General features: G+C 72.8%; 45 protein-coding genes and 1 pseudogene (1 of these 46 only partly in view). 19 read left to right on the top strand and 27 right to left on the bottom strand.

Features of this window, described 5'->3' with window-relative positions; translation table 11 throughout:
• Nucleotides 1-414: the beginning of a glycogen synthase gene (glgA, locus tag ACSNOA_RS12000; RefSeq protein ID WP_436658049.1), read on the bottom strand. 807 nt of this gene lie to the left of the window's left edge; the window shows 414 of its 1,221 coding nt (coding positions 1-414); it begins with the start codon at nt 412-414; its stop codon lies off the left edge, out of view.
• A 70-nt stretch (nt 415-484) separates the two neighbouring features.
• Between glgA and glgC the strand changes: the two genes are divergently transcribed.
• Nucleotides 485-1,717, top strand: a complete 1,233-nt coding sequence (gene glgC / locus ACSNOA_RS12005) for a glucose-1-phosphate adenylyltransferase (RefSeq protein WP_436658050.1) — start codon at nt 485-487, stop codon at nt 1,715-1,717.
• Between the two features lie 79 nt (nt 1,718-1,796).
• Nucleotides 1,797-3,440, top strand: coding sequence for a phosphoglucomutase (alpha-D-glucose-1,6-bisphosphate-dependent) (pgm, locus tag ACSNOA_RS12010; protein WP_436658051.1), 1,644 nt, complete (start codon nt 1,797-1,799; stop codon nt 3,438-3,440).
• A gap of 41 nt (nt 3,441-3,481) precedes the next feature.
• On the opposite strand, the gene ACSNOA_RS12015 is transcribed toward pgm, so the two are convergent.
• The gene (locus tag ACSNOA_RS12015) at nt 3,482-4,411 is read right to left on the bottom strand and encodes an NAD(+)/NADH kinase (protein ID WP_436658052.1); all 930 of its coding nucleotides are present in this window, start codon (nt 4,409-4,411) and stop codon (nt 3,482-3,484) included.
• 202 nt (nt 4,412-4,613) lie between these two features.
• Between ACSNOA_RS12015 and ACSNOA_RS12020 the strand changes: the two genes are divergently transcribed.
• From ACSNOA_RS12020 to ACSNOA_RS12040, 5 genes are read left to right on the top strand one after another with little or no spacing between them, the layout of a single operon-like run.
• Entirely contained in the window at nt 4,614-5,570 is a 957-nt protein-coding gene (locus tag ACSNOA_RS12020; protein WP_436658053.1) for an NAD-dependent epimerase/dehydratase family protein, read from the top strand.
• Nucleotides 5,567-7,075, top strand: coding sequence for a lipopolysaccharide biosynthesis protein (locus tag ACSNOA_RS12025; RefSeq protein ID WP_436658054.1), 1,509 nt, complete (start codon nt 5,567-5,569; stop codon nt 7,073-7,075). The genes ACSNOA_RS12020 and ACSNOA_RS12025 overlap by 4 nt, the downstream gene beginning before the upstream one ends.
• A 55-nt stretch (nt 7,076-7,130) precedes the next feature.
• Complete coding sequence (locus ACSNOA_RS12030; RefSeq protein ID WP_436658055.1) at nt 7,131-8,138, top strand: glycosyltransferase; 1,008 nt, start codon at nt 7,131-7,133, stop codon at nt 8,136-8,138.
• Nucleotides 8,139-8,172: 34 nt separating this feature from the next.
• Complete coding sequence (locus ACSNOA_RS12035) at nt 8,173-9,426, top strand: glycosyltransferase family 4 protein (protein WP_436658056.1); 1,254 nt, start codon at nt 8,173-8,175, stop codon at nt 9,424-9,426.
• Nucleotides 9,427-9,432: 6 nt separating this feature from the next.
• Nucleotides 9,433-10,656 carry a glycosyltransferase gene (locus ACSNOA_RS12040; RefSeq protein WP_436658057.1) on the top strand — a complete coding sequence of 408 codons (1,224 nt, stop codon included), beginning with the start codon at nt 9,433-9,435 and terminating at the stop codon, nt 10,654-10,656.
• 58 nt (nt 10,657-10,714) lie between these two features.
• On the opposite strand, the gene ACSNOA_RS12045 is transcribed toward ACSNOA_RS12040, so the two are convergent.
• Entirely contained in the window at nt 10,715-12,214 is a 1,500-nt protein-coding gene (locus tag ACSNOA_RS12045) for an O-antigen ligase family protein (RefSeq protein ID WP_436658058.1), read from the bottom strand.
• A 401-nt stretch (nt 12,215-12,615) separates the two neighbouring features.
• Between ACSNOA_RS12045 and ACSNOA_RS12050 the strand changes: the two genes are divergently transcribed.
• Nucleotides 12,616-13,740 carry a polysaccharide biosynthesis C-terminal domain-containing protein gene (locus ACSNOA_RS12050; RefSeq protein WP_436658060.1) on the top strand — a complete coding sequence of 375 codons (1,125 nt, stop codon included), beginning with the start codon at nt 12,616-12,618 and terminating at the stop codon, nt 13,738-13,740.
• Nucleotides 13,741-13,822: 82 nt separating this feature from the next.
• On the opposite strand, the gene ACSNOA_RS12055 is transcribed toward ACSNOA_RS12050, so the two are convergent.
• The 3 genes from ACSNOA_RS12055 to ACSNOA_RS12065 are packed head-to-tail and all read right to left on the bottom strand — an operon-like array spanning nt 13,823 to nt 17,069.
• The gene (locus ACSNOA_RS12055) at nt 13,823-14,719 is read right to left on the bottom strand and encodes a dTDP-4-dehydrorhamnose reductase family protein (protein ID WP_436658061.1); all 897 of its coding nucleotides are present in this window, start codon (nt 14,717-14,719) and stop codon (nt 13,823-13,825) included.
• Nucleotides 14,716-16,011: a glycosyltransferase family 4 protein gene (locus tag ACSNOA_RS12060; RefSeq protein ID WP_436658062.1), complete on the bottom strand. Its 1,296-nt coding sequence runs from the start codon at nt 16,009-16,011 to the stop codon at nt 14,716-14,718. Before ACSNOA_RS12060 ends, ACSNOA_RS12055 begins: the two co-directional genes overlap by 4 nt.
• Nucleotides 16,012-16,019: 8 nt before the next feature.
• Nucleotides 16,020-17,069, bottom strand: coding sequence for a polysaccharide biosynthesis protein (locus tag ACSNOA_RS12065; protein WP_436658063.1), 1,050 nt, complete (start codon nt 17,067-17,069; stop codon nt 16,020-16,022).
• 226 nt (nt 17,070-17,295) lie between these two features.
• Here ACSNOA_RS12065 and wecB point away from each other — a divergent pair, with 226 nt between their 5' ends.
• The gene (gene wecB, locus ACSNOA_RS12070; RefSeq protein ID WP_436658064.1) at nt 17,296-18,420 is read left to right on the top strand and encodes a non-hydrolyzing UDP-N-acetylglucosamine 2-epimerase; all 1,125 of its coding nucleotides are present in this window, start codon (nt 17,296-17,298) and stop codon (nt 18,418-18,420) included.
• A 63-nt stretch (nt 18,421-18,483) separates the two neighbouring features.
• Here the strand turns inward: wecB and ACSNOA_RS12075 are convergent, their stop codons facing one another.
• The 6 genes from ACSNOA_RS12075 to ACSNOA_RS12100 all read right to left on the bottom strand — a co-directional run bounded on the left by ACSNOA_RS12075 (nt 18,484) and on the right by ACSNOA_RS12100 (nt 26,425).
• Nucleotides 18,484-20,358: a polysaccharide biosynthesis protein gene (locus tag ACSNOA_RS12075; RefSeq protein ID WP_436658065.1), complete on the bottom strand. Its 1,875-nt coding sequence runs from the start codon at nt 20,356-20,358 to the stop codon at nt 18,484-18,486.
• A 145-nt stretch (nt 20,359-20,503) separates the two neighbouring features.
• The gene (locus ACSNOA_RS12080; protein ID WP_436658066.1) at nt 20,504-21,148 is read right to left on the bottom strand and encodes a NeuD/PglB/VioB family sugar acetyltransferase; all 645 of its coding nucleotides are present in this window, start codon (nt 21,146-21,148) and stop codon (nt 20,504-20,506) included.
• Complete coding sequence (locus tag ACSNOA_RS12085; RefSeq protein ID WP_436658067.1) at nt 21,145-22,287, bottom strand: DegT/DnrJ/EryC1/StrS family aminotransferase; 1,143 nt, start codon at nt 22,285-22,287, stop codon at nt 21,145-21,147. Before ACSNOA_RS12085 ends, ACSNOA_RS12080 begins: the two co-directional genes overlap by 4 nt.
• Before the next feature lie 22 nt (nt 22,288-22,309).
• Nucleotides 22,310-22,999, bottom strand: coding sequence for a sugar transferase (locus ACSNOA_RS12090; protein WP_436658068.1), 690 nt, complete (start codon nt 22,997-22,999; stop codon nt 22,310-22,312).
• A 308-nt stretch (nt 23,000-23,307) separates the two neighbouring features.
• Complete coding sequence (locus ACSNOA_RS12095) at nt 23,308-23,775, bottom strand: hypothetical protein (protein ID WP_436658069.1); 468 nt, start codon at nt 23,773-23,775, stop codon at nt 23,308-23,310.
• 169 nt (nt 23,776-23,944) lie between these two features.
• Nucleotides 23,945-26,425: a Tex family protein gene (locus ACSNOA_RS12100; protein WP_436658070.1), complete on the bottom strand. Its 2,481-nt coding sequence runs from the start codon at nt 26,423-26,425 to the stop codon at nt 23,945-23,947.
• Between the two features lie 62 nt (nt 26,426-26,487).
• Between ACSNOA_RS12100 and ACSNOA_RS12105 the strand changes: the two genes are divergently transcribed.
• Nucleotides 26,488-27,999, top strand: a complete 1,512-nt coding sequence (locus ACSNOA_RS12105) for a deoxyguanosinetriphosphate triphosphohydrolase family protein (RefSeq protein WP_436658071.1) — start codon at nt 26,488-26,490, stop codon at nt 27,997-27,999.
• Nucleotides 28,000-28,077: 78 nt separating this feature from the next.
• Here the strand turns inward: ACSNOA_RS12105 and ACSNOA_RS12110 are convergent, their stop codons facing one another.
• The 4 genes from ACSNOA_RS12110 to ACSNOA_RS12125 all read right to left on the bottom strand — a co-directional run bounded on the left by ACSNOA_RS12110 (nt 28,078) and on the right by ACSNOA_RS12125 (nt 32,569).
• Entirely contained in the window at nt 28,078-29,223 is a 1,146-nt protein-coding gene (locus ACSNOA_RS12110; RefSeq protein WP_436658072.1) for an MBL fold metallo-hydrolase, read from the bottom strand.
• Nucleotides 29,224-29,328: 105 nt separating this feature from the next.
• Nucleotides 29,329-30,345, bottom strand: coding sequence for a serine hydrolase (locus tag ACSNOA_RS12115; RefSeq protein ID WP_436658073.1), 1,017 nt, complete (start codon nt 30,343-30,345; stop codon nt 29,329-29,331).
• A 98-nt stretch (nt 30,346-30,443) separates the two neighbouring features.
• Nucleotides 30,444-31,388, bottom strand: coding sequence for an SDR family NAD(P)-dependent oxidoreductase (locus tag ACSNOA_RS12120; RefSeq protein ID WP_436658074.1), 945 nt, complete (start codon nt 31,386-31,388; stop codon nt 30,444-30,446).
• Nucleotides 31,385-32,569 carry a zinc-dependent alcohol dehydrogenase gene (locus tag ACSNOA_RS12125; RefSeq protein ID WP_436658075.1) on the bottom strand — a complete coding sequence of 395 codons (1,185 nt, stop codon included), beginning with the start codon at nt 32,567-32,569 and terminating at the stop codon, nt 31,385-31,387. Before ACSNOA_RS12125 ends, ACSNOA_RS12120 begins: the two co-directional genes overlap by 4 nt.
• A 181-nt stretch (nt 32,570-32,750) precedes the next feature.
• On the opposite strand from ACSNOA_RS12125, the gene ACSNOA_RS12130 reads away from it, so the two are divergent.
• Both ACSNOA_RS12130 and ACSNOA_RS12135 read left to right on the top strand, forming a co-directional pair.
• The gene (locus ACSNOA_RS12130; RefSeq protein ID WP_436658076.1) at nt 32,751-33,320 is read left to right on the top strand and encodes an RNA polymerase sigma factor; all 570 of its coding nucleotides are present in this window, start codon (nt 32,751-32,753) and stop codon (nt 33,318-33,320) included.
• Between the two features lie 17 nt (nt 33,321-33,337).
• A complete protein-coding gene (locus ACSNOA_RS12135) occupies nt 33,338-34,291 on the top strand; it encodes a CU044_5270 family protein (RefSeq protein ID WP_436658077.1) in 954 nt (317 codons plus the stop codon).
• A gap of 80 nt (nt 34,292-34,371) precedes the next feature.
• On the opposite strand, the gene ACSNOA_RS12140 is transcribed toward ACSNOA_RS12135, so the two are convergent.
• Genes ACSNOA_RS12140 through ACSNOA_RS12150 form a run of 3 tightly spaced genes read right to left on the bottom strand, consistent with a single transcriptional unit; the run spans nt 34,372 to nt 37,762 of the window.
• Entirely contained in the window at nt 34,372-35,133 is a 762-nt protein-coding gene (locus tag ACSNOA_RS12140; RefSeq protein WP_436658078.1) for a succinate dehydrogenase/fumarate reductase iron-sulfur subunit, read from the bottom strand.
• On the bottom strand, nt 35,130-37,067 hold the full coding sequence (locus ACSNOA_RS12145; RefSeq protein WP_436658079.1) for a fumarate reductase/succinate dehydrogenase flavoprotein subunit: 1,938 nt from the start codon (nt 37,065-37,067) through the stop codon (nt 35,130-35,132). Before ACSNOA_RS12145 ends, ACSNOA_RS12140 begins: the two co-directional genes overlap by 4 nt.
• A gap of 2 nt (nt 37,068-37,069) precedes the next feature.
• Nucleotides 37,070-37,762 carry a succinate dehydrogenase cytochrome b subunit gene (locus tag ACSNOA_RS12150; protein WP_436658080.1) on the bottom strand — a complete coding sequence of 231 codons (693 nt, stop codon included), beginning with the start codon at nt 37,760-37,762 and terminating at the stop codon, nt 37,070-37,072.
• A gap of 77 nt (nt 37,763-37,839) precedes the next feature.
• On the opposite strand from ACSNOA_RS12150, the gene ACSNOA_RS12155 reads away from it, so the two are divergent.
• Nucleotides 37,840-38,769 (top strand): LysR family transcriptional regulator, encoded by a 930-nt coding sequence (locus ACSNOA_RS12155; RefSeq protein ID WP_436658081.1) that lies wholly within the window; start codon nt 37,840-37,842, stop codon nt 38,767-38,769.
• Between the two features lie 35 nt (nt 38,770-38,804).
• Here ACSNOA_RS12155 and ACSNOA_RS12160 read toward each other — a convergent pair.
• A pseudogene (locus tag ACSNOA_RS12160) lies at nt 38,805-39,488 on the bottom strand (DUF998 domain-containing protein); the annotation flags it as partial.
• A 94-nt stretch (nt 39,489-39,582) separates the two neighbouring features.
• Nucleotides 39,583-43,614, bottom strand: a complete 4,032-nt coding sequence (gene hrpA, locus ACSNOA_RS12165; protein WP_436658082.1) for an ATP-dependent RNA helicase HrpA — start codon at nt 43,612-43,614, stop codon at nt 39,583-39,585.
• 182 nt (nt 43,615-43,796) lie between these two features.
• Between hrpA and ACSNOA_RS12170 the strand changes: the two genes are divergently transcribed.
• A complete protein-coding gene (locus ACSNOA_RS12170) occupies nt 43,797-44,237 on the top strand; it encodes a cytidine deaminase family protein (RefSeq protein ID WP_436658083.1) in 441 nt (146 codons plus the stop codon).
• 161 nt (nt 44,238-44,398) lie between these two features.
• On the opposite strand, the gene ACSNOA_RS12175 is transcribed toward ACSNOA_RS12170, so the two are convergent.
• A complete protein-coding gene (locus tag ACSNOA_RS12175) occupies nt 44,399-44,566 on the bottom strand; it encodes a hypothetical protein (RefSeq protein ID WP_436658084.1) in 168 nt (55 codons plus the stop codon).
• Between the two features lie 38 nt (nt 44,567-44,604).
• Nucleotides 44,605-44,964, bottom strand: a complete 360-nt coding sequence (locus ACSNOA_RS12180) for a YciI family protein (RefSeq protein WP_436658085.1) — start codon at nt 44,962-44,964, stop codon at nt 44,605-44,607.
• Nucleotides 44,965-45,117: 153 nt separating this feature from the next.
• Here ACSNOA_RS12180 and ACSNOA_RS12185 point away from each other — a divergent pair, with 153 nt between their 5' ends.
• The 4 genes from ACSNOA_RS12185 to ACSNOA_RS12200 all read left to right on the top strand — a co-directional run bounded on the left by ACSNOA_RS12185 (nt 45,118) and on the right by ACSNOA_RS12200 (nt 49,246).
• The gene (locus ACSNOA_RS12185) at nt 45,118-46,164 is read left to right on the top strand and encodes a FecCD family ABC transporter permease (protein WP_436658086.1); all 1,047 of its coding nucleotides are present in this window, start codon (nt 45,118-45,120) and stop codon (nt 46,162-46,164) included.
• Nucleotides 46,165-46,231: 67 nt separating this feature from the next.
• On the top strand, nt 46,232-47,314 hold the full coding sequence (locus ACSNOA_RS12190; protein WP_436658087.1) for a FecCD family ABC transporter permease: 1,083 nt from the start codon (nt 46,232-46,234) through the stop codon (nt 47,312-47,314).
• Between the two features lie 43 nt (nt 47,315-47,357).
• Nucleotides 47,358-48,302 carry an ABC transporter ATP-binding protein gene (locus ACSNOA_RS12195; protein WP_436658088.1) on the top strand — a complete coding sequence of 315 codons (945 nt, stop codon included), beginning with the start codon at nt 47,358-47,360 and terminating at the stop codon, nt 48,300-48,302.
• Nucleotides 48,302-49,246 carry an ABC transporter substrate-binding protein gene (locus ACSNOA_RS12200; RefSeq protein ID WP_436658089.1) on the top strand — a complete coding sequence of 315 codons (945 nt, stop codon included), beginning with the start codon at nt 48,302-48,304 and terminating at the stop codon, nt 49,244-49,246. The genes ACSNOA_RS12195 and ACSNOA_RS12200 overlap by 1 nt, the downstream gene beginning before the upstream one ends.
• A gap of 125 nt (nt 49,247-49,371) precedes the next feature.
• On the opposite strand, the gene ACSNOA_RS12205 is transcribed toward ACSNOA_RS12200, so the two are convergent.
• A complete protein-coding gene (locus ACSNOA_RS12205) occupies nt 49,372-50,202 on the bottom strand; it encodes an endonuclease domain-containing protein (protein WP_436658090.1) in 831 nt (276 codons plus the stop codon).
• A 286-nt stretch (nt 50,203-50,488) separates the two neighbouring features.
• A complete protein-coding gene (locus tag ACSNOA_RS12210; RefSeq protein WP_436658091.1) occupies nt 50,489-51,133 on the bottom strand; it encodes a hypothetical protein in 645 nt (214 codons plus the stop codon).
• 390 nt (nt 51,134-51,523) lie between these two features.
• On the opposite strand from ACSNOA_RS12210, the gene ACSNOA_RS12215 reads away from it, so the two are divergent.
• Nucleotides 51,524-54,163, top strand: a complete 2,640-nt coding sequence (locus ACSNOA_RS12215) for a TIM-barrel domain-containing protein (RefSeq protein WP_436658092.1) — start codon at nt 51,524-51,526, stop codon at nt 54,161-54,163.
• 75 nt (nt 54,164-54,238) lie between these two features.
• Here ACSNOA_RS12215 and ACSNOA_RS12220 read toward each other — a convergent pair whose 3' ends face one another.
• Together ACSNOA_RS12220 and trmB are read right to left on the bottom strand one after the other, a co-directional pair.
• Complete coding sequence (locus ACSNOA_RS12220) at nt 54,239-56,743, bottom strand: DEAD/DEAH box helicase (protein ID WP_436658093.1); 2,505 nt, start codon at nt 56,741-56,743, stop codon at nt 54,239-54,241.
• An 88-nt stretch (nt 56,744-56,831) separates the two neighbouring features.
• Entirely contained in the window at nt 56,832-57,548 is a 717-nt protein-coding gene (trmB, locus tag ACSNOA_RS12225; RefSeq protein WP_436658094.1) for a tRNA (guanosine(46)-N7)-methyltransferase TrmB, read from the bottom strand.
• Between the last annotated feature and the right edge of the window lie 123 nt (nt 57,549-57,671).

Below are 57,671 nucleotides of genomic sequence, written 5' to 3' on the forward strand. Positions count from 1 at the left end.
GTAGCCGCCGCCGAGCTGCTCGGCCTTCCACGGCCGCAGCGGCTCGAGACTGTGCGCCGTCACGACGTGCGGCACCCCGTACAGCAGCTTCGCCGTGTGGCCGGCCAGGTTCGCGTACCAGGTGTGGCTGTGCACGACGTCCGTGCCGGCGCAGCCGGCGGCCATCTCCAGGTCGACGCCCATCGTGCGCAGCGCGGCGTTCGCGCCGGTCAGACCCGGCGGTTCGGCGTACGCCGTGACGCCCCGCTCGGTGCGCGGCAGGCCGAAGCAGTGCACCCGCACGTCGGCCAGTCGGCGCAGCTCACGGGCCAGGTACTCGACGTGGACCCCGGCCCCGCCGTAGACCTCCGGAGGGTACTCGCGGGTGAGCAGATCGACGCGCAGCTGTCCGGTGGCCGGGGAGGAGTCGGTCATCCCCGCACCCTAGTGCAGAATCCCGACCGTACGAGTGGTGAAGTCGGACGCGGGTGGTTAGCGTCTGACCATGGCTGCCAAGGTGCTCGCGATCGTCCTGGCCGGCGGAGAGGGCAAGCGCCTGATGCCGCTGACCGCGGACCGGGCCAAGCCGGCCGTCCCGTTCGGCGGGATGTACCGCATGGTCGATTTCGTCCTCTCCAACCTGGCCAACGCCGGCTACCTCAAGATCGTGGTGCTGACCCAGTACAAGTCCCACTCGCTGGACCGGCACGTCACCAAGACCTGGCGGATGTCGACGCTGCTCGGCAACTACGTCACGCCGGTGCCGGCCCAGCAGCGCCGCGGCCCGTGGTGGTTCGCCGGCTCCGCCGACGCCATCTACCAGAGCTTCAACCTGATCAACGACGAGCAACCCGACTACGTGATCGTCTTCGGCGCCGACCACATCTACCGGATGGACCCCCGGCAGATGGTCGAGGACCACATCGCCTCCGGCGCGGGCGTGACGGTGGCCGGCATCCGGCAGCCGCTGTCGATGGCCGACCAGTTCGGCGTCATCGAGGTGGGCGAGGACGGCCGCCGCATCCGGGCGTTCCGCGAGAAGCCCACCGACGCGGTCGGCCTGCCCGACGCCCCCGACGAGATCTACGCCTCGATGGGCAACTACGTCTTCACCACCAGGGCGCTCTGCGAGGCGGTGGAGCGCGACGCGGAGGACAAGACCAGCAAGCACGACATGGGCGGCAGCATCATCCCCATGCTCGTCGAGCGGGGCGAGGCCAACGTCTACGACTTCAGGCGCAACGAGGTGCCCGGCAGCACCGACCGCGACCGCGGCTACTGGCGCGACGTGGGAACGCTGGACTCGTTCTACGACGCCCACATGGACCTGATCAACGTGCACCCGGTGTTCAACCTCTACAACTTCGACTGGCCCATCTACACCGAGCAGCCGCCCTACCCGCCCGCCAAGTTCGTGCACCAGTGGGGCGAGCGGGTCGGCCGGGCGGTCGGCTCGATGGTCTCGCCCGGGGCCGTGATCTCCGGCTCGCTCGTCGAGAACTCCGTCGTGTCGCCGAAGGTCAAGGTGCACTCGTGGGCGCACGTCGACGGCGCCGTGCTCATGGAGGGCGTGGAGATCGGCCGGCACGCCGTGGTCCGCCGGGCCATCCTCGACAAGAACGTCTTCGTCCCCGAGGGCGCCGAGATCGGCGTTGACCTCGAGAAGGACCGGCAGCGCTACACCGTGTCCGACAACGGCATCGTGGTGATCGGCAAGGGCCAGCGGGTCGAGCCGTGACGTCCGTCCCCGCACGCATGGTCCGGCCCGCGGCCGGGAAGAATGTGGCGTCCGCCCCATCCGCGAGGAGGTTGCCGCAGTGACCCACCCCCGTGCCGGCCGGCCCGCAGAGCCCGCCGACCTGGTCGACGTGCCCCGACTGGTGACCGCCTACTACGCCGAGCACCCGGACCCGCAGGACCCGGCACAGCAGGTCTCCTTCGGCACGTCCGGCCACCGGGGGTCGAGCCTGCGCCGGGCCTTCAACTCCGACCACATCCTCGCGGTCACCCAGGCGCTCTGCGACTACCGGCGGGAGCAGGGCATCGACGGCCCGCTCTTCCTGGGCCGGGACACCCACGCGCTGTCCACGCCGGCCGCGGTCGACGCGCTCGAGGTGCTCGCCGCCAACGAGGTCACCGTGCTCGTCGACAGCCGGGACGGCTACACGCCCACCCCGGCGCTGTCGCACGCCATCCTCACCCACAACCGGGGGCGCACCGGCGGCCTCGCCGACGGCATCGTCATCACCCCGTCGCACAACCCGCCCGACGACGGCGGGTTCAAGTACAACCCGACCCACGGCGGGCCGGCCGACACCGACGTCACCCGCTGGATCCAGGACCGGGCCAACGCCATCCTCGCGGGCGGGCTCGCCGAGGTGAAGCGCATCCCGTACGCCCGGGCGCGCGCGGCCGACACCACGGGGACGTACGACTTCCTCGCGAGCTACGTCGACGACCTGCCCTCGGCCATCGACATCGACGCGGTCCGCGCCGCCGGCGTCCGCATCGGCGCCGACCCGCTGGGTGGGGCGAGCGTGGCCTACTGGGGCGAGATCGCCGAGCGGCACCGCCTCGACCTCACCGTCGTCAACCCGACCGTCGACCCGACCTGGCGGTTCATGACCCTCGACGGCGACGGCAAGATCCGGATGGACTGCTCCTCGCCGAACGCCATGGCGTCGCTGATCGCCGCCCGCGCCGACTACCAGGTGTCCACCGGCAACGACGCCGACGCCGACCGGCACGGCATCGTCACCCCGGACGGCGGGCTCATGAACCCGAACCACTACCTCACCGTGGCGATCGGCCACCTCTTCCGCACCCGATCCGAGTGGGGGCCGGACGCCGCCGTCGGCAAGACCCTCGTCTCCTCGTCGATGATCGACCGGGTCGCCGCCGACCTCGGCCGGCCGCTGCTGGAGGTGCCCGTCGGCTTCAAGTGGTTCGTGCCCGGCCTGCTCGACGGTGCGGTCGGCTTCGGCGGCGAGGAGAGCGCAGGCGCGTCCTTCCTGCGCCGCGACGGGCGGACCTGGACCACCGACAAGGACGGCATCCTGCTCTGCCTGCTCGCCTCGGAGATCATCGCCACCACGGGCCGGAGCCCGAGCGAGCACTGGACGGAGCTGGCCGAGCGGTTCGGCGCGCCCGCGTACGCCCGGATCGACGCCCCGGCGACGCGGGAGGAGAAGGCCGTGCTCGGCAAGCTCTCCCCGGAGCAGGTGACGGCCACCGAGCTGGCCGGCGAGCCGATCACGGCGACCCTCACCACGGCTCCCGGCAACGGCGCCCCGATCGGCGGCCTGAAGGTCACCACCGACTCGGGCTGGTTCGCGGCCCGCCCCTCCGGCACGGAGGACGTCTACAAGATCTACGCCGAGTCGTTCCAGGGCCCGGACCACCTGGCCCGCATCCAGCAGGAGGCGAAGGACCTGGTCACCGAGGTGCTCGCGCAGGCCTGAGGCTTCCGCGGCCTCCCGGCGCCGGTCCCGGGCCAACGCGATCAGCGGGGCGGGGGCAGCTCGCGACGGTGCAGTTGCTCCCGGAGCCCGTCCGGAAGCAGCTCACGGAGCTGCTCGGGCAGCAGCGGCAGGTCCATGAGGCTGAGCTTGAGCTGGTTGCGCTCCTGGTAGCGGCGCGGGTCCAGCCGCACCACCAGCCCCGCCGCGCGGCGGAAGCTGATGTCCACGGCCCCCTCCGTGGACGCCTCCCGGAAGACCTGGCCGTCCACCTCGACGGCCACCGGCCCGGACTCGGGCGTCAGCTCCAGCCGGATCTTCTCCTCCGGGGAGAGCACCACCGAGCGGCTGATGCCGGCCATCGGCGCCGAGGGGGTGACGACCACGGCCTGGCTGGCGGGGGAGACCAGCGGCCCGCCGGCCGCGTAGCTGTACGCGGTCGAGCCGGTCGGCGTACTGACCACCACGGCGTCGCAGCGGTAGTAGCCGTAGCGCTGGCCGTCCACGGCGAGGGTGGCGTTGGCGAACCCGTGGCCGGGCATGCGGACCAGCGCGATGTCGTTGAACGCCACCACGTCGTCCCCGCACACGTCGCAGACCAGGCAGCTGTGCGCCTCGACGGTGAAGTCCTTCCTCGTGAGCCGGTCCAGCGCCGCCGGCAGGTCCGGCGGCTCCACCTCCACGAGGAACCCGAGCCGGCCCAGGTGGACGCCAAGCACCGGCTTGGGGTTGCCGACCGCCGACCGCAGCGCGCCGAGCATCGTGCCGTCCCCGCCGATGCTGATGAGCGCGGTCACCCGCTCCACCAGCTCGTCCTCGGGGAACGCCTCGACGCTCGCGGGGACGCGGTGCCGGTCCTCGCAGCGGATGGCGAGGCCCTTGCCGTGCCGCGCCGCCCACTCGGCGATGATCCCGACGATCTCGGAGGCGTCCCGCGTCGGGTGCAGCACCAGCCCGAGCAGGACGCGATCCATGGGTACAGCTCACCACATCCCGGGCGGACGGGCCGGACGTACGGACAGGTGCGCGCGGCATTTCGGCCGGGCCACGGCCCGGCTCCGAGGCGACCGGCCCGGTCCGGGAGGTCGGGACGCAAAAAAGGGACGAAGGTGCCGTTACGGCACGCCCCGCTCATCCGATGAACGTGTGGTCGACACCTGAGCGGGGGAGTTCTCGATGCGCGTCCTGATCACCGGCGGAGCCGGCTTCATCGGCTCCAACCTGGTCCACGCCGCGCTGGCGGACCCGGCGATCAAGGAAGTGGCGGTGATCGACGACCTGTCCACCGGCGTCCGGGGCAACCTCGACGGGACGGACGTCGAGTTCGTCGGCGGTTCGGTGCTGGATTCGCAGGCGCTGGACGCCGCGATGGCCGGACGGGAGGCGGTGGTCCACCTCGCCGCCCTGCCCAGCGTGCCCCGGTCGCTGCGGGACCCGGTCGCCTCCCACCACGCGAACGCGAGCGGCACACTCGCCGTGCTCGAGGCGGCGCGCCGGCACGGTGTGGGGCACGTCGTGGTGGCGTCCTCGTCGTCCGTCTACGGCATGAACCCCGCGCTGCCGAAGGAGGAGCTGACCTGGACGAGGCCGATGAGCCCCTACGCGGCCAGCAAGCTCGCCGGTGAGAGCTACGCGCTCGCGTACCAGACGGCCTTCCAGCTGCCGACGCTCGCCTTCCGCTTCTTCAACGTGTTCGGCCCGCGACAGCGGCACGACCACGCCTACGCCGCGGTGATCCCCCGGTTCGTGCACGCGGCGCTGCGGGACGAACCGGTGCTCCTGCACGGCGACGGCACCCAGTCCCGCGACTTCACCTACGTGGAGACGGTCTGCGCCGTGATCCTCGACGCGGTGCGGCGCGGGGTGCACCACCCGCACGCGGTGAACCTGGCCTTCGGAACGCGGGCAAGCCTGCTGGAGGTGCTCGCCGAGCTGGAGGAGGTGCTGGGCCGCCCCGTCGCGCGGGAGTACGGCCCGCCCCGCCCCGGGGACGTCCCCCACTCGATGGCCGACAACAGGGTCCTGCGGGACCTTTTCCCCGACGTCACGCCCGTGGCACGGCGGGACGGCCTGCGGGCGACCGTCGAGTGGATGATCGGCCGGGCCGGCCTGCGGAGTGACGCTGCCACATGACGGCGACCGGTTCCGGAGCGGGCCGACCCGCCGTCGCCGTGTCGGACGAGGGCAGCCCGGCGGCGACGCCGCAGGCGCCCGGTCCCGATCCCGCCGCCCCACCGCCGGGACCGACCGCGGCGGCCAGGCGGAATCGGGCGCTCGCCTCCGGCATCCTCTCCTCCCTCGTCGGCAAGGGCGTGGCGATGGCCGCGCCCCTGGTCATCACCCCGGCGACCTTCCGGTACCTCGGGGAGCAGCGGTTCGGGCTGTGGACCGCCGTCACCGCTCTCACCGGCATGGCCTGGTTCGCCGACCTCGGCCTCGGCAACGGGCTGCTCACCCGCCTGAGCCGGAACGGGGACGACCGAGCCCGCGCGGCACGGGACATCACCAGCGCGTACGCGACCCTCGGGCTCGTCGCGGCGGTCCTGCTCGCCGCGCTCGTGCTGCTGGTGCCCCTGGTGCCGTGGGCGACCGTGTTCGGCGTCGACGACCCGGGCCTGGCCCGCGACGCGCCCTGGGTGGTGCTGCTCTGCTTCGCCTCGTTCGCGGTCAACGTGCCGCTCTCTCTGATCCAGCGCATCCAGTACGCGCAGCGCCAGGTGGTGCAGAGCAACATCTGGCAGGCCGTGGGCGCCGCCGTCTCCACGGCCGCGGTGCTCGGCGCGATCGCCGCGGGGCGGAGCTACCTTCTGGTCATCGCGTGCGCGGTGCTGACCGTGCCGCTGATGAACCTGCTCAACACCCTCGTCTACTTCGGCCGGCAGGATCGGGCGTCGCGGCCGCGGGCGGCGCTCGTCGAGCGGGGGGCCGCTGCCGGGCTGCTCCGCCTGGGCCTGCAGTTCTTCGCGCTGTCGATCATGTCCTCGATCGCGCTCAACCTCGACAACCCACTCGTGGCGCACGTGCTGGGCGTGGCCGCCGCGGCGCAGTACGCGGTCGTCGCGAAGCTCTTCGGGGTGCTCGGCGTCTTCATCACGCTGGTCGGCATGGCCCTCTGGCCGGCCAACGGAGAGGCGCTCGCCCGCGGCGAGGTGGAGTGGGTACGCCGCACCACCGCCCGGATGGTGGTCCTGTACGGCGCGGCCGTGGGCGCCGCCGGCCTCGCCCTGGTCGTGTGGGGCCAGCCCCTGCTGCGGCTCTGGGTGGGCGGGGTCGACGAATCCCTCGTGTCGGTCGCGCTGCTGGCCTGGTTCGCCGGCTGGTCCGTGCTGCTGGCGCTGGCATCGCCGCTGTTCCTGGTGCAGAACAGCATCGGCATGCTGCGGACGCAGTTCGCCGGCTGGTCGGCGTTCCTGGTCGCCTCGACCGCGCTCAAGGTCTGGTGGGCGCGCCGGTTCGGGCTGGTGGGCCTGCCTGCCGCGGGCTGCGTCGCGTACCTGCTGACCCTCATGCCGGCGGCCGTCGTCGGCTACCGCAGGTCGATCGGCCTCTCCGGGCGCAGGCAGCCGCGACACCGCCGCGGCGGGGACGCAACGCCCGCGGAGGCCCGGACGGGCCGGCTGAGCCGGTCGAAGGCATGACGGTGCCGCCGGCCGGGTGCGGCCGACGGCAGGGACGACAGCAGGGGAGCGCACGATGACTCAGTCGCGGGTACTGGTCGACGCCGCCGGAGGCAGCGGTGGCGGGGCCGGACGACTCAAGGTGGAACTCGACGCCTTTCTAGCCGGGCGGTCGCTGCCGGTGACGGTCATCGGCCGCGACCGGCAGCTCACGCCCTCCTGGCTGCTGCGCCGGGAACTGCCTGCCCAACGGACGCCCGTGGCCGTCGCCACGAACAACGCCTCCTTCGCCTGGAAGGGCACCCACCGGCGGGTACTCGTCCACAACGCCCTGCACTTCCTCCGGCCGGCCGAGGAGCACCTGCTGGCCGCTCTCCCGCGTACGTTACGGGCCCAGATCCCCGTGGTCCGCGGCCTGCTGCGCCGGGCGGACTTCGTGGGCGTCCCCTGCGCGGCCATGGCCGAGCGGGTACGCGAGCTGGTGCCGTCGGTGCGCGACCGCGTCCAGGTCCGCGCGAACCCCGTGAGCCCGGTCGGTCCCCGCCTTCCCACCGAGCGGGTGTCGATCCTGGTGCCGGTGGTCCCGTCGCCGTTCAAGAACGTCGTGTCCGAGCTGCGCGTCCTGCTCGCGGCGCTGGACCTGCTCGGCGGGCCCGCCGACGTGCTGATGACCGTCTACCGGCGGGAACTGCCGGACGAGGTGGCCCACCACCCGCGCCTGCGGACCCTGGGCCGGCTTCCGCACCACGACCTGGCCGCGTACTGGCGGACAGCCAGCGCCGTGTTCTTCCCGTGCGTCCTGGAGTCGTTCGGCTACCCGCTCGCCGAGGCGCGGGTGTACGGCCTACCCGTGCTGGCCCCGGACACCGACCAGGCCCGCGAGATCGCGGCCGGGGCGCTGACGCCGTACCGGCTGGGGGACGTGTCGAGCCTCGCAGCCGCCCTGGAGCGCATCGGTGAGCCGATCGTGCCGGAGCCGGACGCGTTCGAGCGCAACGGCTACTTCCGGTGGCTGCTCGGGCTTCCCGACCGTGTCGTCGGCCCACCCGCCGCGGGGGAGCGGGACGCTGCGGCCGCCCGTTGAACGATCCGAACCGACCCGAGCCTGGGAGGCTCCAATGTCCCATGACGCGTGCCCGCCGACGACCGACCCGGCCACGGGGGTCGACCCGGGGCCACCGGCCCGCCCCTGCCGGCTGCTCCGGGTGGTGGGCGAGCTGAACTTCGGCGGCACCGAGCTGCGCATCGTGGACCTGCTGCCGCGACTCGCGGCCGCCGGCGTGGAGCCGCACTTCGTGACCCTGAGCGACCGGATCGGTCCCGGGCCGTTGGCCGCCGCCGTGCGCCGGTACGGCGGCACGGTCCGGCCCGTGCCCTTGGACGCCCGCCTTCCGGGGCGTTTCCTGCGGCTGCTGCGGGACCTGCGGCCGGACGTGCTGCACGCCGATTGCGCCAACTTCTCCGGCGCGCTGCTCGCGCTGGCCGCGCTCGCCGGCGTGCCCACCCGGGTCGCGCACTTCCGCAGCGACGACAACCAGCACCGCGGCGCCCGGCGGCGGGCGCAGCGATGGGTCCTGGGCCGCCTGCTGCAGGCTTCCGCGACCGACATCCTGGGCGTCTCGCCGAGCGCCCTCACCTTCGGGTACCGCCCGTCGTGGGAGGCGGACCCGCGCTGCCGGGTGGTGCTCAACGGGCTGGACCTCGACCGGTTGCGCCGACCGTCCGAGATCGACCTGCGAGTGGCGGTCGGCGCCGCGCCGGGCGAGCTGCTCTGCCTGACCGTCGGACGCGCCTCGCCCGAGAAGCGGCGCTGGCTGCTGCCCCCGATCGTGGCGGAGTTGCGCGACCGGGGGATCCCCGCCCACGCGGTGCTCGTCGGCCCGTCCGACCCGGCGGACGACGCGCGGGTGCGCGCGGCGGCGGCCGAGGCGGGCGTCCCGGACCGCGTGCACCTGTTCGGTCCGCGAGACGACGTCGGCGGTCTCCTGAGCCAGGCCGACGTGGTCGTGCACCCGTCCCTCCTCGAGGGACTGCCCGGCTCGGTGCTCGAACCGGTCGCGTTGGGTGTTCCCACGGTCGCGGCCGACCTCCCGGGGGTGCGCTACATCAGCGAGCACCTGCCCGGCGTCGTCATCGTCGACACCGAGGCGCCGGCGGCGCGGTGGGCGGAGGCCGTGCGGCGGGCCGTGGAGGACCGGGCCGGCCTCGACCGGGCCGAGGCGACGGAGCGCTTCGCGCGCAGCATCTTCTCGCTCGATGCCGCAGCCGAGGTGCATCTGGCCCTGTACCGCCGCCAGCCGGCTCGCCGGCAACCGGCGGCGGACGTTCCCGCCCGAAACGAGAGCCGGACCTACGTCGGCTCGGATCGGTAGACAAGGATGCGTGCAGAAACCACAGTCGTCCGCGGCGCCGACCGCCACGCCGGCGCGCCGGCCCGCCCCCGCCCACTGCTGGTGGGCGCCTACCGCTTTCCGCACGGTGACGCCACGTCGAACCGCCTGCTGCAACTGGCCCGATCGGCGGCGCCCGCGGACACCCGGACCCTCGTCGTCAACGACTGGCCACCCGACGGCTCGGTCCCCGGCGACCCGGTGGTCGACGGGATCGACCTGATCACGCTGCGGACCCGCGGTCGCAACCACCTGACGAGGGCGCTGGCGCGGTTGGCCCGCCCGGCGCGCGTGCTGCGCGCGATGCGCCGGGCGGGCCTCCGCCGCGGGGACATCTCCGTGGTGTGCCTGCCGATGGCGATGATGACCCTGCAGACGTGGCTGCTGTTCCGGCTCGTGCTGCGTTGCCCGGTCGTGGTCGACGCCTCCGAGCGGCACGACTCCCGGCAGTTCCGGCGAGGCTGGCTCACGCCGTACTTCGTCCGGCACCGGTGGTCCACGTTCCTGGCCACCCGCCTGGTCGGCCGGGCCACCGCGGTGTCCACGAGGCTCGCCGACCACTTCGTGTCCCGTGGCCTGTCCGTCGTGGTCGTGCCGCCGCAGGTCGACTGCAAGGAGTTCGGCGAGTCGAAGGCGCCGCCGATCTCCGATGGCTTGCGCCTGCTCTACGCGGGAACGCCCGGCCGCAAGGACATGCTGGACGTCGTGCTGCGCGGCCTCGCCCAGCTCCCGGCCGCACAGCAGGAGCGGGTCAGCGTGACGATCGCCGGTATCACCCGGGACGACGCGACGGCCCTGTCCGATCTGGACGTGTCGGTGCTCGACAGGATCGCCGCCCGGGTGACGTTCCTCGGCCGGGTTCCCCGGGAGCGCGTGCACGCCCTGCTCGGCGAATCGCACTTCTCGGTCCTCGTCCGGCCCACCGGCGGCTACGCCGCCTACGGCTTTCCGTCGAAGGTGCCCGAGAGCCTCGCCGCCGGCTGCCCGGTCCTGCTCAACCACACCAGCGACCTGGCCCGCTACGTGCGGGACGGTGTGGAGGGCATCGTGCTCGACGGCTACCGGGCCGAGGACGTGCGGCGGGGCATCGAGCGGGCGTTGCGCCTCGGCGACGACGACTGGTGGCGGATGAGCGCCGCCGGGCGGGCGCGCGCCCGCGAGTCGTTCGACCACCGGGCCTGGCGGTCCGTGGTCAGCGAGTTCCTGGGCTGAGCGCAGAGAGCGGCGGGGTGAGCAGGTGGTCTGCTCACCCCGCCGCTGTGTCGTGCCCTCAGGGCGCCTGTCGACCCGCCGCCACTGGGACGCGCCGCTGGGGGGCGAACCGGGGGTCGCCGACCGGGGAGCTGCGATGCCGTCCCGGCATGCCGTGGGTGGCGAAGTCCCGCCGGACGGCGTGGCGGAGGCCGTCGCGGTGACGGGCGCCGCGAGACACCGAGCCGGGCTGGCAGAGGGCGGCCGCCGCCCCGAGCCAGAAGAGGTACGGGTAGGGCTGGCCGGTGCCGAACATCGTGGACTCGGTCAGCTGGATCAACAGGCCGCTGAGGACCATCCAGACCAGGCCAGAGTTGATTCCCCGTACCGGCGCCCCGGCCACGGCCAGCAGGCAGGCGGCGACCACCACCAGGAGCACGGCGCCGCCCGCGACGCCGAGTTCCAGCAGCCACTGCAGGTAGCTGTTGTGCACCAGGTTCACGCTGACGTCGAAGAAGCCGGTGTCCCGTGTCTGCTCGAACAGCGACGAGCCCGCGGAATAGCCGTACCCGAGTGAGGGACGGACCTCCCAGAGCGCGAGCGTCGCCTGCCAGGTGGCCGTACGCCCGTTGGAGACGTCGCCGCCCTCGTTGCCGGTGAACCGGGCGACGAGCCCGCTCATCCATTCGGAGTTGAGGAGGACGTCGCCCGCGTTGAAGAGGTAGATCAGGGCCACGCCGGCGACGGCGGCCACCGCGAGCCGGGCGAGGGCGGGGAGGCCGTGCCGGGCGACTACCCAGGCCGCACCGATCAGCAGGGCGAGCAGGGCGGTCCGTGACTCGGACATCACGAGGGCGACGATCGCCGGCGCGACGCCGAGGAGATGCCACAGTTTGCCGGACCGGCGGTACACCACCCAGCCGAGCGGCACCGCCATGGCGCACACGATGCTCAGCATGTTCGGGTTGGCGTAGAGGCCCTGGAAGCGGTCGCCGAACGACAGCGCGTTGGCGCCGCCCGCCAGCCAGTAACCGAGACTCGCCACGATCGAACCGCTGAGCAGCAGGTACGCGACGCCCAGGTCCTTCGCGACGCGTTGTGGGCTCTGCCACCGGTGCCGCACGACCCCGTGCACCAGCCCGACCAACAGCGCCAACGCTCCCGCCTGCGCGAGGGTGCGCACCGGGTCGACGGACCAGACGGCGCTCAGGGCGGCGAGCACCGCCGCGGCCCACAGCCCGCCGACCAGCATCCGCAGGGGGGTCGAGAGCGGTGATTTCGCGGTGTCACGGGCAGGTCTCGCGAACGTCCACAGCACCAGTGCGCCCAGTGCGACGTAGCGCAGGTGGTAGCTGGTCTCGATGAGCACGCCGATGTTGGACACGGCGCAGAGCAGCAGTGTGATCGTGGCGGCGAACAGTCGCTGCCATCCGTCGAGTGGCCGCAGACAGCAGAGCACCACCGCGAGAGCGAGGACCAGGGCGGCGACGATCGGCTTCGTCGCCGCGTATCCGGCACCGACAGCGAGGACGCCCCCCACACCCACCGCGATGGCCTGCGGCGCTCTACGTTCCAGCATCCTGACGTCCCTCATTCGGAAAGAGAATTCTTCGCTATAGACGGTTCCGGGCAGGGTTGGCGTCGGGCGGCAGGGGGAAGTGGGATGCCAACCGCGGCAGCGGCAAACAAACACGGATGCCAGATGTTCTATCAAATTTCTCGCAGCCGGGGGCGATATTCGAACGATGGTTAAAACATCGATCGGTTCTCCCGCGATAAGCGGCGCCACCGTTTCTTCGGCCGCCGCATCTTCGTTGGCCTGTTGTGGCAACGATTCCGTCCCGGAATCGGCCCCGCACCGTCGCAGGCAACGAAACGGGAGAATCTGATGCAGTTCTTGACCGCCGGACCCAGCGTTCGGGCGGAGGGTGCCCGTGAATCGACGCCACGAACCTGCCAACCCGGTCGGGGTGCGACGCGGTGAGGGTCGCGCTCACCGGAGCCGACGGTTTCCTGGGCTGGCACGTGCGGGTCCTCGTCAAGGCGCTCGGGTGGCCGGAACCCGTCCTCCTGACTCGGTCGGAGATGCGCGACGCCGACGCGGTGGCCGTCAGGCTGGAGGGGATCGACCGGGTCCTGCACCTCGCGGGTGTCAACCGTGGGGAGCCGGCGGAGGTCTCCTCCGGAAACGTCGACGCGGCCGCCGCGCTCGCCGAAGGGCTCCGGCGCTGCCTCGCGCCGCCCGGCACGGTCGTCTACGCCAACTCGATCCAGGCCGGCAACGGAACCCCGTACGGTGACTCGAAGGCGATGGCGGCGGCTCTGCTGGCCGAGGCGTGCGACGACCTGCGGGACGTGCGGCTCACCAACCTGTACGGCGAGCACGGCCGCCCGCACTACAACTCCGTGGTCGCGACGTTCTGCCGCATCCTCGCCGAGCAGGGGCGGCCGGAGATCCACGAGGATCGGCAGCTGAGCCTGGTCCATGTGACCGACGCCGCGGCGCACCTGCTCGACGCCCCGACGAGCGGATCGTGGGACGGCCGGATGCCGGAGTTGCGGATCGGCCTCCGCGACCTCGCCGATCGCCTGGCCACGTTCGCCGCCATCTACCGCACCGGGGAAATCCCGCCGCTGCCCGATCGCCACGCGGTCCGGCTGTTCAACACCTACCGGTCCCACTGCTTCCCCGCTCATTACCCGATGCCACTCTCGCGCCGGTCCGACGCTCGTGGGGAGCTGGTGGAGACGGTGAAGGCGCATGGCAGCGCCGGGCAGACGTTCTGCTCGACCAGCCACCCGGGAGTGGTCCGGGGGGAACACTTCCACCTGGCGAAGGTGGAACGGTTCTGCGTGCTCAGCGGCTCCGGGGAGATCTGCCTCCGCCGGGTCGGTCACCGCGACGTCGTGCGGTTCCCGGTCTCGGGCGACGAACCCGTGGTCGTCGACATGCCCACGATGTGGGTGCACAACATCGTCAACGTGGGCGCGGGTGAACTCCTCACCCTCTTCTGGACCAACGAGCTGTTCGACCCGGCCTCGCCGGACACGTACGCCGAGCCGGTGGAGGCGGGCTCGCTCGTCCCCGCCATGGCGGTGTCCTGACCGACGGCGCGGGGCGTCCTGACCGACCGCGCCGGACGTCCTCCCGGTCGCCCACCGGCGCCCGCGTGCGACGTCCGGCAGTTCAGCAGGCCGCGAGGCCCGCGAGAGCCCAGCGGCTTCGCGCCTCGTGCAACTGGCGCACCATCTCCGGCCACGGCGGTGGCCGGTAGCCGGTGGCCTGGGCGAGGGCCTCACCCGACATGGACCGGTCGCAGACGAACCCGTCGTGCGGGATCAGATCACCCTGCCAGCCGTAGACGCTCGCGACCAGGCGGAGCAGCTCGTACTTCGAGATCGCGGTGGCGGCCACGTGGTAGAGCCCCACGAGGTCCTCGCGGGGTAGGACCACCGTCCTGAGCAGCCGGGCGAACTCGACCGTGGTCACGCCGCTGTAGATCGCCTTGGTGTGCCCGCGGACCAGCGTCGTCTGGGACAGGAACCAGTCCAGGAGCGACCGGTTGGAGGTCAACTCGTGACCGACGATCGAGGTGCGCAGCGTCAGTGCGCTCGCCCCAGCCACCTCGCCGAGCAGCTTCGACCGGCCGTACAGGTCGGGCGGATCGGGCAGGTCGGTCTCCACGTAGCTTCCCCGGTCGCCCGAGAAGACGCAGTCGGTGCTCACGTGGATCAACCGGACGCCGTGCTCGGCGCACACCCGCGCGAGCAGGTGCGGGAACAGCGCGTTGATCGACACCGTGTGCACCGCGTCCTGGACGGCCGGTAGCTGCTTGATGACGCCGATGCAGTTGATCACCACGTCGGGGCGCCGGTCGCGCAGCAGCTCACGGATCCGGTCGAGGTCGGACGCGGCGACCCCGGTCGTGATGCGATCGAGGAGTGGGGCTGGAAAGAGCTCCGCGAGACGGCCCCCGGTCCGGGCCGTGCCGTGCACGTCCAGTTCGGTGGCCTGAGCCAGCTCGCGCAGCAGGGTGTGACCGAGCATGCCGGTCACACCGAGCACCAGTACCCGTCGGCTCATCGTCTCTCCTCGTGGCGGCACGATCCGGCGCGCCGCCGTGCGGCACGGGACAGCAGATCGGCCAACAGTTGTGCGTTGATCGCTTCGCTCATGTGCGTGAGGTAGTGCTCGCGACCCGCCTGTCCCATGGCGCGCAGCCGGGAGCGCGGTGTGCCGTACGCCGCGCGAACGGTGTCGGCCAGCGCGGCCGGGTTCTCCGGCGGCGCCGCGAAGCCGGCGCCCGCCTCGAGGACGATCCGGGCGGCGTCCCCCGGGGCGCAGGTGAGGACGGGTTGGCCGCACGCGAGGATCGCCTGGACCTTTCCCGGCAGGGTGACGCGGAACAGCGGCTCGTCGGCCAGAGAGATCAGGTGCAGGTCCGCCGCGGCCATGGCGGCCGCCATCCGCTGCTGCTCGATCGGGTCGAGGAAGTGGACGGAACGCAGCCGCAGCTCGGCGGCGCGCGTCCGCAGCGCCCGCTTGTCGACGCCGTCGCCGACCAGGACCAGGTGGACGTCCGGTAGGTCACGGAGCCGGTCCATGGCGTCGACCGCCACGTCGAGCCGCTGGGCCGCGCCGTGGTTGCCGCCGTACATGAGGACGAAGTCGCCGGCGTCCAAACCGAGGCGTCGGCGGAAGTCCGGGTCCGGCTCGGTCGGCTGCATCACCTTCTCGTCGGTCCAGTTGTAGACGACCGACACCTTTTCCGCAGGGACGCCGCGTGCCACGACGGCCTCGCGCAGCCCGGGGGAGGGGACTGTGACGTGGTCCGCCCACCGGTACGTCTGGTCGGTGAACCGGCCGAGTGCGGCCTCGGCCAGCCGGCGGGTCAGCCCGCCGGTGAGGAAGCCGGTGGCAAACACGGAGTCCGGCCACAGGTCCATCACCATCAGCACGTACGGGATCCGCCGGCGCAGCCGGGCCGTCATGGCCGCGGCGGCCGCGGTGGCCGGCGAAGCGTAGACGAGGGCCACGTCCGCGTCGCGCAGCGCCGACTGGCCGAGGAGCGACGAGGACGCCGCCCAGCTCAGGTAGTTGGCGGCGCGCCCGAGCGTCGAGTGGTCGTGGCTCGGGTAGAGCGGCGTGCGGAGGACGCGCAACCCGTCCCGGTGCTCCACCCGTCGGCGGCGTGCGCTGTAGCCGTCGTGCACGCGGCCCGTGGGGTAGTTGGGCACGCCGGTGAGCACGTCCACGTCGAAGTGCTGAGCGCGCAGCGACCGCGTGATACCGAGCGCGATCCCGGCCGGCTCGGGCGGGAACCACTGGCTGACCAGGGCCACCCGCTCCGGCCGGTCTCCCACCGGTCGTTCCATCCGACCGTTCACCCTCGGGCGAGCGCGGCCGGCTGCGCGAGCTCGTCGAGCTGCGCCCGGATCTCCGGCAGGGAGCGCAGCAGCTCCATGATCTCCGGTACGTCGAGCCGGCGGGTGTTGTGCGAGTGGTAGTCGGCGTGCGGCTCCCGGTCGACGTCGCCCTCTTCGAAGTAGAGCGAGTAGTTCAGGTCGCGGCTGTCCACCGGAACGCGCAGGAACTGGCCGAAGTCCACGGCCCGGGCGAGATCCTCCCGGCTGGCCAACGTCTCGTACGGCTTCTCACCGTGCCGGATGCCCAGGACGTTGAACTTCGCGGGCACGCCGAACAGGTTGCACAGGGCGGTCGCGAGGTCGCCGATGGTGCAGGCGTCCGCCTTGCGGATGAAGACGTCGCCCGGCTGGCCGTGGTGGAAGGCGTGCTCGACGAGTTCGACCGACTGGTCGAGCGACATGAGGAACCGTGTCATGCCCGGGTCGGTGACGGTCAGCGGGATCCCCGCCCGGATCTGCTCGATGAACAGCGGAATGACCGAGCCACGCGAATACATGACGTTGCCGTAGCGGACGCAGCAGACGCGGGTGCGTGCCGCCGGATTGTTACGGGAGTGGGCCTGGGCCACCTTTTCCATGAGGGCCTTGGTCATCCCCATGGCGTTGACCGGATAGACCGCCTTGTCGGTGCTCAGCAGGACCAGGGCCTCGACGCCGTTGCGCTCGCACGCGTTGACCACGTTGGCGCTGCCCAACACGTTCGTACGGACCGCTTCGAGCGGAAAGAACTCACAGGAGGGCACCTGCTTGAGGGCGGCGGCGTGGAAGACGAATTCGACGTCCCGGCTCGCCTTGACCGTGGTGTCGTAGTCCCGCACGTCGCCGACGTAGTAACGGACCCGGTCGTCGCGGAGCCGGTGCCGCATCGCGTCCTGCTTGGACTCGTCGCGGCTGAGAACACGTACCTCTTCGGCACCGGAATTCAGCAGACGGGCCACCATTGTCTGCCCGAAGGAACCCGTCCCACCGGTGATCAGGAAACGCCGGCCTGAAAGTGAGGAAGTCACATCTGCTCCTGGTCCTCCCCGATGGTGGTCAGGGAGCTAGCGGTTCTCGTCAAGCGGACGATACCGCTGATATGGTCCTCTACTATCGTGAACAGCCATAATGCTGGCAGAATTGCCGATTCAGCTCGTTCTGGTGTAGACCGCCGTGTCTCCGTGCAATGTGAATTCGTTGGTTCAACGACCGGCGGTGCCGACCGGTGGTGCCGGCAGCGGAGAAAGGACGCGCATGACCCGGATCATGACGGTGGTCGGCACCCGGCCCGAGATCATCAGGCTCTCCCGGGTGATCGCCCGGCTCGACGACACCGTGGACCACCTGCTCGTCCACACCGGGCAGAACTGGGACACCACGCTGTCGGACGTGTTCTTCAAGGAGCTGCGGCTGCGCGAGCCGGACCGCTTTCTGCGGGTCGACACGTCCTCGCTGGGCCGGGTGCTGGGCGGTGTGCTCGTCGGCGTCGAGGCCGCGATCGCCGAACACCGGCCGGACGGCCTGCTGGTGCTCGGCGACACCAACAGCTGCATCGCGGCCCTGATGGCCCGCCGGATGCGGGTGCCGGTCTACCACATGGAGGCCGGCAACCGGTGCTTCGACCTGAACGTGCCGGAGGAGACCAACCGCCGGCTGGTCGACCACGTCTCCGACTTCAACCTCGTCTACACCGAGCACGCCCGGCGCAACCTGATCGCCGAGGGACTGCACCCGCGACGGATCCTGCACACCGGCTCGCCCATGCGGGAGGTGCTGGAGCACTACCGCGCCGACATCGGCGCCTCGACGATCCTCCGCCAGCTCGAACTCGACCGGGGCCGCTACTTCGTGGTCAGCGCGCACCGCGAGGAGAACGTGGACCAGCCCGCACGGCTGCGGCAGCTGCTGGACTGCCTGCGCGCGGTCCACGAACGCTGGGGGTTCCCGGTGCTGGTCTCGACGCACCCACGCACCCGCAAGCGTCTCGAGGCGCTCGCTCCGGACGCCGCGGCGTTGGAGGGCATCGCCTTCCACGAGCCGTTCGGCCTCGTCGACTACGTGCACCTGCAGACGCAGGCGTTCTGCACGCTGTCGGACAGCGGAACCATCAGCGAGGAGGCGGCCATCCTCGGCTTTCCCGCGGTCACCCTGCGGGAGTCGATCGAACGACCCGAGGCGCTGGACGCCGGCGGCATCATCATGACCGGCCTCGACCCGGCCGGCGTGGTGGAGGCTGTGCAGGTGACCGTCGACCAGGTGGCCGCGGCCGGCGTGCCCTGCCCGGTCGACTACCAGGTCACCGACACGTCCCGCCGCGTGGTCGACTTCATCCTCTCCACCGTCCGCCGGCACCACGACTGGGCGGGCATCCGCCGCTGAGAGAGGCGAGGAGGCCGGCGACCGCAGACGCGGTCGCCGGCCCCCTCGTAGGAGCGGGTCCGGTCAGTGCGACGACAGCGGCACGCCGACCGGACCGTCGACGATCGGGCCCACGGGCTGGGCGCAGAGCAGCGCGAGCTGTTCGACCACCTTCGCCGGCTCGGCGTACGGGTCGAGCCCGCTGACCTCCATCGGGTCCAGCGCGGGCACGGCCACGTGCGACACCAGCGGGTGGAACGGCCGGGTGTCCACCTCGCCCGTGCCGAGCAGGTCCTCGTGCAGCTTCTCGCCGGGTCGCAGCCCCGTGTAGACGATCGGCACCGAGCTGGACGACTGCTCCGCCATCTGGCGGGCCAGGTCGGCGATGCGGACCGGCTCGCCCATGTCGAGCACCAGCGCCTCCCCGTCGCGCCCGATCTCGGCGGCCTGAAGCACGAGGTGCACGGCCTCCTGGACGGTCATCAGGTAACGCGTCACGTCCGGGTGGGTGACGGTCAGCGGCTTGCCGGCCTCGATCTGACGCTGGAAGGCCGTCACCACGGAGCCCCGGCTGCTCAACACGTTCCCGAAGCGGACGCTGAGGAAGGCCCCCGGGAACCGGGACGCGGCGTGCGCGGTGAGCCGCTCGGTGATGCGCTTCGAGTAGCCGAGCACGCTGATCGGGTCGGCCGCCTTGTCGGTGGAGATGTTGACGAACTTCGCCACGTCCTGGCAGGCGTCCAGCACCGACAGCGTGCCCCAGACGTTGGTCTTGACCGCCTCGCCGGGGTGCCGCTGGAGCAGCGTGAGGTGCTTGAGCGCCGCGGCGTGGAAGATGATCTCCGGCTGCCGTTCCTGGATGATCCGCCGGATGCCCTCGTCGTCACGCAGGTCGGCGAGGATCAGTTCCGGGCCGTCCAACAGGGCCCGACCGGACAGCGACATCTGCAGGCTGTGCAGGGCGGACTCGTCGCGGTCCAGCATCATGAGCTCGCCCGGGTCGGCCTTCATCACCTGGCGGCACAGCTCCGAGCCGATCGAGCCGCCGGCACCGGTGACGAGGATCCGCCGTCCCGTCAGGCTGTTGGTCGCCAGCGGCAGGTCGCCGACGACCTGGCGGCGTCCGAGCAGGTCGCTGATCTGCACGTCGCGGACGTCCCGGACGGTGATCTGGTGGTCGACCAGGTCCCGCACCGGAGGCAGCACCTTGAACGCCGCGCCCGTCCGGAGGGTGGCCTCACGGATCTCGCGGATGAGCGCGGCGTCGGCGTTCGCCACCGAGAAGATCACCGTGTTGGCGCCGGTCCGCCGTACCGCCGCCGCGATGTCGCCCCGACCACCGAGCACCCGTACCCCGTCGACGCGCAGGTCGCGCTTGTCCGGGTCGTCGTCGAGGGCGCCGACGGGCAGATAGCGGCCGCGTGGGTCGCTGAGCATGGCGCGCAGCAGGCCCTGGCCGGCGTCCCCCATCCCGAACAGCAGCACCGGGGTCGAGGAGCGGACGTCCGGCCGCATGGCGAGGTCGCGCCGGTGCCGGTACGCGAACCGCGCGCCGAGCATGAACAGCAGGGCCAGCGCGCCGCCCACCACCGGGGTGCTCGCCGGCACCGGCCGGTCGCCCGAGGGCAGCAGGCCGAGCAGGACGATCCCGGCCGTCGTGATGGTGGTGCCCGCGACGCCCTGCACCTCCTGGAGGCTGCCCAACGGGTGCCGACCCGAGTAGAGGCGCCGCAGCGAGGCGACGGCCACGTACATGACGGCGGCGCCCACGCCGATGATCGCGGCCCGGCTGAACTGGCCGGGAGGCAGCTCGAACTCGTACCGGCTCCAGACCGCCGCGACGAAGCCCCCCACCCAGGCCGTGGTGTCGGTGGTGAGGAACGCCGCCGTCCGGCGCCGGGCTCTCGCGCGTCGCCATCGCTGGTACGTGCGGTCGCTGCTCGCTGTTTCCTGCGGCATGTGGTGGCTCCCTGTCCCGTCTCCCGACCGCTTCCGCCGCACGGCAGAAGGAGCTTTGTGCTCATCGTCCTTGTTACCCGCCCAGATCGTGCTTTTGGGCATTTTCACCTTTACGGTGTCGAACGTCCGGTTCTCGACAGTGCGCTCAGCGCGCCGGCACACCCTTGACAACGACCTCGTCGGGCACGTCCCGCACCACACACGCGCCGGCGCCGACGATGCTGTCCCGCCCGACCCGCAGCCCCTGCAGCACGGCGGCTGTGGTGCCGACCAGCACACCTTCCGCCAGGTGGCAGTCGCCGGAGACGGCGGCGAGCGGGTTCACCGACACGTAGTCCGCGAGCACGCTGTCGTGGCCGACGGTGGTGTTCTGGTTGAGGTGCACGTGCCGGCCGATGGTCACGTTCGTCGTGACGCGGGCGCCCGGAAAGGCAACGAAGCCCGGTCCATGGCAGGTGTCGGGGCCGATCGTGGCGTCCGGGTGGACGAGGCTCGCGGCGGGTGTGCCGTACCCGTCGACCCGGCGGGCGACCGCGCGCCGGATCCGGGGATCGCCGATGCCGATGACGTGGTGGACATCCGGTGGCGCGTCGCGCAGCCAGTCCACGCCGCCCAGGTACGGCACGTCGAGCCGCTGCAACCGCTTCAGGTTGTCCTCGGCAGGCTGATCGTCGACGACCCCCAGCAGCCGCCACAGCGAGCCCCCGGACGCCTCGTCCACCGCCCGGGCGATGGTGGCCACCTCTCGGCCGTGTCCGCCGCAACCCACCACCACGAGCGCCACCGTCACGCCGCCGATCCTCCCCCGACAAGGAACTCGTCGATGGTGGCCAGTACGGTCGTGACCTGCGACTCGGTGAGCGCGCTGCCGCTGGGCAGGGTGAGTCCCTCGGCGAAGAGCCGTTCGGCGGTGCCGGTGAGCAGACTTTCGGCCCCGGCGTGCACCGGCTGCAGGTGCATGGGTTTCCAGACCGGCCGGGTCTCGATGCCCCGCTGCGCCAGGTAGTCCGCCAGGTCTGCGGCTCGCCAGCCGGACCGCTGCTCCTCGACGACGATTACGCTGAGCCAGCAGTTCGACTCGGTGTCCTCCACGCCGAGCAGCCGTACGCCCGGCACCGGGGCGAACAGCTTCGCGTAGCGGTCGCGGAGGTGTCGGCGACGGGTGATCATCCCATCCAGCCGGATCAGTTGGGCGCGGCCGAGCGCCGCCAGCAGATTGCTCAGTCGGTAGTTGTAGCCGATCTCCCGGTGTTCGTAGTGCAGCATCGGCTCGCGTGCCTGTGTGGCAAGGTGGCGGGCGCGGGCGAGCAGCTCCCCATCGTCGGAGACGAGCATCCCGCCGCCGGACGTGGTCATGATCTTGTTGCCGTTGAACGAGAGCGCCCCGACGCGGCCGAAGGAGCCGGCGGGCCGGCCCCGGTGGCTGGCGCCGAGGGCCTCCGCGGCGTCCTCCACCAGCGGGACGCCCGCCTCCGCGCAGAGCGGCGCCAGCTCCGTGTAGTCGGCACAGCTTCCGAACATGTCGACGGGGACGACCGCGCCAACCCGTTCGCCGCGCGACCGCAGCCGCTTCAGCAGGTCGGCCACGAGGTGGACGTCCACGTTGCCCGTCTGCGGGTCGCAGTCCACGAAGACCGGGCGCGCACCGATGTAGCGGACCGCGTTGGCGGTGGCGATGAAGGTCAGGGTAGGCACGATGACCACGTCTCCGGGGCCGACGCCGACCCCGAGCAGGGCCAGGTGCAGGGCTGCGGTGCCGGAGCTGACCGCCACCGCGCCGTCGGTGCCGACCCGTGCGGCAACCTCGCGCTCGAACGCCTGAAGAGCCGGTCCGGCGGGCGCCACCCATCCGGAGCGCAGCGCCTCGATCAGATACGACTCTTCGAGCGGCCCGACGTCGGGCGGGGACAGAAGGATCGTCTGGCTCATCGCTGGGCCTCCCGACGGCTCGTCATACCGGTGTCCGGTCGCGCTGCGCCGGTGCCGTCCGGCCGGGCGTACCGAGGAACTCGGGCGCGGTGGCGTTGCCCTCCGCGGTGATCCCCTCGCGGCGCAGCACCGTCCGTACGGTGGCCGCGAGGATCGACAGGTCGACCCGCAGGCTGCGCCCGTCCACGTACCGCACGTCGAGGTCGAGCTTGTCCTCCCAGCTCAGGCTGTTGCGCCCGCGGACCTGAGCTAGCCCCGTGACACCCGGCCGCACCTCGTGCCTGCGAGCCTGGGTCGGGGAGTACCGCTCGAGGTACTCGGGAAGTAGCGGTCGGGGGCCGACCAGGCTCATCTCGCCGCGCAACACATTCCACAGGGTGGGCAGCTCGTCGAGGCTGGTGGCGCGCAGCCAGCGGCCGACCGGGGTGAGCCGGTCACCGTCGCCGACCCGGCCACGGTCGGGGGCGGGCGGGTGCATGGTGCGGAACTTCACCAGCTCGAAGGGCCTGCCGTACCGTCCGGCGCGGCACTGGTGGAACAGCACCGGTCGACCGAGAGACACCGCGACCAGGAGTGCCACCACCGCCATCAACGGTGCGGTGAGCAGAAGCAGGAGCGACGCACCGACGATGTCGAGGAGCCGCTTGAGGCGGTCGTACGGTGCGCGCCGGATCGACCGCGACGGTGCGATCGCGGGATGAGGTTCGGACACCGCTCGGCCTCCCAAGGCATCCGGCAGACCATCAAGGAGATTGATAAGCCGGAATCCGACGTCTTCGTGCGAATGGCGACAGCAAGGGCTGTTACGCCCCATCAACCCCGGAACTGGGCGGATGGACACGGGTTCGGTCGAGGCCGTTGACGGTTGCCGCGGGACAGCGGTCGCGCGATAACGAGGTGGTCCCCGGACGGGTGAGGGAGGACTCGGCCGATCGCGGGAGGGGCGGTCGCCTCAGGGTCCTGCGGTGGGCGCTGGCCGCCGCACGCCGGATGGGCCGGCCGAGATGTCGACCGGGCTGCTCAGCGGCGGCTCGCAGTAGCTCCCGTGGCAGAGCCCGGCTCGTCGTTGCCGGCGTCGAGCCGGCGTGTGAGCAGGACCCGCAGCGGGATCGACTCGCCGTCGCGCCCGCCCTCGCCCACGATCAGCGGCGGCGGGCTGGGCTCCGGTTCGGCGCCGAGCAGCCGGGCCCGCAGGCCGCCCGGCACGGTGAGCAGGTGCCACCGGCCGTCCACGTCGACGGCCCGGCTCCGCGCCCGGTCCACGTACCAGCCCGTGAGCCCCGTCCGGTACGGCCCGCGGCCGTCGTAGGAGCGCGCGGCGAGCCGGGTCGGTCGCAGCCCGCGCCGCTTGGCCTCCGCCACGAACCAGGCCACGATCTCGGCGGCCTCCGCGTGCTCGGCGGCGCGGCGTCGGGCGTCCGCCTCGGCGTGCACCCGCGCCGCCCGCCGCTGCCGCTCCGCCCAGGTCAACTCGTCGTCCGCGCCCACGCCCCGACGCTACGCCGACCGCGCGCCCGCCCAGCCGCGCCGGCGCGCCGATTCCCGGGTCGATCATGCAGTTGTGGTGCCTGCTTCGAGGTGATACGGAGCGTTTTGTCACCCACCACAACTGCATGATCGACGCCGTCTGCCCGGACCTGGGGCGGGTTTGTGCGTGTCAGGCCAGGCCGGCGCGGCGCAGCGCGTCCGCCATCGCCCCATTGGCCGGCGCCGGCGCGCCGCGACCCTGCCGCGTGCTACCGCGGTCGCCCTGACCGCCGCGCCCGGCACGGCTCTGACCGCCCGGCCCGGCAGCACCCTGGCCGCCAGCGCGCTGCCCGCCGCCGCCCTGGCCGCCGCGTCCGCCGCCGCCCTGGCCGCCAGCGCGCTGGCCGCCACCCTGGCCTCCGGCGCCCGGCCCGCCCGTACCCCGGCCGCCGCGGGCCGGCCCCCGACGGTCGCCGTCGGCGCCCGGCTCGTCGTCGAGCCGCAGGGTGAGCGAGATGCGCTTGCGCGGTACGTCGACGTCGAGCACCTTCACCGTGACCACGTCGCCGGACTTCACCACCTCGCGCGGGTCCTTCACGAACGTCCGGGACATGGCCGACACGTGCACGAGCCCGTCCTGGTGGACCCCGACGTCGACGAAGGCGCCGAACGCGGCCACGTTGGTGACCACGCCCTCGAGGACCATGCCCGGCGTCAGGTCGTTGATCGTCTCCACGCCCTCGACGAAGCTCGCCGTGCGGAACTCGGGCCGCGGGTCCCGGCCCGGCTTCTCCAGCTCGGCGAGGATGTCGGTGACCGTGGGCAGGCCGAACGTGTCGTCGACGAAGTCGGTGGCCTTCAGCCCGCGCAGGATCGTCGACTTCCCGATGAGCGACCGCAGGTCCTGGCCGGTGCTGGCGAGGATGCGGCGCACCACGGGGTACGCCTCGGGGTGCACGCTGGAGGAGTCCAGCGGGTCGTCGCCGCCGGGGATGCGCAGGAAGCCGGCGCACTGCTCGAAGGCCTTCGGGCCGAGCCGCGCCACCTTCTTCAGCTCCGCCCGGCTTCGGAACGGGCCGTTGGCGTCCCGGTGCAGCACGATGTTCTCCGCGAGCCCGGCGCCGATGCCCGACACCCGGGTCAGCAGCGGCGCCGACGCCGTGTTGACGTCGACCCCGACCGCGTTGACGCAGTCCTCGACGACGGCGTCCAGCGACCGGGACAGCTTCACCTCGGAGAGGTCGTGCTGGTACTGGCCGACGCCGATCGAGCGTGGGTCGATCTTCACGAGCTCGGCGAGCGGGTCCTGCAGGCGCCGGGCGATGGAGACCGCGCCGCGCAGCGAGACGTCCATCCCGGGCAGCTCCTGGGCGGCGTACGCGGAGGCCGAGTAGACCGACGCGCCGGCCTCGGAGACCACGATCTTGGTGAGGTTGAGCTGCGGGTACCGCTTGATGAGATCACCGGCGAGCTTGTCGGTCTCCCGGGACGCGGTGCCGTTGCCGATGGCAACCAGCTCCACGCCGTGCGCCCCCGCGAGCCGCGCGAGCGTCTCGATCGAGGCGTCCCACTGCCGCCGGGGCTCGTGCGGGTAGATCGTGTCGGTGGCCACCACCTTGCCGGTGGCGTCGACCACGGCCACCTTCACCCCGGTGCGCAGCCCCGGGTCGAGACCCATGGTGGGCCGGGCGCCGGCGGGCGCGGCGAGCAGCAGGTCGCGCAGGTTCGTGGCGAAGACGCGTACCGCCTCCTCCTCGGCGGCCTGCCACAGCCGCATCCGCAGGTCCGCGCCGAGGTGGATGAGGATGCGCGTACGCCAGGCCCAGCGCACCGTGTCGGTCAGCCACCGGTCGGCGGGCCGCCCCTGGTCACTGATGCCGAACCGCCCGGCGATGGCCGCCTCGTACCGGCTCGGGCCGGTCGGGACGGCGTCCGCCTCGCCGGCCTCCTCCGGCTCCATGGTCAGGTCGAGCACGCCCTCCTTCTCGCCCCGGAACATGGCGAGGATCCGGTGCGACGGCAGCTTCGTGTACGGCTCGGCGAAGTCGAAGTAGTCGGCGAACTTCGCACCGGCCGACTCCTGCCCGTCGCGTACCCGGGCCACGAGCCGTCCCCGCGACCACATCTGCTCACGCAGGGTGCCGATGAGGTCGGCGTCCTCGGCGAACCGCTCGATGAGGATGGCCCGCGCGCCCTCCAGCGCGGCGGCCGCGTCGGCGACGCCCTTCTCGGCGTCCGCGTAGCCGGCCGCGACGGCGCGCGGGTCCTGCGTCGGGTCGGCCAGGAGCGACTCGGCGAGCGGCTCCAGGCCGGCCTCGCGGGCGATCTGCGCCCGCGTCCGCCGCTTCGGCTTGTACGGCAGGTAGATGTCCTCGAGCCGGGACTTCGAGTCGGCCGCCATGATCTGGGCTTCCAGGGCCTCGTCCAGCTTGCCCTGGCCGCGGATCGACTCCAGCACCGCGGCCCGCCGCTCGTCCAGCTCGCGCAGGTAACGCAGCCGTTCCTCGAGCGTACGTAGCTGGGTGTCGTCGAGCAGGCCGGTGGCCTCCTTGCGGTAGCGGGCGATGAACGGCACGGTGGCGCCGCCGTCGAGCAGCTCCACGGCCGCTCGGACCTGCCGCTCGGCCACGCCGAGCTCCTCGGCGATCCGCTGATGAACAGAGAGGGTCACGATCTCGATCCGCCTTCGGGTGTGGTTTCCGCCCAGCATTCTGCCGCGCTAGCGTGGCGATCATGGAAGCACCTGCGGAGCCTCGGGCGCGGCGGCTCTTCGGCGGCAGCGCCCGGACCCTCGGCGACCTGGCCACGAGCCCCTTCCGGGCCGACCGGGACCGGATCGTGGGCTCGCCGTTCTTCGCGCGCCTGAACGGCGTGACCCAGGTGATCAGCCCGGTCGGCTCCGGCCTGCTCGTGCACAACCGGCTCACCCACAGCCTCAAGGTCGCCCAGGTCGCCCGCGCGATCGCCGAGCGGCTCACCGCCGACGAGCGCTGGCGCGACCTGCTCGACAAGCTGGGCGGCTGCGACCCGGACGTGGTCGAGGCGGCCGCGCTCGCCCACGACCTCGGCCACCCGCCCTTCGGGCACCTCGGCGAGCGGGTGCTGGACCGGCTGGCGCGCGAGCGGCTCGGGCTCACCGACGGTTTCGAGGGCAACGCCCAGTCGTACCGGATCGTCACGAGCACGGAGATCCGCGGCGCGGCGACCACTGGCCTGGACCTCACGGCGGCCGTGCGCGCCGCCATGCTGAAGTACCCGTGGACGCGGCTCGACCACCCCGACCCGCACCCGCGGTTCATGGACCCGCCGCCACGCGGGGCGACGCCACCGCCGGACGACCCGGAGAGCGGCTCGTCGAAGTTCGGGGCGTACCGCACGGAGATCGACGACCTGCGGCAGGCGCGGGAGCCGTTCGCCGGCCGGATCCCCGACTGGCAGCAGACCGTCGAGGCGTCGGTCATGGACACCGCCGACGACATCGCGTACGCCATCCACGACGTCGAGGACTTCTACCGGGTGGGGGTGCTCCAGCAGGGCGCCGTCGCCGCCGAGCTGATGGCCTGGCAGCGCGAGGGCGGGCACTTCCGCGCGGTCACCGACGCCGCGCTGGCCGCCGCGGCCCGCCGCCCCGGCGCGGCCATCGAGCGGCTACGCCGGCAGCTGCACCGCAAGGACGCCTGGGTGGCCGACGACGAGGCGTTCGCCGCGGCCGTCGAACACGTCCGGGAGGAGTTGGTCGACGGGCTGCTGGCGCTGCCGTTCGACGGCTCGATCGAGGCTGAGCAGTACGTCGCCCGGTTCTCCGCCCGCTGGTCCACCCGGTTCGTCGAGGCGGTCACCGTCACCGAACAGCCGGCCGTACGCTCCGGCCACGTGCTGCTCGCCCCGGCCCAGTGGCACGAGGTGCAGGTGCTCAAGTTCGTGCACCACCGGTTCGTGCTCGCCCGCCCCGACCTCGCGCTGCACCAGCGCGGCCAGGCCCGGCTGCTGGGGACCCTCGTCGAGGCGCTGTGGGAGTGGCTGATCGACCCCGAGGAGGAGTCCCGGCTGCCGCGCCGCCTGCACGACCTCGTGGAGCTGGCCGAGGCGGAGCTGCACCCGCGGACCCCGCAGCGGATCGACCGGGCCCGCGGGCGGGCCATCGTCGACTTCGTGGCGCAGCTCACCGACAACCAGGCGGTTTCCATGCTGGACGCCCTGTCCGGGCGCTCCGGCGCCCTCTGGACCGACGCGTTCGTTCTCTGACGGCCCCTCGCGCGCCGTCTCCGCGCCGCCGGGCCCGGCCGACCGACGCGTTCGTGCTCTGAACAGTGTCGGACGCGGTCAGGCGACCGCCTGCCACCAGCCGTCGACCGGCGGCGGATCGTCCACCACCACGCGCTCGCCCGGCCGGGGCACGGCGATCCGGACGTCGCGGGCCTTCGCCTCCGCCCAGAGCCGGTCCACGGGCTCACCCCAGTCGTGCAGAGCCAGGTTGAACGTGGCCCAGTGCACCGGGAGGAACAGGCCGCCGCGCAGGTCGAGGTGGGCGGCCACGGCCTCCTCCGGGTACATGTGGATGCTCGGCCAGGCCCGGTCGTACGCGCCGATCTGCATGAGCGTCACGTCGAACGGGCCGTGCTCCGCGCCGATCGCCGCGTAGCCGGCGAAGTAGCCGGAGTCGCCGGTGTAGAACACCTTCCGCCGCGTGCCGGCGATCACCCACGAGCTCCACAGGGTGCCGTCGCGGCGCACCCCCCGCCCCGAGAAGTGCTGCGCGGCCGTCGCCGTGATCTCGAGGCCGGCCACCCGGTGGCTCTCCGACCAGTCCAGCTCGACGATCCGATTCGCCGGAACACCCCAGCGGTCGAGGTGCGCGCCGACCCCGAGCGGCACCAGGAACGGCGCGTCCTGGCCGGCGAGCAGCCCGCGTACGGTGGGCAGGTCCAGGTGGTCGTAGTGGTCGTGGGAGATCACGATGGCGTCCAGCCGGGGCAGCTCGTCGAGGCGGACCGGCGGCTCGTGCAGCCGGCGCGGGCCGACCAGCGCCGACGGGGAGCAGCGCTCGCTCCACACGGGGTCGAGCAGCACCCGCCGCCCCTCGATCTCGACCAGCGCCGAGGCGTGGCCGTACCAGACCACGTTCAGTTCCCCGCCGCTGTCGGCGGCGGGCGCGTCGGCGGGGCGCAGCAGCGGCACCCGCGCGCTCGGACGGCGCTTCTGCTTGCCGAAGAACAGCTCCCACAGCAGGTTGCGCCCCGGCTCGGCGACCGTCGACCGCGTGCTCACCGGGTTGTGGAACCGACCGTCGCGGAACTGCGGGGACCGCGCCGCCCGCTCCGCCCGCGCGCCGGTCAGCCGGCCGCCCAGGGCCAGGGGCACGTCCCTGGCCGCCCAGGCGAGCCCCGCCAGCGCGGCCGCGCCGGCCAGGCCGCCGAGCCGCCGGCCGAGCGCGCCGTCGCGTTCCGGTCGTTGCGCTGGTGCCCCCATGCTCGTCCCCTCCGGCCGTCTCCCGCACTCCACCGTAGTCACCGAGCGGCCGCCGCGCTCCCGGGAATCGGGGGGCACGACGGCCGTGGACGGTGCGGTGGGCGCTCAGCCGCCGTTGCTCGGCCGCTGGCGGCCCGGCCGGTGGCGCCGGCCGGCGCCGGCGAGGCGGGCCGTCGCGTTCATCATGGTCCGGCCCAGCCGGGCCCGGGCCTGCACGGCCGGGTGGGTGGCGCCGAAGTTGTCCGCGTCGGCCTGGCCGTCGGCGAAGATCGCGTACGTGAGCACGGCGGCGCCCGTCGCGTCGAAGATGACGCCCGCCTCGTGCCGGGCCGTGCCGAACCAGCCCGCCTTGGTGGCGACCCGGGCCCGCTCCTCGGACGACATGGTGCGCCGGATCCCGTCGGTGAACGCGATGGGGGAGCGCAGCAGGTTGAGCAGGAACGCCGTGGACGCCGGGGAGAGCAGGGTGCCGGCCACCAGCGCGCGCAGCAGCTCGTGGGTCTCCCGGGGCGTGCTGGTGCCGAGGAAGAACCGGTTGGGGTTGGCCACGGGCTCCACCTGGGTGTTGGGGAAGCCCTTGGCGACGAGGATGCTGTTGAGCTCGGCGGCGGGGCAGACCAGGCCGCAGAGGCGTACGGCGGTGTCGTCGGAGACCGTCAGCAGGGCCGCGAGGACGTGCCCGAGGGTGACGGAGCTGGGGTAGGCGTTGTCGAGGCTGAAGATGCCGTCGCCGCCGGGGACCACGATCGCGGCGGTCACGTCGACCCGCTGGTCGAGCGTGAGCAGGCCGCGGTCGACCTTGTCGAGCACCGCCGTGGCCACCGCGATCTTGTTGACGCTGTAGGCCTCCAGTCGCTGGTCAGGGTCGTCGGCCACGGCCACCACGGGGTCGCCGGAGGCGGCGTCCGCCACGCTGACGTACGCCTGCCAGTTGCCGCCGGCCTGCGTCGTCTCCCGCTGGTAGGCCTCGGCGACCCGGGCGGCGACCCGCTGCGGGGTGGCGGCGGCCGTGGCGAGGTCCGGGTCCGCGTCACCGACGGCGGCGGACGCCGGTGTGGCGGCGGCCAGCACCGTCCCGGCGGTGGCCACCGTGCCCAGCCCGAGCGCGGTCCTGCGGTTCACCCTGATAGTCAATCTTCTCTCCCGTCGTGGTGCAGCCGACTGCTCTGCGGTCCACCACACTAGAAGAACCGATCGATGTCCGTGACCCCGACGACGGCTCACCGCGCCCGTCGCAGGACGCGCGCGCCGACCGTCCGCGGGAACGCGGCGGCGCCCCGCAGGAGGTGGGTGAGGTCGGGCAGCCAGCCGCCACGCACCGCCTCGCTGGCCGGGTCGGGCGCGAAGATCACCCCGTCGTGCGCGGCCACCGTCTGGTCCGCGATCCCCAGCCGCCGCATGAGCGGCCCGACCAGCACGTCGTAGAGGCCGGGCAGCACCGTGAAGCCCACCCGCATCAGCGGGTTGAGCCGACCCACCGACACCTCCCGGCGGGGCCGCTCGACGCAGCCGACGATCGCCCGGGCCGCCCGTCGCGCCGTGGTGATCGGTGGCGGCGGCCGCCCGACGTGGCCCAGGTGGTTCGCCGCACGCTGGTAGATCGGCGTGTCCACGCTGCCGGGGCTCACGAGGCAGACGTGGATGTCCGGGGTGTCGCGCAGCTCCTGCTGGAGCACCCGGACGAGCCCGGCGAGCCCCCACTTCGCGGCCACGTACGCGCCCAGGTAGGGCGCCGTGATGTGCCCGAGCACCGAGCCGGTGAGGACCAGGGTGCCCGACCCGGTGGTCCGGAAGTGCCGCAGCGCCACCCGCGCCGCGTCGGCGGCGGCCAGCAGGTCGGTCCGGACCACCTGCTCGAAGACCGGGCCGGGCGTCTGGTCGAACCGCCCGTACGCGGTGACCGCCGCGGTGTGCACCCAGACGTCGATGCGGCCGAACCGGTCGACGGCCGCGGCGGCGAGGGCCTCCAACGCGCCGGGCGTGGTGATGTCGGTCGGCACGGTGAGCACCTCCGCGCCCTCGGCCGCGCACTCGGCGCGTACCTCCTCGAGGGTCCGCGGGGCGCGGGCGGCGAGCACCAGGCGGTCGCCGCGCCGGGCGAACTCCCGGGCCGCCGCCCGTCCGATGCCGCTGGTCGCGCCGACGGCCACCACCACCCGGCTCACGGCTCGAGCACGACCTTCACGCAGCCGTCCCGCTTCTGCTGGAACATCTCGTACGCCTCGGGCGCGCGTTGCAGCGGCACGCGGTGGGTGCGCAGGTCCCGGACGCCGAGCGGGTCGTCCTCGTCGCTCAGCAGCGGCAGGATCTCGTCGACCCAGCGGCGTACGTGACACTGGCCCATCCGCAGCTGGACGCCCCGGTCGAACATCTCCATGAGCGGCATCGGGTCCTGCTCGCCGCCGTAGACCCCGGAGAGCGAGACGGTGCCGCCGCGGCGGACGGACTTGAGCGCGGCGTGCAGCACGCTGAGCCGGTCCACGCCGGCCCGGTCGATCATCTCCTGGGCGAGCCGGTCGGGCAGCAGGCCGGCGGCGGCCTGGGCGAGCTTGCCGGCGGGGGAGCCGTGGGCCTCCATGCCGACCGCGTCGATCACGGCGTCGGGGCCCCGACCGTCCACGAGGTCGACGAGGGTGCCCGGCACGTCGTCGATCTCGCGTACGTCGAGCACCTCCACACCGTGACGGCGGGCCAGCTCCAGCCGCTCGGGCACCAGGTCGAGCCCGATCACCCGGCCGGCCCCCAGGTGCCGGCCGACGCGGGCGCAGAACTGCCCGACGGGGCCGAGCCCGAAGACCGCGAGCGTGCCGCCGGGCGGGGTGTCGGCGTACCGCACGGCCTGCCAGGCGGTGGGGAGGATGTCGGAGAGGTAGAGCCACTGCTCGTCCGGGCCGGTCTCGGGGACCTTGATCGGGCCGAACTGGGCGTGCGGCACCCGCAGGTACTCGGCCTGGCCCCCGGGCACCGAGCCGTACAGCGAGGTGTAGCCGAACAGGGCGGCGCCCTTGCCCTCGGCGCGGACCTGGGTGGTCTCGCACTGGGCGTAGAGCTGCCTCTGGCACATCCAGCAGGCGCCGCAGGCGATGTTGAAGGGCACCACGACCCGGTCGCCCGGCCTGAGCCGGGTCACCGCGGGGCCGACCTCCTCGACGATGCCCATCGGCTCGTGGCCGAGGACGTCGCCCGGCTTGAGGTACGGCGCGAGCACCTCGTAGAGGTGCAGGTCGGAGCCGCAGATGGCGGTCGAGGTGATCCGGACGATCGCGTCGGTCGGCTCCTCGATCCGCGGATCGGGCACCTCCTCCACCCGCACGTCGCGCTTACCCTGCCACGTCAGTGCCTTCATGTCCGGTTCCCTCCGGGAGGTGGTCCTGCACTGCTACCCGGGTGTGGGCAGTTGAACCGGGGGACGGGGCCCGCACGGGGAGCACGGCGCGGGGCGTTCCGCGTCGTCCGCCCCGGATCCGGTAACACCCGCGTCCCGGCGTACGAAGAAGAGGTGTAACGGCTACCAGGGAGGACAGCCCGTGCATGATCCTGGCCCGGCGGAGGGTGACATCTCCCGCATCGGAGTCGATCCCGAGGCCTTCGAGGCCTTCTACCGGCGGCACGTGGAGGCGGTGGGACGGTTCGTGGCGCGGCGGGTCGACGACCCGCACCTCGCCGCCGACCTGACCGCCGACGTGTTCCTGGCGGTGATCGAGTCTGCGGCCGGCTACCGCCCGGAACGGGGCAGCCAGATCGGCTGGCTGTTCGGGGTGGCCCGCAACGTCGTCGCCGACGAGCGGCGTCGGGCGGCCCAGCGGCTGCGGGTGACCGGCCGGATCGCCGGACGACGGGAGCTGGACGCCGACGACATCGCCCGCATCGAGGAGCGGATCGACGCCGAGTCGGCGGCCCGCCGTACCCATCGGGCGCTGAGCGGGCTGCCCGGGGAGACCCGGGCGCTTGTCGAGCTCGTCGCCGTGGACGGCCTCACGGTGGCGGAGGCGGCGGCCGCGCTCGGGTTGTCGCCGGTCGCCGCCCGGGTCCGCCTGCATCGCGCCCGCCGCACCGTCCGGGCCGTGCTCGCCCGCCCGGCCGCCACCCTCGCCTGACGAGACGGAGACACGCCATGACCAGGAGAGACGGTTTCGAGGAGCAGCTCCTCACGGATCTGCGGGCGCACGTCGTCCGGCGGGCCGGGGCGCCGTCGGCGGCCCGCCCGGTCGCACGACGCGTCCGGGTCCCGCGCGGTTGGCGCCTCGCGGGCGCGTTCGGGCTGGCGGTCGTGCTGACCGCCGGAGGTCTGGCGGTGCAGACGATGGGGGTGGGCGACCGGCCGCCGCCCACGGCCAGCGCGTCGGAGATCTTCCGACTGGCCGCCGACGCCGCCCGGGAGCAGCCCGAGCTCGTCGCCCGACCCGAGCAGTACGTCTTCACGGAGTTTCTGGCCACGACTCGGGAGAGGCCGGACAGCGGCCCGTACCGCACCTCACGGGCGCAGGTGTGGCGGTCGGCGGGGGGCCTGGCGCACGTGCAGGCCCGGTACCGACCAGAGAACGAACCGGACGGGTGGGGCGCGCTGCGGGTGCTCCGTCCGAACGATGCCGCGGATCCCCGCAGGGAGCTCGACGAGCTGCCGCCGCCCGCCTACCACGGCGATCTGCCCACCGACCCGGACGAGCTGCTCCGGTACCTCCGGGAACACCCGGTCGACCTGCACCTGCCCGAGGGCGCCGACGAGAAGGCCGTGTACGGGGACGAGCGCATGCCGTACGCCACGGCGCGGTCGATGCTCGACGGCTACGTGCCGCCCCGGGCGCTCGCGGCGCTGTTCGAACTGCTGGCGCGGGAGCCGGGAGCGGTCGTCATTCCCGGCGACGTGGTGGACGCCGCCGGCCGGCGCGGGGTGGCCATCCGGATGCCCGGTGTGATCGGCGGCAACAACGACTTCGTCTTCGACCGGGACACCCACGTCTACCTCGGCACCCGCGACTCCGTCGTCCGCGACGGCAAGGAGTCGCTGTTCTCGGCCACCGCGCTGCTCCGGGTCGCGATCGTCGACCGGCCGGGCCAACTGCCCTGACCGACGCGAACCGGCGCCGCCGGGACGACGACGGGCCGCCGCACCACGGGGGTGCGGCGGCCCGTCGATGGGGCGACCCGTCAGGAGCCGGGCTTGCCGGCCGCCTTCGTGGTGGCCGTCAGGTAGTCCCGGTTGAGGCGACCGATGGTGTTGAGCGGGATGCCCTTCGGGCAGGCCACGGTGCACTCGCCGGCGTTGGTGCAGCCACCGAAGCCCGCCTCGTCGTGCGCGTCGACCATGCCGATCACCCGGGTGTACCGCTCCGGCTGGCCCTGGGGCAGCAGCGAGAGCTGGGTGACCTTGGCGGCGGTGAAGAGCATGCCGGAGCCGTTCGGGCAGGCCGCCACGCACGCGCCGCAGCCGATGCAGGCGGCCGCCTCGAAGGCCGCGTCCGCGTTGGCCTTGGCCACCGGCACCGAGTGGGCCTCCGGCGCGCTGCCGGTGGGCGCCGTGATGTAGCCGCCGGCCGCGATGACCTTGTCGAGCGCTCCCCGGTTGACCACCAGGTCCTTGATGACCGGGAAGGCCCGGGCGCGCCACGGCTCGATGTCGATGGTGTCGCCGTCGGAGAACTGCCGCATGTGCAGCTGGCAGGCGGTGGTGCCGCGCTGCGGCCCGTGCGCCTGACCGTTGATCATCATGCCGCACATGCCGCAGATGCCCTCGCGGCAGTCGTGGTCGAAGGCCACCGGGTCCTCGCCGGCGAGGATCAGGCGCTCGTTGAGCACGTCGAGCATCTCGAGGAACGACATGTCCGGGGACACGTCGTCGACCTTGTAGGTGACCATCCGACCCTTGTCCTCGGGACCGGACTGGCGCCAGATGCGCAGGGTCAGGTTCACTTGTAGCTCCGCTGCGTGGGGTGGACGTATTCGAACTTCAGGTCTTCCTTGTGCAGCACCGACGGCTGACCGGTGGCGGTGAACTCCCACGCCGCCACGTACGAGAAGTGCTCGTCGTCGCGCTGGGCCTCACCGTCTTCCGTCTGGTGCTCGGCCCGGAAGTGGCCGCCGCAGGACTCCTCGCGGTGCAGGGCGTCGATGCACATGAGCTCGGCCAGCTCGAAGAAGTCGGCCACCCGGCCGGCCTTCTCCAGCGACTGGTTGAGCCCCTCGCCGTCGCCGAGCACCCGCACCCGCTGCCAGAACTGGTCGCGCAGGGCGCGGATCTCGTCGATGGCCTTGCGCAGCCCGGCCTCGCTGCGCTCCATGCCGCAGTGGTCCCACATGATCTGGCCCAGCTCGCGGTGGAACGAGTCCACGGTCCGGTCGCCGTTGACCGCGAGCAGCCGCTGGATGCGGTCCTCCACGTCCCGGCGGGCCTCGACGGCCGCCGGGTGGCTGCCGTCGACCTTCTCGAACGGGCCGCCCGCCAGGTAGTTGGCGATCGTGTTGGGCAGCACGAAGTACCCGTCGGCGAGCCCCTGCATGAGCGCGGACGCGCCGAGCCGGTTGGCGCCGTGGTCGGAGAAGTTGGCCTCACCGATCACGAACAGGCCGGGGATGGTCGCCTGGAGGTCGTAGTCGACCCACAGCCCGCCCATCGTGTAGTGCACGGCGGGGTAGATGCGCATCGGCACCTCGTACGGGTCCTCGCCGGTGATGCGCTCGTACATCTCGAAGAGGTTGCCGTACTTGGACTCGACGGCCGTGCGGCCCAGCCGCCCGATGGCGTCGGCGAAGTCCAGGTAGACGCCGAGCCCGCCCGGGCCGACGCCCCGACCCTGGTCGCACACGGCCTTCGCGGCCCGGGAGGCGATGTCCCGGGGCACCAGGTTGCCGAAGGAGGGGTAGATCCGCTCCAGGTAGTAGTCCCGCTCGTCCTCGGGAATGTCCTTCGGGTTGCGGTCGTCGCCCTTGGCCTTCGGCACCCAGACGCGGCCGTCGTTGCGCAGCGACTCGCTCATGAGCGTGAGCTTCGACTGGTGGTCGCCGGAGACCGGGATGCAGGTCGGGTGGATCTGCGTGTAGCAGGGGTTCGCGAAGTACGCGCCCTTGCGGTGCGCCCGCCAGGTGGCCGTGACGTTGCAGCCCTTGGCGTTGGTGGACAGGTAGAAGACGTTGCCGTAGCCGCCGGAGGCGAGCACCACGGCGTCCGCGAACTCGGTCGTGATCTCGCCGGTGACCAGGTCCCGGACCACGATGCCCCGGGCCCGGCCGTCGACCACGATGAGCTCCAGCATCTCGTGCCGGGCGTTCATCTCGACGTTGCCGAGACCGATCTGCCGCTCCAGGGCCTGGTACGCGCCGAGCAGCAGCTGCTGACCCGTCTGGCCCCGGGCGTAGAAGGTGCGCTGCACCTGGGCGCCGCCGAACGAGCGGGTGTCGAGCAGACCGCCGTACTCGCGGGCGAACGGCACACCCTGGGCCACGCACTGGTCGATGATGTTGACCGAGACCTCGGCCAGCCGGTGCACGTTCGACTCCCGGGAGCGGAAGTCGCCGCCCTTGACGGTGTCGTAGAAGAGCCGGTGGACCGAGTCGCCGTCGTTGCGGTAGTTCTTGGCGGCGTTGATGCCGCCCTGCGCGGCGATCGAGTGGGCCCGGCGCGGGCTGTCCTGGTAGCAGTAGGACTTGACCCGGTAGCCCTGCTCGGCGAGCGTGGCGGCGGCCGAGCCGCCGGCCAGGCCGGTGCCGACCACGATCACGGTCATCTTCCGGCGGTTGGCCGGGTTGACCAGCTTGGCCTCGAAGCGCCGCCGTTCCCAGCGGGTCTCGATCGGGCCGTCGGGTGCCTTGGTGTCGGCGATCGGGTCGCCCTCGGTGTAGAGATCCATGGTCAGGCCACCAATCCGGTGAGTACGGCGAACGGGACCACCAGGAAGCCGGCGCAGAGCGCGACGGCGAAGACCAGGGCGGCGGCACGCGCCCGGCGCTCACCCTTGGGGGTCTGCTGCCCGAGGCTGCGGAACGCGCTGAACGCGCCGTGCCGCAGGTGGAAGCCGATCGCGACGATCGCCAGGGTGTAGAAGAGCGTGACGTACCAACGTTCCGGCGCGAAGTCGGCGACCACGTTGGCGTACGGCCTGCGCGGGTCGCCGACCGGGTTGAGGTTGCCGCTGGTCAGGTCCAGGAGGTGGTAGATGACGAAGAGCAGGATGATCACCCCGCCCCACCGCATCGTGCGGGCCGCGTAGCTGCCCTGCACCTTCGCGCAGTGGGCGTACGGGACCGGACGGGCGGCGCGGGCCCGCCTCGCCAGCACGGTGGCGGCGACGATGTGCCCGATCACCGCGACGGTCAGCACGCCGCGCTGGATCCAGAGGTACCAGACGCCCGGCAGCAGCGGCTTGCCGATGTCGCGCAGCCAGTGCGCGTAGTGGTCGAACGAGGTCTCCCCCGTGAACACCTTCAGGTTGCCGAGCATGTGCAGGATCAGGAACAGCACCAGGATGATGCCCGTCACCGCCATGAGGGCCTTGAGGCCGACGTTCGAGCGGATGGGCGACCGTGTTCTCGTCGTGACTACCACAGCCCCGACGCTAGGAGCACTTTGATCAGTCGTCCAATGCATCGACCTCGCAGTCTTGATAGACGTAGGCTATGTAGATGCAGCTACATCAGCTGAAGTACTTCGTTGCGGTGGCCGAAGTACGACATTTCACCCAGGCCGCCGACATCGTCGGCATAACCCAGCCCTCGTTGAGTAAGCAAATTCACGCTCTGGAGGCCGACCTCGGGGCCCCGCTGTTCGAGCGGGTAAGGGGCAACATCGCCCTCACCGCCGCCGGCGAGGTGCTCCTGCCGTTGGCCAAGCGGATCCTCGCCGACGTGGAGACCGCCACGCGCGAGGTGCAGGAGCTGGTCGGGCTGCGCCGCGGCCGGGTACGCCTCGGCGCCACCCCGAGCCTGGCCACCTCGCTCGCCCCGCCCGTGCTGCGCCGGTTCCGCGACGCCCACCCCTCGGTGGACCTGCGGGTGGAGGAGGGCGGCTCGCAGGACCTCGTCCGCGACCTGCTCCGCGGCGACCTGGACCTGGCGCTGATCATCATGCCGTCCACCGGCGCCGACCCGGGGCTGCGCGCCGACCCGATCCTGCGCGAGAGCCTCGTGGTCGCGTCCCTCCAGGAGCTGCCCGCCACCACGGTCAGCGGAGAGCTGCGCATCACCGACCTTCGGGACCGGCCGCTCGTCATGTTCCGGGAGGGCTACGACCTGCGCGACGCCACCATTCAGGCGTGCCGCGCCGCCGGCTTCGAGCCGACGCTGGCGGTCGACGGCGGCGAGATGGACGCGGTGCTGAGCTTCGTCGAGGCCGGCCTGGGCGTCGCGCTGGTGCCCGGCATCGTGGTGGCCCGCCGCCCCGGTGTGCGGATCACCCGGCTCGCCCCGCCCGGCGTCACCCGGACCATCGCGGTGGCGCGCCGCCGCGACGTGGTGCCCACCCACGCGGGCCGCGAGCTGCGCCGCATCCTGCTTGAGTACGTGCGCGACGCCACCGCCGAGGGCGAACTCCCGCCGGGCGTCGAACCGCTGTAGGCGCCGGTGTTGCGGTGCAGGTGGGCGACCAGCACCAGCAGACCGACCTCGCCGAGGCACACGAGGCGTTCGAGAAGGCCGACGAACGGGCGCAGCGGCGAGCCCACGAGGTAGGCCGCCACGAAGGGGACCAGCGCCACGGCGCAGGCGACCGCCGCGAGGACCACGACCCGGGCGAGCCGCCCCGGATGCCGTACGGCGACCAGCAGCGCGCCGACGGGCAGCCCGGACAGGGCGGCGACGGCGGCCCAGCGGTGGAGTTCGCCGGTGGTCGTCACGGGCACGCCGGCCGGATCGCGGGGGAAGACGACCAGGACGACGAGTCCCAGGCACCAGGCGCCCAGGGTGACCCGTCCCGCGGCCGGCAGCAGCCACCCCCACCCGCCGGCGGTCGGGCCGGACCGTCGCAGCGCCGGGGCGAGCAGCAGCGCCGACGCGGCGGCCAGCGTCAGGACGGCCACGTCGAACAGCCACCCGTGGCGGGCCAGCGCGTAGTCGCTCACCGTCTCGCGCACCGGGTGGACCGGACTGCCGGGCAGGTGCAGGAAGCCGAACAGGAGCATGGCCACCCCGGCCGCGACCAGCCCGGCGAGGCGGACGGCGGCCGCCACGCGGTCGGGCCGGGGCCGGCGCCCCGGCTGCGTGGCGGCGGCCGATCGGGGCGGGCGGGTGGTCCCGCCGCGGGAGACTGCTCCGGAGGTGGCACGGGCAGTGGGCACGGGCTGGTCTCCTCACCCGGTGGCGTGCCCGGTCGGCACGCGGAGGCGAGCGTGTTCCCGCTCCGCCCCGCGCCACACCCCCGGACCGGTTCGCTCAGCGCCCCTCGGCCTCGTCCATCGCCCGGTAGATCCGCTGCTCCGACACCGGGTATGGGGTGCCCAGCGCCTGGGCGAACACGTTCACCCGCAGCTCCTCGATCATCCAGCGGATCTGCCGGACCGCCGCCGACTGCCGCTTCGCGGCCGGCAGCGCGGCCAGCATGTCCTGGTACTCCTTCTGCACCACGGCGATCCGGTCCTGCTGCTGCTTGTCCCGCTGCGGGTTGCCCGGCAGCCGGTCCAGCCGCCGCTCGATCGCGGTGAGGTAGCGCAGCAGGTCGGGCAGGCGGGCGTACCCGGCCTCGGTGAGGAACCCGGCGTGCACGAGCCCGGTGAGCTGGGCGCGGATGTCGGCCAACGCGGCCACCACGGCGAGGTTCTGCGTCCGGCCGAGCCGCTGCTCCACCGCGTACGCGGCCGCGAGCACCTTGCGGGCCCGGTCCATCACCTCGACCACCGTGTCCACGAGGTCCGCCCGGACCCGCTCCCGCAGTGCCGCGAACCCGTCGGCGTCCCAGGCCGGGCCGCCCGCGTCGGCGACCAGCCTGTCGATCGCCGCGCCGGCCGCGTCCTCGATGAGCGCCTGCACCCCGCCGTGCGGGTTGCGGGACAGCGCCAGCTTCGCCTCGTTGCTGAGCCGGCCCTGGAGGAACTTCGCGGGCGACGGCACGGTGAGGCGCAGCAGCCGCCGGGTGCCCGCCCAGTGCGCCGCCTCCGCCTCGGCCGCCGAGTCGAAGACCCGTACGCCCACCGTGGCGCCCTCGTCGACGAGCGCCGGGTACGCGGTCACCGCGTACCCGGCCCGGACCTGCTCGATGGTGCGGGGCAGCGTGCCGATGCTCCACTCGCGCAGCCCGGTGCGGGCCACGTCCGGCGCGGCGGCCGCCACGACCTGGCGTACCTCCTGCTTGAGCTGGCGTTGCAGCGCCGGCAGGTCCTTGCCCTCGGCGACCGGCTTCTCGTCCTCGCCGAGCACCCGGAACGTCACCCGCAGGTGTGGCGGCAGCTTCGAGGGGTCCCACGCGTCGCGGGGCACGGTGACGCCGGTCATCCGGCGCAGCTGCCGGGTCAGCGCGTCCAGCAGCGGTTCCTCGCCGGCGGGCATCGCGGCGAGCGCGGCCCGGGCGTAGTCGGGCACCGGGACGAAGTTGCGCCGCAGCGCCTTGGGCAGCGAGCGGATGAGAGCCACCACCAGCTCCTCCCGCAACCCCGGCACCTGCCAGTCGAAGCTCTCCGCCGGCACCTGGTTGAGCAGCGGCAGCGGGATGTCGACGGTGACGCCGTCGGTCGCGGTGCCCGGTTCGAACCGGTACGTCAACGGCAGGGCCACCCCGTCGGCGCGCCACTCGTCGGGGTAATCGGCCTCGTCAACGCCGCCCCGGCCGGCGTTGACCAGCAGCTCGCGGGTGAAGGTGAGCAGGTCCGGCCGCTCCCGCCGGGTCTTCTTCCACCACGCGTCGAAGTGGCGGCCGGAGACCACGTCGGCGGGGATCCGGGCGTCGTAGAAGTCGAAGATGGTCTGGTCGTCGACGAGGATGTCCCGGCGGCGGGCGCGGTTCTCCAGCTCCTCGATCTCGGTGAGCAGCCGCTGGTTGTCCCGCCAGAAGTGGTGGTGGGTCTGCCAGTCGCCCTCGACGAGGGCGTGCCGGATGAACAGCTCGCGGCTCAGCGCCGGGTCGATCCGGCCGAAGTTCACCTTCCGGGCGGTGACGAGCGGGATCCCGTAGAGGGTGACCTTCTCGTACGCCATGACGGCCGCCTGCTTCTTCTCCCAGTGCGGCTCGCTGTAGCTGCGCTTGACCAGGTGCTGGGCGAGTGGCTCCACCCACTCCGGCTCGACCCGGCCGGCGATCCGGCCCCACAACCGGGACGTCTCCACCAGCTCGGCCACCACCACCCAGCGCGGCGGCTTGCGGAACAGCGCCGAGCCGGGGAACAGCCCGAACTTCGCCCCCCGCGCGCCCAGGTACTCGTTCTTCTGCGCGTCCTTGAGCCCGACGTGCGAGAGCAGCCCGGCCAGCAGCGACTGGTGCACCTTCGGGGTGTCGATCTCCTCCGGCAGGTCCGCGCCGACGCCGCGCCGGCCGCCGTCGGTCGCGCCGGCCTCCCGGGCCGGTCGCCCACCGCGGCCCTGCTCGGGGGCACGAAGCACCTGGCGCAGCTGGCTCACGATGTCCTGCCACTCGCGTACGCGCAGGTAGTTCAGGTATTCCGCCTTGCACATCCGACGGAAGGCGCTCGACGACAGGGCCCGCTGCTGCTCCCGCAGGTAGCGCCACAGGTTCAGCAGCGCCACGAAGTCCGACTCGCGGTCGGTGAACCGGGCGTGCGCCTGGTCGGCCTGGGCCTGCCGGTCGGCCGGCCGCTCCCGGGGGTCCTGGATCGACAGCGCCGCCGCGATCACCATGACCTCGGTGGCACAGCCGTTGCGCTCACCCTCGACGACCATGCGGGCCAGCCGGGGGTCCACGGGCAGCTGGGCGAGCCGCCGCCCGAGCGGCGTCAGCCGCTTCGCCGGGTCGGACTCCGCCGGGTCCAGCGCGCCCAGCTCGTGCAGCAGGTTGACGCCGTCGGTGATGTTGCGGCGGTCCGGCGGGTCGATGAACGGGAACGCCGCGATGTCACCGAGCCCGATCGCCGTCATCTGGAGGATGACCGAGGCGAGGTTGGTGCGCAGGATCTCCGGGTCGGTGAACTCGGGGCGGGACGCGAAGTCCTGCTCGTCGTAGAGGCGGATGCAGATGCCGTCCGAGGTGCGGCCGCAGCGGCCCTTGCGCTGGTTGGCCGACGCCTGCGACACCGGCTCGATCGGCAGCCGCTGCACCTTGAGACGGTTGCTGTAGCGGGAGATGCGGGCGGTGCCCGGGTCGACCACGTACTTGATGCCAGGAACGGTCAGCGACGTCTCCGCCACGTTCGTCGCGAGCACCACCCGTCGCCCGCGGTGCGGGGCGAACACGCGGTGCTGCTCGGCGGCGGAGAGCCGGGCGTACAGCGGCAGGATCTCGGTGCCCCGCAGCACGGGCTTCTTCTCGACCAGCCGCCCCAGCGCCTCGGCCGTGTCGCGGATCTCCCGCTCGCCGCTGAGGAAGACCAGGACGTCGCCGGGGCCCTCGGCGGCCAGCTCCTCGACGGCGTCGCCGATCGCCTGGATCTGGTCCCGGACGTTCTCCTCGTCCCCGTCGTCCTCCTCCGACTCGGCGACCTCGACGAGCGGCCGGTAGCGCACCTCGACCGGGTACGTCCGCCCGGAGACCTCGATGACCGGCGCGGGCCTGCCCTCGGCGTCGGCGAAGTGCCGCGCGAACCGGTCGGTCTCGATGGTCGCCGAGGTGATGACCACCTTGAGGTCGGGCCGGCGAGGAAGGAGCTGCTTCAGGTAGCCGAGGATGAAGTCGATGTTGAGGCTGCGCTCGTGGGCCTCGTCGATGATCAGCGTGTCGTACTGGCGCAGCATCCGGTCGGTCTGCAACTCGGCGAGCAGGATGCCGTCGGTCATCAGCTTCACGAGGCTGCGCTCGCTCACCTGGTCGGTGAAGCGGACCTTGTAGCCCACCACGTCGCCCAGCTCGGTGCCGAGCTCCTCGGCTATCCGATCGGCGACCGTACGCGCGGCGAGCCGGCGCGGCTGGGTGTGCCCCACCAGCCCGTTGATCCCGCGCCCCAGTTCCAGGCAGATCTTGGGCAACTGGGTGGTCTTCCCGGAGCCGGTCTCGCCCGCGACGATCACCACCTGGTGGTCGCGGATCGCGGCGGCGATGTCGTCCCTGCGCTCGCTCACCGGCAGGCCGGCCGGGTAGGTGACCGTCGGCACGGCGGCTCGGCGCTCGGCCAGCCGCTGCTCGGCCCGGTCGACCTCGGTGGTGATCTCGGCGAGCGCCGCCTCCCGCCGCTGCGGGTCGCGCAGTTTCCGCACACCGTCCAGCCGCCGCTGGAGCCGGCGCTGGTCGCGGAACAGGAGGGGGGAGAGGCGGCGGTGCAGCTCCCGTACGGTGTCGGGCGCGGCGGGTGTGGCTGGATTCTGCATGTCACCGCCAAGATTAGTCCGCGGCTCCGGGACCGCCTCCTGGTTTACCGCCCGGCGATCATCCGGGCGGTTCGGGCCGTGGAGCCGGCCGGGTTGGACCGGGCCGTGGAGCCGGCCGGGCTGGATCGGGCCGTGGAGCCGGCCGGGCTAGAGTGGCCGCCGACCGAGCACGGGGGAGCGGCATGGAGATGCGGGACACCGACCGGGCGCTGGTGCAGGCCGCCACGGCCGTCGCGAAGCTGCGCTGCCGCAGCGAGAACCACACCGTGGCCGCCGCGGCCCGTACCGCCGATGGCCGCGTCTTCACCGGCGTGAACGTCTACCACTTCACGGGCGGCCCCTGTGCGGAGGTGGTGGCGATCGGCGCCGCCGCCACCCAGGGCGTGACCGAGCTGGAGACCATCGTCGCCGTGGGCGACCGGGGGCGCGGGGTGATCCCGCCGTGCGGGCGCTGCCGGCAGGTGCTGCGCGACTACTTCCCGTCGATCCGGGTCATCGTCGGCCCGGCCGATGCGCCGCGCGTCGTGTCGATCGGCGACCTGCTCCCCGAGACGTACGTATGGGCCGACCAGCGGGTCGACGGGACGGCCGACGCGGTGCCCGCGCCACGCCCCGGCGACTGAACGACCCCGGCGGCGCCGGGGCCGGCGAGCCTGATCGACTCCGTTTCGCCGATGTGGCGGTATCTCCGCGGCGTGGACACCGCCGGATCGCCGGAATGGTGTCGATCAAGGCGCGGCCGTGTGGTCGGTCCGCCGGCGCGGTGTCGCCGTCCGCCGTGCCGTCAGTCCGCGGCGTCCGCGGGCCGCTGGTCGTCCGGCTCGTCGGCGGCCGGGCGTCGACGTCGTAGGCCGGCCCACGCGGCGAGCGCGAGCCCGACCACCACGAGCGCGATCTTGAAGCCGGTCCGGCCGAAGGCGAGGTGACCGAGCGCCCCCGCGACGACGCCCACCCACCATTCCCACCGGTCAGTCGCGAGCGGGCACCTGGTCAGTCGCCGGCCGCCGCCTCCAGCATGGAGCGGGGGATCGGCACGCCCTCGAACCGCACGTCACCCTCGGGGACCATCCAGCTCACCACCCGTGCCTCCAACTGCCCGGCGCGCACGGCCGGGTCGTTGTGGTAGAGCTCACGCGCCATGTCGCGGTGCACGGACAGCACGACGAGACCGCGCAGCCGCTCGTCGTCGGTGTCGACGAACGGCCCCGCCGCCAGGACCAGCCCCTGCTCCACGAGACCCGCCTGGTGGGCCAGGTGCGCGGCCTGCAACCGGTCGGCGGCGTCCCGCGGCAGCTCCGGGGCATCCGCGGGGCGGGCCAGGAGGACGACCGTGTGCTGGTCGAATCGCATGTCCCCACCCTAGGGCCGCGCACGCTGCGCCGCCGCCGCTCTCGCCGGCTGTCCGCCCAGGTCAACGGGGTTCGATGTACGACCACCGGATCGGGGACCCCATGCGGGTCGGATAAGGTAAGGCGAACCTAAGCGCGAATCCGCGGGAGACTCGTGACCACCCTCCTCGACCGGCCGGCGACCACCGGCCGCCGCAGCCGCACCGGAAACGGGCGGCGGCTCGCGGTCACCTCCGCGGCCGCGCTCGCGCTGCTGCTCGTGGTGCTGGCGAGCTTCGCCCTGGGCAGCCGGCCCCTCCCCGTCGACCAGGTGTGGCACGCCCTGGTCGCGCCCGACGGCGGCGAGGCCAGCACGATCGTCCGCGAGTTGCGGCTGCCGCGTACCGCCCTCGGTCTCGCCGTCGGCCTCGCGCTCGCCGTGGCCGGCGTGCTCTTCCAGGCGCTGACCCGCAACCCGCTCGCCGAGCCGCGCATCCTCGGCATCAGCGCCGGCGCCTCGTGCGGCGTGGTGCTCGCCATCAGCGTGTTCGGCGTGGGGACGCTCGCCGGGTACGTCTGGTTCGGCATCGGCGGCGCGCTCCTCGCCGGCCTGCTGGTCTTCGCGGTGGCCAGCCGGGCCCGGGAGGGCGCCAGCCCGGTCACCCTCGCGCTGGTCGGCGCGGCGCTCGACGCCAGTCTCGCCTCCGTGGTGTACGCGCTGCTCAGCATCGACGCCCGCACCTTCGAGGAGTACCGGTTCTGGGTGGTCGGCGGGCTCACCGGGCGGGACCTGTCGGTCGCCGTGCAGGTGCTCCCGTTCGTGCTCGCCGGGCTCGTGCTGGCCGCCCTCGTGGCCCGCGGGCTGGACGCGCTCGCCCTCGGCGACGACGTGGCACGCGGCCTCGGCCACCGCATCGGGCTCGTCCGCATCGGCGGCGGCGTCGCCGCGGTGCTGCTCACCGGCGCGGCCGTCGCGGCCGCCGGGCCGATCGCGTTCGTGGGACTGGCCGTGCCGCACCTGGCCCGGGCCCTGGTCGGCGCCGACCACCGGTGGACCCTCGCGGTCTCCGCCCTGCTCGGGCCGGCGCTGCTGCTCGGCGCCGACATCGTCGGCCGGCTGGTCGACCCGCCGGGCGAGATCCCGGCGGGCATCATCACGGCCCTGATCGGCGCGCCGCTGCTCGCCGTCCTGGTCCGTCGCGCGAAGGTGGTGACCGCGTGAGCGAGCAGACCAGTCGGCACGCCCACGGGGCGCCCCGCCCCGCGGTCGGGTGGCGCGGAGCGGCCGCGTGAGCGCCCCGACCACGGTCACTGATCCGGCCGTCGCGGGCGGCGGCACCGACCGGCTGCCCGGCCGCTCCCTGCTGCGGGTCGGCCCGCTGCGGATGCAGGTCCGGCGTCGCTCGGTGGTGGTCGCCGCGGTGCTCGTCGTGCTGCTGGCGGCGGCCTTCGTGCTCAGCCTCTCGCTCGGCACCCCGTACGTCGCCCCGGCCGACGTCCTGCACGCGCTCTCCGGTGCCGGCACCCCGTACGACCTGGTGGTCTTCGACCTGCGGCTGCCGCGTGTCGTGCTGGCCGCCGTGGCCGGCGCCGCGTTCGGGGTGGCCGGCACGCTGATCCAGAGCGTGGCGCGCAACCCCCTCGCGAGCCCGGACGTCATCGGCATCACCCAGGGCGCCGGCCTCGCCGCGACGGTGGCGCTGACCAGTGGCATGGCCGTCGCCCTGGTGGCGCCGGCGGCGCTGGCCGGCGGGCTCGCCGCCGCGGTCCTGCTGCTCGCCCTCGGCGCGCGGCACGGGCTGGCCGCACAGCGGTTCGTGCTGGCCGGTGTGGCGGTGGCGTTCGCCCTGCGGGCCCTCACCGAGGTGGTCATGCTGACCGCCGATCCGATCGACGGGCAGCGCGCCCAGGTCTGGCTCATCGGCACCCTCGCCGGCAAGGGCTGGACCGAGGCGACCTGGATCGCCGTGACCCTGCTCGTGCTGCTGCCCGTGCTCGCCTGGGCCGGCTGGGCGCTCAACAGCACGGCCCTCGACGACGACACGGCCCGGGGGATCGGGCTGCGCCCGGTGGCCCGCCGCGTCGGGCTCGCCGGCACCGGCGTCCTCGTCGCCGCGATGGTGACGGCGCAGGTCGGCGCCGTCGACTTCGTGGCGCTCGTGGCGCCGCAGGTGGCCCGCCGGCTGGTACGCGCCGAGCGGCCGCCCCTGCTCTGCTCCGCGCTGCTCGGCGCCCTGCTGCTGGTGCTGGCCGACCTCGCGGGTCGGCGGCTCCTCGCGCCCACCCAGCTGCCGGCCGGCGTGCTGACCGCCGCCATCGGCGGCCCGTACCTCATGTACCTGCTGCTGCGCGGCCGGCGGCGGTCGTCGTGACCGTCCGTCGCCATCCCCATTCGTCCACCCTTCGGGAGGCGTGATGCTCTCCACCCGCGACCTGGTCGCCGGTTACGACGAGCGGACCGTGCTGGACGGGCTGACCCTGGAGCTGCCCTCCGACGCGTTCACCGTGATCGTCGGGCCGAACGCCTGCGGCAAGTCGACCCTGCTGCGGACCCTGGCCCGGCTGCTCACCCCGCGCCGGGGCACCGTGCTGCTGGACGGCACCGCCATCCGGGACCTGCCCACCCGCGAGGTGGCCCGGCGTCTCGGCGTGCTGCCGCAGAGCCCGCTCGTGCCCGAGGGGGTCACCGTCGCCGACCTCGTGGGGCGGGGCCGGCAGCCGTACCAGCGCTGGTGGCGGCAGTGGTCCGAGGAGGACCGCGTCGCCGTCGACCGGGCCATGGCCCTGGCCGACGTCGCGGGCCTCGCGGACCGGCCCGTCGACACGCTCTCCGGCGGGCAGCGGCAGCGGGTCTGGATCGCCATGACCCTCGCGCAGGACACCGAGGCGCTGCTGCTGGACGAGCCGACCACGTTCCTCGACCTGGCCCACCAGGTGGAGGTGCTGGACCTGCTGCACCGGCTGCGCGCCGAGCGGGGTCGCACCGTGGTCGCCGTGCTGCACGACCTCAACCAGGCCGCCCGGTACGCCGACCACCTGGTCGCGATGCGGGAAGGCGCCGTGGTGGCCGCCGGGCCGCCGCGGGAGATCCTCACCGCGGACCTGGTCCGCGAGGTGTTCGGGCTCGACTGTGTGGTCGTGCCCTGCCCGGTGACCGGGGCGCCGCTCGTGGTGCCCGCACTCACCAGCCCCACCCTGGCCGCCGGGGCCGCGGGTTCCGGCGCGCCTGCCGCCGGCGGCGCGTCTGCCGCTGGCGCCGCGTCTGCCGCTGGCACTGCGTCTGCCACTGGCGCCGCGGATTCCGGCGCCACCCCAGCCGCCGGCGCACTCGCCGGCTCGTACCCTTCGGAAGGAAACTGATGCGTCGTCTCGTCGCCGTCCTCGCCGCGGCCGTCGCCCTCGGCGTCGGCCTCACCGCCTGCGGTGAGAGCGACCCGGTCGCCGGCACCACCGGCGGGGAGACCCGGGAGATCACCCACGCCATGGGCACCACGAAAGTGCCGGCCCACCCGCAGCGCGTCGTCGTGCTCGACACCGACAAGATCGACACCGCGCTCTCCCTCGGGGTCACCCCGGTGGGCGCCGCGACCGCCGGCGAGGCGAAGAGCTGGCCGACGTACTTCGGCGCCGACAAGCTCGCCTCCATCAAGGAGGTCGGGGTGCTCGGTGAGCCCGACCTTGAGGCGATCAACGCCCTCAAGCCGGACCTGATCCTGGGCAGCAAGTTCCGCCAGGAGAAGTTCTACGACGAGCTGGCCGCCATCGCGCCGACCGTCTTCACGGAGAAGGTCGGCATCACGTGGAAGGAGAACTTTCTCCTCGACGGCAAGGCGCTCGGCAAGGAGCAGGAGGCGAAGGACCTGCTGGCCTCGTACGAGACGCGGGCCAAGGACTTCGGCGCGAAGCTGGGCGACGCCGCCTCCCGCAAGATCTCCATCGTCCGGTTCCTGCCCGGCAACATCCGCGTCTACGGCCCGGACTCCTTCTCCGGCATCGTGCTGGGCGACACCGGGCTGGGCCGCCCCGAGCGGCAGATGCTCGCCAACAAGGAGGACAAGCGCTTCGACCTGGTCAGCCCCGAGCGGGTGAACGAGGTCGACGGTGACGTCATCTTCGTGACGGCGTACGGCGAGAAGGCCGCCGCCGAGCAGGCCACCGTCACGGCGGGCAGCCTGTGGAAGAACCTGTCCGCCGTGAAGGCGAACAAGGCGTACGTGGTGTCCGACGAGGTCTGGATGACGGGGATCGGCGTCGGCGCCGCCAACAAGATCCTCGACGACCTGCAGAAGTACCTGACCGCCTGACCGAGCCGGGGCCGCGGTCCGCGCGACCCCAAGATGATCCGCGCAACTTCACCGAAGATGCTGCCTCCGCCACGGCGGAGGGGACATTTTCCCTGAAGTTGCGCGGATCTTCGTGTCGGCCGAGGTCATCGGGCCCGTGAGCGCAGGGCCTGCCGGAGTTCGGCCACGATGCCCTCGAAGTCGTCCCTGAGGCGCTTCGCGGTCACGTGCAACACAATCCAGTCTTCACCGACGAGCCGGTTGAGACGGCGGCGGTCGCGGTGGAACTGCTCGGGATCGTGATGCCAGAGCCCGTCGTACTCGACGGCGACCCGTTGGTCGGGCCAGGCGAGGTCGAGCCGCGCGACGAAGCGGCCGTCGCGTTCGACCACGAACTGGGTGACGGGCCGGGGTAACCCGGCCAGCACGAGCCGGACTCTCAGGAGGGACTCCGGAGCCGACTCCGCACCGGGATCGGCCAGCCCCGCCACCTGGAGCATGCGCTTCCACCCGCGCATCCCGAGCCGGTCGCGCGCACACCCGCGCAACTCGTCGAGTCGCACCAGGCGGCGGGCGGCCAGCCCGTCCACGACGGCTACGGCCTCCTCGATCGGAAGCCACTGGGCAAGATCCCAACAGGTGCGCAACGGTGTGGTGACCGGGATCCCTGCGCGGAGCCGGACATCGGCCCGGTGAACGTCGGCGGTGTGCACCGCGAGCCCGGAGACAGGCCCGAACCGCGACCCCGCCGGCACGAGCACGTCGAGCGGCTCGGCGGCGCCGACCGCTCCGACGCCGTAGAGGCTTGCCGCACTGCGTCCGGCGATCACCGCGTTTGTCGGCAGCACCCACCGAGCCGCCGCCAGGCAGCGCGTGCGGTGTGACACGGCGAGCTCGGCATCGGCGTAGACATCGCGGAAGAGCCGTTGCCACGCGCGGCTGCGCAGCTCCGCGCGGGTCAGCAACCCCCGGGTCACGACGTCGGATCCCCGGAAGACGCGTCCGCGTAGGTGGGTGGGGCGGCGAGGTGCGACGGGCATGGCCCCACCCTGGACTGCGGGGATGCCGCCGCGCAGACCCTGTGGATAACCCGGCGGCTGCGCCCCGACGTCAAGATCCGCGCAACACCTCGGAAGATGTCGCCTCCCGCGCGGCGGAGGCGACAACATCGCTGATGTTGCGCGGATCTTGTGCATTTGGGACGCAGTGGGCGCAGACGGATGTGGCAGGCGGGCCGGGTTGGGCGCGGGCGGGTGTGGGCGGTCAGGCGGCGGTGGACCAGAGGGCGCGGAAGGCGGCCGCCTCGCCGGCGAGCCAGCGTTCGATCTGGTCGGGCTTGACGTTGTCGGGCATGCGGTGCGCCTGGCCGCGCCGGACGTCGACGAGGACCGGCTCGGCGTGCGGGAGCACCGCGTCCATGTGGCGGGCCATGAGGTGCAGCGTGGCGAGCACCGCCTCCTCGCTGGGCGGGGTCTCGTCGAAGTGCAGCCGGACCGCCTCGACGCGGCCGTCGGCGTGGCGTACGCCGAAGTGCGGGTTGATCTTGACGGGCAGGTCGCCGAGCATGGCGAGGGCGTCGCGGGTCTGGGCCAGGTCGACCGACGTGGGCTCGCCGAGGCTGTGCAGCCAGGCGGTGGCGCCCGGCACCAGCGCCTGGTAGAGCGGGCGCCAGCGCGGCTTGACCTGGTCGGCCACCTGGTCGAGGTGGGTGCCGCCGGTGTGGAAGGCGATGTCGGCCTTGAGGGCCTTCACGAACTGGCCGTGCGGGTTGAAGCCGTGCCGGCTGGCCCGCTGCTTGCGCAGGCCGCCGACGAAGGTCGCCTTCGTGGGGCCCGTGCGGTCGACGTAGCGGGTGAAGCCGAGGAGCGTGGCGTAGGGCGTGAGGGGTGCGGAGGCGGGCGCGGTCACGGTCGTCCTCCCAGGTCAGGAGCTCTATTAGTACATACATTCTAATAGACGGGACTGACATCGCCCAGGCCGTCTCCAGGTCGTCCCAATCGCGTGTATGTGCGGCGCCCGCCGGACGGGCGACCGCCGGCGGAAGAGAGGAGGGACACCCACCAAGATCCGTTGACAGGTGTTTCGGACGAATGACAACGTTGTCATCGACTCATTTCCTCCATATGAGACGAGGAGCCCACCTTGCTCTATCGAGGTTCACGCCGTCGCGGCGCCACAGCGGCCGCCGCAGCCGGCATCCTCATCACGGGGCTGACACTCGCTCCGTCCGCACCGGCCCAGGCCGGCCGTCAGCAGGCGAAGGACGAAGCCGTCCGGTCGGGCGGGGCACGTTTCGAAGTGCTGTCCCCGACCCTGATCCGCACCGAGTACCAGAAGGACGGCAGGTTCACCGACGCCGCCACGTTCAACGCCGTCGGGCGCGACGACTTCCCCCGTACGCGCTTCACGAAGCACGTCGACCACGGCTGGCTCACCATCGACACCGGCGCGATGACGCTGCGGTACCGGGTCGGCTCGGGCGCGTTCACCGCCGACAACCTCACCGTGCAGCTCACCACCGGCAAGCAGGTCGTGCAGGGCCGGCCCTGGGCGGGCCACAGTGCTCCGGACTGCGCGCTCGGCACGCTCTGTGAGGCCGAGTCGCTCCAGCTGAGCGGTCCCGGCGTGGCCACCGACCACCGGGGCTACACCGGACGCGGCTTCGCGGCCGGTTTCACCTCCTCCGGCGACTCGGTCACGTTCGCGGTCGATGCTCCGGCAGACGGCACGAAGCAGCTCGCCGTCCGCTACGCCAACAGCGCCGGCGGCGACGGCCAGACCGTGACCCGGACCCTGACGGTTCAGGTCGACGGCGGCGCCGGCCACACGCTGACGCTGCCGCCCACCGCGAACTGGGACACCTGGGGCCTGGCCAGCGTGCCGGTCGAGCTCACCGCCGGCCGGCACGAGGTCAGCGTGGTACGCGGTCCCGGCGACTCCGGCAACGTGAACATCGACAGCCTCGCGGTGGTCGACCCGGGCGATCCGTTCCCGGCGCCCGCCGCGCCCCAGCCGCAGCCCCTGCGGTTCGGCACGCTGGGCGAGGCCGAGACCGGCGCGCTGACCGGCGGCGCGAAGCCCGCGAACGACCACAACGGCGCCTCCGGCACGGGATTCCTGGCCGGCCTGGAGAGCACCGCGTCCGCCGACGCGCTCACCGTGACCGACGTCCCGGCCCCGGGTGACTACCGGGTGCAGATCCGCTACGCCAACGGCCAGGCCGGCTCCCAGCCGAGCCAGGCGCGCACCATGTCGGTCACGGCGGGTACGGCGGCGCCGGTCACGGCGACCCTTCCGCCGACCAGCGGGTGGGACTACTGGAACACGGTCTCCGTCCCCGTCCACCTGGAGCGCGGCACCAACACCGTGACGCTGGGCTGCCCCACGGACGCCAGCTGCAACGTCAACGTGGACACGGTCGCCGTCACGAGCGCGGACGCCCCGCTGCTCGCCCCGCACGCGCCGCTCGGCGGCTACCGCCGGGGCCTGGACGGCGTGGACGGTTCCGCGCCCACCTATCCGGGCCTGCTCTACCAGGACGGCTGGTACCTGCTCGACGACTCGGCCTCGGCCCTGAGCGACACCCGGCCCCGGCCCGCCGCCGAGCAGGACGGCTACGTCTTCGCGTACGGGCAGGACTTCACCCGTGGCCTGAAGGACCTGTCGACCCTGACCGGGCCCACGAAGCTACTGCCCAAGTGGGCGTACGGCGTGTGGTACTCCGAGTACTACGACCGCACCGCGACCGAGTTCCAGAACCTCGTGGCCCGGGCCAGGGCCGAGGGTGTGCCGATGGACGTGCTCGTCCTCGACACCGACGTCAAGGCGCCGGACAAGTGGAACGGCTGGAGCATCGACCCCACCCGGATCCCCGACCCGAAGGCGTTCTTCGACTGGGCCCGGAAGCAGGGCCTGCACACGGGCATCAACATCCACCCGAGCATCCTCGGCTCGGACCCGAAGTTCGCGCAGGCGCAGGCCACCGCGAAGGGCAAGCTGCAGCGCGTCGGCTGCAACGGGGGCGCCGACTGCTACGCGTTCGACTTCGGCGACCCGGACCAGCTCAAGGCGTACCTGCAGCTCCACGACGAGATGGTGCCGGAGGGCAGCAAGGGCCCCGACCTCTGGTGGATGGACTGGTGCTGCGACAACTCGAAGTCCTCCCTCGCCGGGGTGACTCCGGACGCGTGGATCAACCAGCAGTACGCCGACAAGACCGGGTTCGCGTTCTCCCGGGCGTACGGGTCGTTGCAGGCCGGCGGCTACGGCAGCCCGACCCCGGTGCCGACCGGACCGTGGGCCGACAAGCGCACCACGCTGCACTTCACCGGCGACACCATCTCCGACTGGCAGACCCTGCGGATGGAGGTCGGCTACACGCCGGGCGAGTCGGCCGCCACCGGGCTGGCCGCCGTCAGCCACGACATCGGCGGGCACACGAACGGCCTGCAGCAGCCGGGCAGTGAACCGGGCAGCACGAAGCTGCCCGACGACCTCTACGCCCGGTGGGTGCAGCTCGGTACGTTCCAGCCGATCGACCGGCTGCACTCCAACCACAGCGACCGGCTGCCCTGGCAGTACGGCCCGGCGGCGGAAGCGTCGGCCAAGAAGTTCCTGAACCTCCGGGAGAAGCTGCTGCCGTACACCTACGCCGCGGCCCGGGAGGCCACCCGCACGGGTACGCCCATCGTCCGCTCCATGTACCTGGCGTACCCGAACGAGCAGGCCGCGTACGCCACCGCCGGTTCCGAGTACCTCTACGGCCCGGACTACCTCGTGGCTCCCGTGACGACACCCGGCGACACCGCCACGACGACGGTGTGGTTCCCGCCGGGCAACGACTGGACCGACATCTTCACCGGGAAGACGTATCGGGGCGGCACCACGCAGAACATCACCACCACGCTGGACACCATGCCGGTGTTCAAGAAGCACTGAGACGAGGCCGGCCGGGTGGGGGAACCCACCCGGCCGGCGTGCTCGGCCGTCCCGCCAACACGGTTTGGCGACCGGTCAGAGCTGCCCGACGGACGTGATCCGGACCGCGGCGGCGCCCACCTCGTCCGAGGCGGCCAGGTCGACCTCGGCGCTGATGCCCCAGTCGTGGTCGCCGTCGGGGTCGTCGAGGATCTGCCGGACCGTCCAGCGCTCCCGGCCCTGCTCGATCATGAGCAGGGCCGGGCCGCGCGCGTCGGGCCCCGTGCCGATCGAGTCGTACGCCTCGAAGTACGGCTCCAGCGCGTCGGCCCAGGCGTCCGCGTTCCAGCCGTCCGCGGCGTCCAGTTCGCCGAGGAGATCCCAGCGGCGCAGGGCGGCCAGCTCCACCCGCCGGAACAGCGCGTTGCGCACCAGCACGCGGAACGCCCGGGCGTTGCGCGTGACGGCCGGCACCCGGTCGTCCAGGGGCGCGGCGGCCGCCGCGACGTCGGACGGGTTGCGCAGCCGCTCCCACTCGTCGATGAGGCTGGAGTCCACCTGCCGGACCAGCTCGCCGAGCCACTCGATGAGGTCGACGAGCTCCTCGGTCTTGGCGTCCTCGGGGACGGTCTGCCGCAGCGTCTTGTACGCGTCGGCGAGGTAGCGCAGGACGAGACCCTCGGAGCGGGACAGCCCGTAGAACTGCACGTACTCGGGGAAGGTCATGGCCCGCTCGTACATGTCCCGCACGACCGACTTGGGGGAGAGCTGGTGATCGGCCACCCAGGGGTGCCCCTGCCGGTACATCTCGTACGCCGACTCCAGCAGCTCGGCGAGCGGCTTGGGCCAGGTGACCTCGTCGAGCAGTTCGAGCCGGGCCTCGTACTCGATGCCGTCGGCCTTCATGGCGGCGACCGCCTCGCCGCGGGCCTTGAACTGCTGGGCCGAGAGCACCTGGCGCGGGTCGTCGAGGATCGACTCGACCACCGAGAGCACGTCGAGGGCGTACGCGGGGGACTCCCGGTCCAGCAGCTCGATGGTGGCCAGGGCGAGGGGCGAGAGCGGCTGGTTGAGGGCGAAGTCGAGCTGGAGGTCGACGGTGAGTCGGACCCGACGGCCGGTCTCGTCCGGCTCGGGCAGCTCCTCGACCACCCCGCCGGCGCGCAGCGCCCGGTAGATGGCGATGGCCCGCCGGATGTGCCGGCGCTGGGCGGCGCGGTCCTCGTGGTTGTCGGTGAGCAGGTGCCGCATCGCGGCGAACGCGTCGCCGGGCCGGCCGATGACGTTGAGCAGCATCGAGTGGCTGACCTGGAAGCTGGAGGTGAGCGGCTCGGGCTCGGCCTCCACGAGCCGCTGGAAGGTCGGCTCGCCCCAGCCGATCGAGCCCTCCGGCGGCTTCTTCTTGACCACCTTGCGCCGCTTCTTCGGGTCGTCGCCCGCCTTGGCGAGGGCCTTCTCGTTCTCGATCACATGCTCGGGCGCCTGCACGACGACCCGGCCGACGGTGTCGAAGCCGGCCCGGCCGGCCCGGCCGGCGATCTGGTGGAACTCGCGGGCCTTGAGCAGCCGGGTACGGGTGCCGTCGTACTTCGACAGGCCGGTGAACAGGACGGTGCGGATCGGCACGTTGATGCCGACGCCGAGGGTGTCGGTGCCGCAGATGACCTTGAGCAGCCCGGCCTGGGCGAGGGTCTCCACGAGCCGGCGGTACTTGGGCAGCATGCCCGCGTGGTGGACGCCGATGCCGTGCCGCACCAGCCGGGACAGCGTCTTGCCGAAGCCGGACGTGAAGCGGAAGTTTCCGATCGCACTCGCGATCATGTCCTTCTCGGCGCGGGTGCAGACGTTCACGCTCATCAGGGCCTGCGCGCGTTCGAGGGCCGCGGCCTGCGTGAAGTGCACGACGTAGACGGGAGCCTGCTTGGTCTCCAGCAGCTCCTCGAGGGTCTCGTGCAGCGGCGTCATCGCGTACGAGAAGAGCAGCGGGACCGGCCGCTCGGCCGAGCGGACGACGGCGGTCGGCCGCCCGGTGCGCCGGGTCAGGTCGTCGACGAACCGGGTCGTGTCGCCGAGCGTGGCCGACATCAGGACGAACTGGGCCTGCGGCAGCTCGATGAGCGGCACCTGCCACGCCCAGCCGCGGTCCGGCTCGGCGTAGAAGTGGAACTCGTCCATGATCACCTGACCGACGTCGGCCCGGGCGCCCTCGCGCAGCGCGAGGTTGGCCAGGATCTCGGCCGTGCAGCAGATGATCGGGGCGTCCGCGTTGACGCTGGCGTCACCGGTCAGCATGCCGACGTTCTCCGCGCCGAAGATCTCGCAGAGGGCGAAGAACTTCTCCGACACCAGCGCCTTGATGGGCGCGGTGTAGAAGGTGGTGCGGTCGTCGGCGAGGGCCGCGAAGTGCGCCGCGGTCGCCACCAGGCTCTTGCCGGAGCCGGTGGGCGTATTCATGATCACGTTGGCGCCGGAGACGATCTCGATGATCGCCTCCTCCTGGTGGGGGTAGAGGTCGAAGCCGCGCTCCTTGGCCCAGCCGGCGAACGCGTCGTAGAGGGTGTCGGGGTCGGCGCTTGCGGGCAGCGCGGCGGTGAGCGTCATAGGCCGTCAATGGTGCCTGGATCATGCCCCCGGGCGCCAACCGGGTAGCGGACGGACCTCACGGGCGCGGACCGGCGCCCGTCCGGGCTCACCGCCGCCGGTAGATCAGGTCCGCGACCGGGCGGCCGGCGAGCAGCGCCCGCCGCTCGAACTTGGTCACCGGGCGGTGCGCCGGGCGCGGAGCGAAGCCGTCGTACGCGTTGACCAGCTCCGGGTCGGCGTCGAGGGTGTCCCGCATGGCCTCGGCGTACTCGGCCCAGTCGGTGGCGCAGTGCAGGCTGCCACCGGGGGCGAGCCGGTCGCGCAGCAGCGCCACGTGCGCCGGCTGGACCAGGCGCCGCTTGTGGTGCCGCGACTTCGGCCACGGATCGGGGAAGAAGATGTGCACCGCGTCGAGCGAGCCGGCCGGCAGCCGGCGGACCAGTTCCAGGGCGTCGCCCCGCGCCACCCGGACGTTGCGCAGCCCGCGCCGTTCCACGAGGTCCAGCAGGTTCGCGATTCCCGGAGTGTGCACCTCGACGGCCAGATAATCTCGATCCGGGTCGGCGCCGGCCATCACCGCGGTGGTCTCGCCCATGCCCGAACCGATCTCCAACACCACGGGGGCCGCGCGGCCGAACAGCACGGCCGGGTCGACGGGAGCGCCGGGTCCGTCGGGGACGTCCAGGCCGTACGCGGGGAAGAGCCGGCCCAGCGCGTCGGTCTGCCGCCCGGTCATCCGGCCCCGTCGCGGATGGAAGGTGCGGACCGTCCGCGGGACCGGGTGCGGCGGCGCGGCGCTGGGGTCGTGGTCGGTGGAGGTCACAGCGCTCCGAGCGTACGCGACGGTCGCGCCGGATCGGATGTGATGTGCGACCAGGGATGAGAGGATCCATCTCGTACGGCAGGCCGGGTTGCTCCGCCGCCCGGCACGGCCCGACGACGTCGG

The organism is Micromonospora sp. URMC 103 (assembly GCF_051386435.1).
GTDB lineage: Bacteria > Actinomycetota > Actinomycetes > Mycobacteriales > Micromonosporaceae > Micromonospora.

Bases quoted from the DNA above. Each gene is read 5' to 3' on its own strand.
- ACSNOA_RS12020 (WP_436658053.1), top strand. From the start codon at position 4,614: ATGCGCGTCCTGATCACCGGCGGAGCCGGCTTCATCGGCTCCAACCTG.
- ACSNOA_RS12125 (WP_436658075.1), bottom strand. From the start codon at position 32,569: ATGAAGGCACTGACGTGGCAGGGTAAGCGCGACGTGCGGGTGGAGGAG.
- ACSNOA_RS12135 (WP_436658077.1), top strand. From the start codon at position 33,338: ATGACCAGGAGAGACGGTTTCGAGGAGCAGCTCCTCACGGATCTGCGG.
- ACSNOA_RS12040 (WP_436658057.1), top strand. From the start codon at position 9,433: ATGCGTGCAGAAACCACAGTCGTCCGCGGCGCCGACCGCCACGCCGGC.
- ACSNOA_RS12220 (WP_436658093.1), bottom strand. From the start codon at position 56,743: ATGACGCTCACCGCCGCGCTGCCCGCAAGCGCCGACCCCGACACCCTC.
- ACSNOA_RS12030 (WP_436658055.1), top strand. From the start codon at position 7,131: ATGACTCAGTCGCGGGTACTGGTCGACGCCGCCGGAGGCAGCGGTGGC.
- ACSNOA_RS12105 (WP_436658071.1), top strand. From the start codon at position 26,488: ATGGAAGCACCTGCGGAGCCTCGGGCGCGGCGGCTCTTCGGCGGCAGC.
- glgC (WP_436658050.1), top strand. From the start codon at position 485: ATGGCTGCCAAGGTGCTCGCGATCGTCCTGGCCGGCGGAGAGGGCAAG.
- ACSNOA_RS12155 (WP_436658081.1), top strand. From the start codon at position 37,840: ATGCAGCTACATCAGCTGAAGTACTTCGTTGCGGTGGCCGAAGTACGA.
- ACSNOA_RS12075 (WP_436658065.1), bottom strand. From the start codon at position 20,358: ATGCCGCAGGAAACAGCGAGCAGCGACCGCACGTACCAGCGATGGCGA.
- ACSNOA_RS12145 (WP_436658079.1), bottom strand. From the start codon at position 37,067: ATGGATCTCTACACCGAGGGCGACCCGATCGCCGACACCAAGGCACCC.
- ACSNOA_RS12180 (WP_436658085.1), bottom strand. From the start codon at position 44,964: ATGCGATTCGACCAGCACACGGTCGTCCTCCTGGCCCGCCCCGCGGAT.
- ACSNOA_RS12085 (WP_436658067.1), bottom strand. From the start codon at position 22,287: ATGAGCCAGACGATCCTTCTGTCCCCGCCCGACGTCGGGCCGCTCGAA.
- ACSNOA_RS12015 (WP_436658052.1), bottom strand. From the start codon at position 4,411: ATGGATCGCGTCCTGCTCGGGCTGGTGCTGCACCCGACGCGGGACGCC.
- hrpA (WP_436658082.1), bottom strand. From the start codon at position 43,614: ATGCAGAATCCAGCCACACCCGCCGCGCCCGACACCGTACGGGAGCTG.
- ACSNOA_RS12170 (WP_436658083.1), top strand. From the start codon at position 43,797: ATGGAGATGCGGGACACCGACCGGGCGCTGGTGCAGGCCGCCACGGCC.
- ACSNOA_RS12025 (WP_436658054.1), top strand. From the start codon at position 5,567: ATGACGGCGACCGGTTCCGGAGCGGGCCGACCCGCCGTCGCCGTGTCG.
- ACSNOA_RS12055 (WP_436658061.1), bottom strand. From the start codon at position 14,719: ATGAGCCGACGGGTACTGGTGCTCGGTGTGACCGGCATGCTCGGTCAC.
- wecB (WP_436658064.1), top strand. From the start codon at position 17,296: ATGACCCGGATCATGACGGTGGTCGGCACCCGGCCCGAGATCATCAGG.
- ACSNOA_RS12035 (WP_436658056.1), top strand. From the start codon at position 8,173: ATGTCCCATGACGCGTGCCCGCCGACGACCGACCCGGCCACGGGGGTC.
- ACSNOA_RS12200 (WP_436658089.1), top strand. From the start codon at position 48,302: ATGCGTCGTCTCGTCGCCGTCCTCGCCGCGGCCGTCGCCCTCGGCGTC.
- ACSNOA_RS12060 (WP_436658062.1), bottom strand. From the start codon at position 16,011: ATGGAACGACCGGTGGGAGACCGGCCGGAGCGGGTGGCCCTGGTCAGC.
- ACSNOA_RS12195 (WP_436658088.1), top strand. From the start codon at position 47,358: ATGCTCTCCACCCGCGACCTGGTCGCCGGTTACGACGAGCGGACCGTG.
- ACSNOA_RS12110 (WP_436658072.1), bottom strand. From the start codon at position 29,223: ATGGGGGCACCAGCGCAACGACCGGAACGCGACGGCGCGCTCGGCCGG.
- ACSNOA_RS12045 (WP_436658058.1), bottom strand. From the start codon at position 12,214: ATGCTGGAACGTAGAGCGCCGCAGGCCATCGCGGTGGGTGTGGGGGGC.